General features: G+C 37.2%; 49 protein-coding genes and 1 pseudogene (1 of these 50 running past the window's edge). 39 read left to right on the top strand and 11 right to left on the bottom strand.

Features of this window, described 5'->3' with window-relative positions; all coding sequences use genetic code 11:
* The 10 genes from PMI13_RS16965 to PMI13_RS16920 form a co-directional block, all read left to right on the top strand.
* A protein-coding gene (locus PMI13_RS16965; RefSeq protein ID WP_007845987.1) for a T9SS type A sorting domain-containing protein crosses the window boundary here: on the top strand, positions 1–1458 show its 3' portion. 1275 nt of this gene lie to the left of the window's left edge; the window shows 1458 of its 2733 coding nt (coding positions 1276–2733); its start codon lies off the left edge, out of view; the stop codon is at positions 1456–1458.
* A gap of 213 nt (positions 1459–1671) precedes the next feature.
* Positions 1672–4299, top strand: coding sequence for a glycoside hydrolase family 3 C-terminal domain-containing protein (locus tag PMI13_RS16960; RefSeq protein ID WP_007845985.1), 2628 nt, complete (start codon positions 1672–1674; stop codon positions 4297–4299).
* Positions 4300–4439: 140 nt separating this feature from the next.
* Complete coding sequence (locus tag PMI13_RS16955) at positions 4440–6416, top strand: alpha-L-arabinofuranosidase C-terminal domain-containing protein (RefSeq protein ID WP_007845984.1); 1977 nt, start codon at positions 4440–4442, stop codon at positions 6414–6416.
* 245 nt (positions 6417–6661) lie between these two features.
* Entirely contained in the window at positions 6662–8362 is a 1701-nt protein-coding gene (locus tag PMI13_RS16950; protein WP_007845982.1) for a ribulokinase, read from the top strand.
* Positions 8363–8427: 65 nt separating this feature from the next.
* On the top strand, positions 8428–9126 hold the full coding sequence (locus PMI13_RS16945; protein WP_007845980.1) for an L-ribulose-5-phosphate 4-epimerase: 699 nt from the start codon (positions 8428–8430) through the stop codon (positions 9124–9126).
* A gap of 140 nt (positions 9127–9266) precedes the next feature.
* Positions 9267–10763 carry an L-arabinose isomerase gene (gene araA / locus PMI13_RS16940; protein ID WP_007845978.1) on the top strand — a complete coding sequence of 499 codons (1497 nt, stop codon included), beginning with the start codon at positions 9267–9269 and terminating at the stop codon, positions 10761–10763.
* Between the two features lie 21 nt (positions 10764–10784).
* Entirely contained in the window at positions 10785–11942 is a 1158-nt protein-coding gene (locus tag PMI13_RS16935; RefSeq protein WP_007845976.1) for an aldose epimerase family protein, read from the top strand.
* A gap of 3 nt (positions 11943–11945) precedes the next feature.
* Positions 11946–13673, top strand: coding sequence for a sodium:solute symporter family transporter (locus tag PMI13_RS16930; protein WP_007845974.1), 1728 nt, complete (start codon positions 11946–11948; stop codon positions 13671–13673).
* Positions 13674–13757: 84 nt separating this feature from the next.
* Complete coding sequence (locus PMI13_RS16925; protein WP_007845972.1) at positions 13758–14402, top strand: 3'-5' exonuclease; 645 nt, start codon at positions 13758–13760, stop codon at positions 14400–14402.
* Positions 14403–14406: 4 nt separating this feature from the next.
* The gene (locus PMI13_RS16920; protein WP_007845966.1) at positions 14407–16314 is read left to right on the top strand and encodes a DUF294 nucleotidyltransferase-like domain-containing protein; all 1908 of its coding nucleotides are present in this window, start codon (positions 14407–14409) and stop codon (positions 16312–16314) included.
* A gap of 1 nt (position 16315) precedes the next feature.
* Here PMI13_RS16920 and PMI13_RS16915 read toward each other — a convergent pair whose 3' ends face one another.
* Positions 16316–17002, bottom strand: coding sequence for an NUDIX hydrolase (locus tag PMI13_RS16915; RefSeq protein ID WP_007845959.1), 687 nt, complete (start codon positions 17000–17002; stop codon positions 16316–16318).
* Between the two features lie 527 nt (positions 17003–17529).
* Between PMI13_RS16915 and PMI13_RS16910 the strand changes: the two genes are divergently transcribed.
* From PMI13_RS16910 to PMI13_RS16860, 11 genes are all read left to right on the top strand, one after another.
* Positions 17530–19905 (top strand): glycoside hydrolase family 127 protein, encoded by a 2376-nt coding sequence (locus PMI13_RS16910; RefSeq protein WP_007845958.1) that lies wholly within the window; start codon positions 17530–17532, stop codon positions 19903–19905.
* Between the two features lie 26 nt (positions 19906–19931).
* A complete protein-coding gene (locus PMI13_RS16905) occupies positions 19932–21845 on the top strand; it encodes a sialate O-acetylesterase (protein WP_007845957.1) in 1914 nt (637 codons plus the stop codon).
* A gap of 87 nt (positions 21846–21932) precedes the next feature.
* Positions 21933–23387, top strand: a complete 1455-nt coding sequence (locus tag PMI13_RS16900) for an MFS transporter (RefSeq protein ID WP_007845956.1) — start codon at positions 21933–21935, stop codon at positions 23385–23387.
* A 238-nt stretch (positions 23388–23625) separates the two neighbouring features.
* Complete coding sequence (locus PMI13_RS16895; protein WP_007845955.1) at positions 23626–24747, top strand: endo-1,4-beta-xylanase; 1122 nt, start codon at positions 23626–23628, stop codon at positions 24745–24747.
* 34 nt (positions 24748–24781) lie between these two features.
* Positions 24782–25750, top strand: coding sequence for a glycoside hydrolase family 43 protein (locus PMI13_RS16890; RefSeq protein WP_007845954.1), 969 nt, complete (start codon positions 24782–24784; stop codon positions 25748–25750).
* A gap of 68 nt (positions 25751–25818) precedes the next feature.
* Positions 25819–27852 carry an alpha-glucuronidase gene (locus tag PMI13_RS16885; RefSeq protein ID WP_007845953.1) on the top strand — a complete coding sequence of 678 codons (2034 nt, stop codon included), beginning with the start codon at positions 25819–25821 and terminating at the stop codon, positions 27850–27852.
* Between the two features lie 154 nt (positions 27853–28006).
* Positions 28007–28660: a fructose-6-phosphate aldolase gene (gene fsa, locus PMI13_RS16880; protein ID WP_007845951.1), complete on the top strand. Its 654-nt coding sequence runs from the start codon at positions 28007–28009 to the stop codon at positions 28658–28660.
* 4 nt (positions 28661–28664) lie between these two features.
* Positions 28665–29513, top strand: a complete 849-nt coding sequence (locus tag PMI13_RS16875; RefSeq protein ID WP_007845950.1) for a transketolase — start codon at positions 28665–28667, stop codon at positions 29511–29513.
* A 216-nt stretch (positions 29514–29729) separates the two neighbouring features.
* Positions 29730–30683, top strand: a complete 954-nt coding sequence (locus PMI13_RS16870; protein WP_007845949.1) for a transketolase family protein — start codon at positions 29730–29732, stop codon at positions 30681–30683.
* Positions 30684–30808: 125 nt separating this feature from the next.
* Complete coding sequence (gene galK, locus PMI13_RS16865; RefSeq protein WP_007845948.1) at positions 30809–31996, top strand: galactokinase; 1188 nt, start codon at positions 30809–30811, stop codon at positions 31994–31996.
* On the top strand, positions 31965–33029 hold the full coding sequence (locus PMI13_RS16860; protein WP_238536328.1) for a UDP-glucose--hexose-1-phosphate uridylyltransferase: 1065 nt from the start codon (positions 31965–31967) through the stop codon (positions 33027–33029). The genes galK and PMI13_RS16860 overlap by 32 nt, the downstream gene beginning before the upstream one ends.
* Before the next feature lie 238 nt (positions 33030–33267).
* On the opposite strand, the gene PMI13_RS16855 is transcribed toward PMI13_RS16860, so the two are convergent.
* On the bottom strand, positions 33268–34158 hold the full coding sequence (locus PMI13_RS16855) for a winged helix-turn-helix domain-containing protein (RefSeq protein ID WP_007845944.1): 891 nt from the start codon (positions 34156–34158) through the stop codon (positions 33268–33270).
* Positions 34159–34365: 207 nt separating this feature from the next.
* Here PMI13_RS16855 and PMI13_RS16850 point away from each other — a divergent pair, with 207 nt between their 5' ends.
* A complete protein-coding gene (locus tag PMI13_RS16850) occupies positions 34366–34881 on the top strand; it encodes a hypothetical protein (protein ID WP_238536327.1) in 516 nt (171 codons plus the stop codon).
* A gap of 363 nt (positions 34882–35244) precedes the next feature.
* Here the strand turns inward: PMI13_RS16850 and PMI13_RS16845 are convergent, their stop codons facing one another.
* From PMI13_RS16845 to PMI13_RS16835, 3 genes are read right to left on the bottom strand one after another with little or no spacing between them, the layout of a single operon-like run.
* On the bottom strand, positions 35245–36303 hold the full coding sequence (locus PMI13_RS16845) for a hypothetical protein (protein ID WP_007845941.1): 1059 nt from the start codon (positions 36301–36303) through the stop codon (positions 35245–35247).
* Positions 36304–36314: 11 nt separating this feature from the next.
* Positions 36315–37352, bottom strand: a complete 1038-nt coding sequence (locus PMI13_RS16840) for a hypothetical protein (RefSeq protein ID WP_007845939.1) — start codon at positions 37350–37352, stop codon at positions 36315–36317.
* Positions 37353–37362: 10 nt separating this feature from the next.
* Positions 37363–38415, bottom strand: coding sequence for a hypothetical protein (locus tag PMI13_RS16835; protein WP_007845937.1), 1053 nt, complete (start codon positions 38413–38415; stop codon positions 37363–37365).
* 975 nt (positions 38416–39390) lie between these two features.
* Between PMI13_RS16835 and PMI13_RS16830 the strand changes: the two genes are divergently transcribed.
* From PMI13_RS16830 to PMI13_RS16810, 5 genes are read left to right on the top strand one after another with little or no spacing between them, the layout of a single operon-like run.
* Positions 39391–39840, top strand: coding sequence for a PaaI family thioesterase (locus PMI13_RS16830; RefSeq protein ID WP_007845934.1), 450 nt, complete (start codon positions 39391–39393; stop codon positions 39838–39840).
* 2 nt (positions 39841–39842) lie between these two features.
* Positions 39843–40346: a DinB family protein gene (locus PMI13_RS16825; RefSeq protein WP_007845932.1), complete on the top strand. Its 504-nt coding sequence runs from the start codon at positions 39843–39845 to the stop codon at positions 40344–40346.
* A gap of 21 nt (positions 40347–40367) precedes the next feature.
* Positions 40368–41186, top strand: a complete 819-nt coding sequence (gene panB, locus PMI13_RS16820) for a 3-methyl-2-oxobutanoate hydroxymethyltransferase (RefSeq protein WP_007845928.1) — start codon at positions 40368–40370, stop codon at positions 41184–41186.
* Between the two features lie 14 nt (positions 41187–41200).
* Positions 41201–42172, top strand: a complete 972-nt coding sequence (locus PMI13_RS16815) for a bifunctional helix-turn-helix transcriptional regulator/GNAT family N-acetyltransferase (protein WP_007845927.1) — start codon at positions 41201–41203, stop codon at positions 42170–42172.
* Complete coding sequence (locus PMI13_RS16810) at positions 42165–42572, top strand: PaaI family thioesterase (protein ID WP_007845926.1); 408 nt, start codon at positions 42165–42167, stop codon at positions 42570–42572. The genes PMI13_RS16815 and PMI13_RS16810 overlap by 8 nt, the downstream gene beginning before the upstream one ends.
* Before the next feature lie 482 nt (positions 42573–43054).
* Here the strand turns inward: PMI13_RS16810 and PMI13_RS16805 are convergent, their stop codons facing one another.
* The gene (locus PMI13_RS16805; RefSeq protein WP_007845925.1) at positions 43055–43951 is read right to left on the bottom strand and encodes a helix-turn-helix domain-containing protein; all 897 of its coding nucleotides are present in this window, start codon (positions 43949–43951) and stop codon (positions 43055–43057) included.
* Positions 43952–44147: 196 nt separating this feature from the next.
* Between PMI13_RS16805 and PMI13_RS16800 the strand changes: the two genes are divergently transcribed.
* The 8 genes from PMI13_RS16800 (at position 44148) to PMI13_RS16770 (ending at position 50500) form a co-directional block, all read left to right on the top strand.
* Complete coding sequence (locus PMI13_RS16800; protein ID WP_007845924.1) at positions 44148–44999, top strand: aldo/keto reductase; 852 nt, start codon at positions 44148–44150, stop codon at positions 44997–44999.
* 29 nt (positions 45000–45028) lie between these two features.
* Positions 45029–45199: a hypothetical protein gene (locus tag PMI13_RS21265; protein WP_007845923.1), complete on the top strand. Its 171-nt coding sequence runs from the start codon at positions 45029–45031 to the stop codon at positions 45197–45199.
* A gap of 12 nt (positions 45200–45211) precedes the next feature.
* A complete protein-coding gene (locus PMI13_RS16795) occupies positions 45212–46195 on the top strand; it encodes an aldo/keto reductase (protein ID WP_007845922.1) in 984 nt (327 codons plus the stop codon).
* Positions 46196–46315: 120 nt separating this feature from the next.
* The gene (locus PMI13_RS16790; protein WP_034669273.1) at positions 46316–47371 is read left to right on the top strand and encodes an alpha/beta hydrolase; all 1056 of its coding nucleotides are present in this window, start codon (positions 46316–46318) and stop codon (positions 47369–47371) included.
* A 78-nt stretch (positions 47372–47449) separates the two neighbouring features.
* Positions 47450–48079: a flavodoxin gene (locus PMI13_RS16785; protein ID WP_007845916.1), complete on the top strand. Its 630-nt coding sequence runs from the start codon at positions 47450–47452 to the stop codon at positions 48077–48079.
* Positions 48080–48110: 31 nt separating this feature from the next.
* Positions 48111–48851: a carboxymuconolactone decarboxylase family protein gene (locus tag PMI13_RS16780; RefSeq protein ID WP_007845915.1), complete on the top strand. Its 741-nt coding sequence runs from the start codon at positions 48111–48113 to the stop codon at positions 48849–48851.
* 102 nt (positions 48852–48953) lie between these two features.
* Positions 48954–49952 carry an alpha/beta hydrolase gene (locus tag PMI13_RS16775; protein WP_238536326.1) on the top strand — a complete coding sequence of 333 codons (999 nt, stop codon included), beginning with the start codon at positions 48954–48956 and terminating at the stop codon, positions 49950–49952.
* Positions 49953–50038: 86 nt separating this feature from the next.
* Positions 50039–50500, top strand: coding sequence for a (R)-mandelonitrile lyase (locus tag PMI13_RS16770; RefSeq protein ID WP_007845913.1), 462 nt, complete (start codon positions 50039–50041; stop codon positions 50498–50500).
* A gap of 137 nt (positions 50501–50637) precedes the next feature.
* Here PMI13_RS16770 and PMI13_RS16765 read toward each other — a convergent pair whose 3' ends face one another.
* Complete coding sequence (locus PMI13_RS16765; protein WP_007845912.1) at positions 50638–51225, bottom strand: Crp/Fnr family transcriptional regulator; 588 nt, start codon at positions 51223–51225, stop codon at positions 50638–50640.
* 77 nt (positions 51226–51302) lie between these two features.
* Positions 51303–52256 carry a beta-1,6-N-acetylglucosaminyltransferase gene (locus tag PMI13_RS16760; RefSeq protein ID WP_007845911.1) on the bottom strand — a complete coding sequence of 318 codons (954 nt, stop codon included), beginning with the start codon at positions 52254–52256 and terminating at the stop codon, positions 51303–51305.
* Between the two features lie 438 nt (positions 52257–52694).
* Here PMI13_RS16760 and PMI13_RS16755 point away from each other — a divergent pair.
* From PMI13_RS16755 to PMI13_RS16745, 3 genes and pseudogenes are all read left to right on the top strand, one after another.
* Positions 52695–53812, top strand: a pseudogene (locus PMI13_RS16755) (DEAD/DEAH box helicase).
* Between the two features lie 51 nt (positions 53813–53863).
* The gene (locus PMI13_RS16750) at positions 53864–54058 is read left to right on the top strand and encodes a cold-shock protein (protein ID WP_007845908.1); all 195 of its coding nucleotides are present in this window, start codon (positions 53864–53866) and stop codon (positions 54056–54058) included.
* 218 nt (positions 54059–54276) lie between these two features.
* Positions 54277–54750, top strand: a complete 474-nt coding sequence (locus PMI13_RS16745) for a MaoC family dehydratase (RefSeq protein WP_007845907.1) — start codon at positions 54277–54279, stop codon at positions 54748–54750.
* A 65-nt stretch (positions 54751–54815) separates the two neighbouring features.
* On the opposite strand, the gene PMI13_RS16740 is transcribed toward PMI13_RS16745, so the two are convergent.
* From PMI13_RS16740 to PMI13_RS16730, 3 genes are all read right to left on the bottom strand, one after another.
* Positions 54816–55064: a hypothetical protein gene (locus tag PMI13_RS16740; RefSeq protein ID WP_007845906.1), complete on the bottom strand. Its 249-nt coding sequence runs from the start codon at positions 55062–55064 to the stop codon at positions 54816–54818.
* 144 nt (positions 55065–55208) lie between these two features.
* Entirely contained in the window at positions 55209–55547 is a 339-nt protein-coding gene (locus PMI13_RS16735) for a cupin domain-containing protein (RefSeq protein ID WP_007845905.1), read from the bottom strand.
* 140 nt (positions 55548–55687) lie between these two features.
* Positions 55688–55900: a hypothetical protein gene (locus PMI13_RS16730; protein WP_007845904.1), complete on the bottom strand. Its 213-nt coding sequence runs from the start codon at positions 55898–55900 to the stop codon at positions 55688–55690.
* Positions 55901–56365: 465 nt separating this feature from the next.
* Between PMI13_RS16730 and PMI13_RS16725 the strand changes: the two genes are divergently transcribed.
* Positions 56366–57463: a calcium:proton antiporter gene (locus PMI13_RS16725; RefSeq protein ID WP_007845903.1), complete on the top strand. Its 1098-nt coding sequence runs from the start codon at positions 56366–56368 to the stop codon at positions 57461–57463.
* The last annotated feature ends 208 nt before the right edge of the window (positions 57464–57671 follow it).

The raw sequence follows: 57671 nt of genomic DNA, 5'->3' as shown, positions 1-57671 counted from the left end.
ACGTTTGTTTTCAATAAAAGCGGAGACAGACCGGTTTCCCTTATGACCGGCAGTAACGTTCATTATAATAAAATTGAAACCCAATCGACTACCAATGCTGCTTTCGGCACAGCATTCAATATAAGCAATACTAATGTAACTTTTTCAAATCCCAGTCCCCTTATAAGCAGTAATATGACTTCTGCCAATGGGTATCTTCAGCTTAATGACAGATTTAATAAATTCATTTTGCATGTCAACAGCTATACAACAGCCGGACAGAGTTATTCGGACAATACAACATTATACTATATCAACAGTCAGGGGGTTGCAAAATCATATAATTACGGAAGGATAAATTTTCCGGCAGGAGGAAATTTTGATATTGTGCTGGATATTTCCAGACAGGTTCTTACTGACGGTTGTAAAGGGATTCTTGGACTCAGAAATTCCAATTATAGCTCTGTTCTCACCCTTAATTTAGGAGATGTTTATTTTAATATAGGAAATGAAATCGCATCAAGGTTTGAAGGAACATATTCCAGCAGCGACAGCAATCTGATGGATGCTCTTGAAAACGGTTATTATACTTCATTAGATTTCAGGATTACTTCAGGAATTACACCGTCAAACAATTGGCAGCCGCTAACTGCGAATACAAACAGTATATTTTATGTGAATTCCAACGTGACTTCGTCTGCCAACAATGTGATTTCCGGGACCAGCTGTTCAAACCTTGTTCTTTCAGATCAGGGTAAAGATTTCCAGGTTCCTTTTAACTTTAATGCGGGTACAGCTTCTTACACCAGGGTTTTTAATGGTTACGATGTCCTTTTGCTGCCATTCGAAGCAACTACACCTGCCGGAGTGAATGTTTATCTCATGTCACCGGGGGCAGCCGGCATATCTTGTACAGCTGTTTCCGGTGGTGTAATTCCGGCAAATACACCAGTCCTTGTGAATGCAACCGGAAGCTTTACTTTTAACGGTACAGGAAATGTTTCTACACCAAAAGCAATTACTGTAAATCAGATGAATGGAGTATATCATACGATTAAAGTGCCTGCCAACAGCTACATTTTAAAAACTGAAAACGGGATCACAGGATTCTATAAAGTTATAGCAGGAAGCGAGCCGGTGATTAATCCTTTCAGGGCATATCTTACAGAAGAAAACGTTTTTACGGTAAGTGTTCTTCCTTTAAACTTTGCAGTATTGGGTGCCGAAAACAGTATTACAGATAAAAATGAAGTAAAAATATATCCAAATCCTGCAAAAACGGAAATTTTTGTTGTACTGAAAACTTCGGAGGCAATGGCTTCAATTTTTGATTCGAGAGGCAGACAGATTAGATCCGGATTGAAAATGGCTTTTGGAAAAAACCGTATCGAAGTAAGTGGTCTTCCTACAGGAGTATATTATATTGAAATTTCATCTCAAAATAATAAGATGATCTCACAGAAATTTATTAAGCAGTAAATAGTACAGCTAATTTATCACAAAGTCATCATACCAATTGATTATGATGACTTTGTTTATATTCATAATACAGATTAATTTCTTTATTTTTTCTTAAATAATAAGTGTTGTTTTTACATTTATTTAAAATAGAATCTTATATTTGTATTTATCATAAAAACGACCATAATATCTAAAATTTTATTAATCATAATCTGTTTTTAATATCATCTTATGAGAAAAATAATATTAAATATATCCATTTTCATTTGTGCCTTTTCATTTGGACAGAATTACAAATATCCATTCCGAAATCCCAATCTTCCGGTAGAGCAAAGAATAGAAAACCTGCTTGGGCTACTGACAGTTGATGAAAAAATAGGAATGATGATGGACAATTCCAAAGCGGTTCCCCGTCTGGAGATTCCTGCTTACGGATGGTGGAATGAAGCGCTTCACGGTGTTGCGAGGGCAGGAACAGCTACGGTTTTTCCCCAGGCAATTGGCATGGCGGCAGCCTGGGATGTTCCGGAGCATCTCAAAACTTTTGAAATGATTTCTGATGAAGCAAGGGCAAAATACAATAAATCTTTCGACGAAGCCAGTAAAACAGGACGTTATGAAGGTCTTACATTCTGGACTCCCAATATCAATATTTTCCGCGACCCAAGATGGGGAAGGGGCCAGGAAACCTATGGAGAAGATCCTTATTTAACTTCCGTTCTTGGCGTTGCTGCAGTAAAAGGCTTGCAGGGAAATGATCCGAAATATTTCAAAACACATGCTTGTGCCAAACATTTTGCAGTTCATAGCGGACCGGAATGGAACCGTCATTCTTACAATGCAGAAGTTTCCAAAAGAGATTTGTATGAAACCTATCTTCCCGCCTTCAAATCGCTAGTCTTAGAAGGAAATGTGAGAGAAGTGATGTGCGCTTACAACGCTTTTGACGGACAGCCTTGCTGTGCCAGCAATACCCTGCTTAACGAAATTCTTCGCGGTAAATGGAAGTACGACGGAATGGTGGTTTCCGACTGTTGGGCTTTGGCAGATTTTTATCAGGAGAAATACCATGGAACACATCCCGATGAAAAAAGCACTGCTGCAGATGCTTTGAAACATTCCACAGATCTGGAATGCGGAGATACTTATAACAATCTCAACAAATCTCTTGCAGGTGGATTGATTACTGAAAAAGATATTGACATTTCAATGCGGAGGATCCTAAAAGGCTGGTTTGAGCTTGGAATGCTTGATCCAAAATCTTCCGTGCTTTGGAACCAGATCCCATATTCGGTTGTAGATTCGGATGAGCACAAAAAACAGGCGCTGAAAATGGCACAAAAATCAATTGTGCTGATGAAAAATGAAAATAATATTCTGCCTTTCAATAAAAATATAAAAAAAATTGCAGTTGTAGGTCCTAATGCCGATGACGAAATGATGCAATTGGGAAATTATAACGGAACACCTTCTTCAATAGTAACCATTTTGGAAGGAATCAAGGCTAAATTTCCAAATACGGAAATCATTTACGAAAAAGGCAGCGAAGTTGCCGATCCATCGTCCAGAGCTTCACTTTACCAGAATTTTTTGAGTCAGAAAAATGGCGGAAAAGGGATGAAAGTAGAGTTTTTTAATAATAATGAGTTTAAAGGGAGTCCTGTCAATATTTCTGTTAACAAAACGGGAATCACTTATAATAGTTTCGGTGGAACTCAGCTTGCACCGGGAGTTGCAAGAGAGAATACTTCAGCAAGAATTTCCGGGGTTTTCAAAAGCAGCTATTCCGGGGAGGTGATACTTTCTGCAGCTACATCAGATGTATACACTCTGTTTGTTGACGGAAAAGAAATCGCTACCAGAAAAGGTCCGGATGCAAGACATTCTTCAGAATTTCCTGTAAAAATGGAGAAAGGAAAAGAATATCAGATAGAATTGCGGCACACCCAAAAAGGAAAATATGTGAGCATCAGCTTTGAAGTTTATAGAAAAGATCCTGTAAACTTTGCATCGGTAAAAGAAAAAGTAAAAGATGCAGATGTGATTGTCTTTGCGGGCGGACTTTCACCAAGTCTGGAAGGCGAAGAAATGTTGGTTAATGCCGAAGGCTTCAAAGGTGGCGATAAAACATCAATAGAGCTTCCGAAAGTTCAGCGTGAATTACTGGCTGAGTTAAGAAAAACCGGAAAACCTGTTGTTTTTGTCCTTTGTACGGGAAGCTCACTCGGTCTGGAGCAGGACGAAAAAAATTATGATGTGTTGCTTAATGCATGGTATGGTGGTCAATCTGGCGGAACTGCCGTGGCAGATGTTTTGGCAGGAGATTACAACCCTTCCGGAAGGTTACCGGTTACTTTTTACAAAAATCTGGAGCAGCTTGATAATGCGCTTTCAAAAACCAGCAAGCACCAGGGATTTGAAAATTACGATATGCAGGGAAGAACCTACCGTTACATGACGGAAAATCCTTTGTATGCATTCGGTCACGGTTTGAGTTATTCAAAATTCAATTATGGCAATGCAAAGCTGAGCAAAAACAGCATCAGTCCTAATGAGGATATTATCATAACAGTTCCTGTTACGAATATTTCGGATAGAGACGGGGAAGAAGTAGTTCAGGTTTACGTGAAAAGAAATAACGATGTTTTGGCTCCTGTAAAAACTTTAAGAGCTTTTGAAAGAGTTTTGATCAGGTCAAAAGAAACAAAAAATATTCAATTGACGATTTCCAAAGAATCATTTAAATTTTACGATGAAAAAGCAGATGATTTGATTTCAAAATCAGGAGATTATACGATTCTTTATGGGGGAACTTCAGCAAATTCTGGATTAAAAAATATGCAGCTGAAAGTCAGGTAATCTGTTGTCACGCAACGAAACCTTATAGGTTTTCAAAACCTGTAAGGTTTACAATAAATATACTAATACAGCTCATTCAAATAATATTATAGATATCATACTGAGCGTAGTCGAAGTGTCTATTTGGACAATAAAAATCTATGAAAACAAAAAATAAAATCTTTACAGGAATACTCTTTTTGAGTGCTGCATTTCTATCAGCCCAAGACAGCAATAAGCATATCCTTGATTTAGACGGAATCTCTACCCATATCAAAATCCAGCCGACGATGTACGGAATCTTCTTTGAAGACATCAATTTTGCTGCAGATGGCGGTATTTACGCTGAATTAATCAAAAACCGAAGCTTTGAATTTGATGAGCCATTGATGGGTTGGAAGCAGCAGAATTCAAGGATACTTTCTCATAATCTTGATTCCGGAGTTCTCACCATATATTCAGATGATTCCAAAACCAATAAGAACTATGCTAGAATCACTGTAAATAATGATAAAAGCTATATTCTGGAAAATGAAGGTTTCCGGGGAATTGGTATTCATCAGAATACCCAATATGATTTCAGTTTTGATTTGGAAAACGTTTCCGGGAATATTTCCGCGGTCAATGCAAGTCTCATAGATGAAAACGGGATGGTTATTTCCAAAGTTCCGATCCTTATCAAAGGAATAGGCTGGCAAAAATATACTGCCGTTTTTTCTCCATCAAGAACGGTTGAAAAAGCAAGACTACAAATCACCTTTACCGGAAACGGCGTTGTAAATATGGATATGATTTCCCTGTTCCCGCAGGATACGTGGAAAGGAAGAAAAGGCGGTTTGAGAAAAGATTTAGTTCAGAAATTATACGATCTGCAGCCGGGATTTCTCCGTTTTCCCGGAGGCTGTATTGTAGAGGGAAGAACACTTAATGAGCGATATCAATGGAAAAAAACAATTGGGAATGTTGCGGACAGAGAACATCTCATCAATAAATGGAGTTCAGGATTTGCCCATCGGCCGACTCCTGATTATTATCAATCGTTCGGATTGGGCTTTTACGAATATTTTCAGCTTTCCGAGGATTTGGGAGCAGAACCTGTCCCGATTCTGAGCTGCGGAATGGCTTGTCAGTTTAATACAGGCGAATTGGTTCATTTGGAAGAATTAAATCCTTACGTTCAGGATGCTTTAGATTTAATCGAATTTGCAAATGGTGATACCAATACAAAGTGGGGGAAACTGCGTGCCGATATGGGGCATCCGAAAGCTTTTAATTTAAAATTTGTCGGTGTCGGGAACGAACAGTGGGGCGAAGATTATATTGAAAGATATAAAGTTTTTGAAAAGGCTATTCACTCCAAATATCCCGAAATTAAAATTATTTCCGGAAGCGGGCCGTCGCCGGACGGAGAATTTTTTGATTATGGCTGGAAAGAGCTTAAAAAACTCAATGCACAGATTGTTGATGAGCATTATTACAATTCACCGGAGTGGTTTACAAAAAATGCTGGAAGATATGATGATTACGACCGTTCAGGACCAAAGGTTTTTGCCGGGGAATATGCTGCTCAGTCTGTGGGTGTAGTGAAACCCGACAACAAAAACAACTGGCAGACTGCATTGTCGGAAGCTGCTTTTATGACCGGGCTTGAGCGTAACGCTGATGTCGTTGCGATGACTTCTTATGCACCGCTTTTCGCACACGCAGACGGATGGCAATGGACACCGGATCTGATATGGTTCAACAATCTTCAGTCCTATGCAACCCCGAATTATTATGTTCAGCAATTGTTTTCCAACAATAAGGGAACCGATTTAATTAAAATTTCTGAAAATGGAAACCCTGTTAAAGGACAACATCAGCTTTTTGCGTCCGCCGTTCAGGATAGAAACAAAGGAGAGACTATCATCAAGGTGGTCAATACAGATTCTCAGGGAAAATCAGTTGAAATCAATCCAGGAAGCAGACAAATAGGAAATAAGCTCAACAAAATAACCTTAACAGCATCAAAGCTCTCTGCTGAAAATAACTTCCAAACAGAGAATATCAAACCGGTTGAGGAGATTTTAGCTTTGAAAAAAGGGAAATTTTTGGTTGATATTCCCGCTAATTCTTTCGTGATTTTAAAGCTTAAATAAATCCCACCATCGATCAGCAAAGAAAAAAATAAAATTAAGTGTGTTTTTTACATTTATTTAAAATAGAATCTTATATTTGTTTTATCTCTTAAACAAAAAATATAAGTATTTGTTAAAGTCTCATTAAAGATCATTCGCTTTTTCTTTTAAATGAACACAAACAGCAATATTTAGTTATGGAGATGTCGTCCTGAGCCTGGCGGAGGCTTAAAAATAATTTGTCAAAAAATTAACTACTTACCTTAATGAAAAAATATGTTATCGGATTAGATTACGGAACAGATTCAGTTCGTGCAGTCCTGATTGATACAGAAAACGGAGCAGAACTCGCAACATCTGTAAGCTATTACCAGAGATGGAAAGAAGGAAAATTCTGCCAGCCGGAACAAAATCAGTTCCGTCAGCATCCTTTAGACCATATTGAAGGTTTGCAACAAACCATTTTCCATGTAGTAAAAGAAAGTGGAGTAGCGCCCGAAAGTATTGTCAGCATTTGTATTGACACTACAGGCTCATCACCGCTTCCGGTAAATAAAGAAGGCCAGGCATTGGCTTTGACTCCGGGGTTCGAAGAAAACCCTAATGCGATGATGGTTTTGTGGAAAGATCATACTTCCATTGAAGAGGCAGAAGAAATCAACCGCTTGTCAAGAAATTGGGACGGCGAAGATTATACCAGATTTGAGGGTGGGATTTATTCATCTGAATGGTTTTGGGCAAAAATCCTTCATATCAGCAGACAGGATGAAAATGTGAAAAATGCTGCCCACAGCTGGATGGAACATTGCGATTATATCACATTTCTTCTTTCCGATAACCAGGATTTGGCAACGTTTAAAAGAAGTCGGTGTGCAGCCGGTCATAAAGCAATGTGGCACGAGTCATGGGACGGACTTCCTTCAAAAGATTTTCTTGGTCAGTTAGACCCTTCCTTAGCCGAACTTCGGGAAAGATTGTATGATAAAACCTATACTTCCGATGAGGTTGCAGGAAACTTAAACGCTGAATGGGCTGCAAAACTGGGATTGACTACGAATACTGTAATTGCTGTAGGAACTTTTGACGCACATTCCGGAGCTGTTGGAGCAAAAGTAGAAGAGAACACGCTCATCAGAATCATGGGAACATCAACCTGCGATATTATGGTTGCATCTAACGAAATTATCCAGGACAAGACCGTAAAAGGTATTTGTGGACAAGTCAACGGTTCTGTTATTCCGGGACTGATTGGCCTGGAAGCCGGACAATCGGCATTCGGTGATCTTCTGGCTTGGTACAAGGATATTCTCACCTGGCCTGTTCACCATATTCTGATGAATTCCGATATCATTGATGAAAATCAAAAACAACTTTTAAAAGAAGAAATAGAAGAAAACATTATCCGGAAGCTCACTTTGGAAGCAGAAAAAATTCCTCTTTCTGAAGCTGTCCCTATTGCCCTGGACTGGATCAACGGAAGAAGAACGCCTGATGCCGATCAGGAGCTGAAAGCCACCATCAGCAATCTTTCATTAGGAACAAAAGCACCACATATTTTCAAAGCATTGGTGAATGCCATTTGTTTTGGTTCGAAAAAAATAGTCGACCGTTTCGAAGAAGAAGGTGTGAAAATCGAAAAAGTAATCGGAATCGGTGGTGTTGCCAGAAAATCTCCTTTCATTATGCAGACCTTGGCAAACGTCCTCAATATGCCGATTGTAGTGGCAGCATCCGACCAGGCTCCGGCTTTGGGTGCGGCGATTTATGCAGCGGTTGCAGCGGGAATTTATCCCAATATTCAGGAAGCAAGCCAGAAAATGGGTTCGGATTTCGAAGCCGAATATTTTCCGCAGGCAGAGCAGGTAGAAAAATATGCAGAGTTGATGAGCCAGTATCAGATTCTTGCTGATTTTACCGAAAACAGCTTAAAACAGAAAAGCAGGAAAAGCAAAACATTGACGGACTAAAAAACACTTAGCAGTCAAAGAATTTTTGCAGGCTTTGCATTAAAAAAATATAAAAAAATAATAAAATGAGCAGATATAAAGAACTCCAGAGAGAATGTTACGAAGCCAATATGCAGCTGGATGCACTGAAGCTTGTCGTTTACACTTTTGGGAATGTAAGTGCCGTAGACCGTGACAAAGGAATTTTTGCCATCAAGCCGAGCGGCGTTCCTTACGAGCTTTTAAAACCGGAAGACATCGTGATTTTAGATTATGATGCCAATCTGGTCGAAGGAAAATTAAGACCCTCTTCCGACACCAAAACCCATGCCTACCTTTACAAGAATTGGGAGAACATCGGTGGGATTTCCCATACTCACGCCATTTATTCCGTAGCTTGGGCACAGGCGCAGTTGGATATTCCGATTTTGGGGACCACACACGCAGACCATCTCACGACAGATATTCCCTGTGCACCGCCGATGCGGGACGATTTAATCGAAGGGAACTACGAATACAACACCGGAATACAGGTTCTTGACTATTTTAAAGAAAAAGAACTCTCGTACGAGGAAGTGGAAATGATTCTTATCGGAAATCACGGACCCTTTACCTGGGGAAAAAATGCTGATAAAGCCGTTTACAACAGCAAAGTCCTGGAAACTATCGCAGAAATGGCCTATCTCACGAGACAAATCAATCCGGATGCACCGCGTTTGAAAAATTCGCTTATCAAAAAACATTATGAACGCAAACATGGTAAAAATGCTTATTACGGACAGTAACGGTGTTATTAGTGGAAAACAAAAGCAAACCTTATAGGTTTCTGAAACCTATAAGGCTGATAAACAAATTTATTTAAAGGGTTCAATAATAACCACAGATAAAACCTGTGGAAAGCATAAAAAATCATCATTTATAACATATGTTAACACCTCTCAATACAAAAGAAATCTGGTTCATCACCGGAAGCCAGCATTTATACGGACCTGAAACATTGGCTCAGGTTGCCGGACATTCAGGGAAAATAGTGGAAGAGCTCAACGCATCTTCATCCATTCCGGTAAAGGTTGTTTTGAAATCAACCGTAAAAACCACGGAAGAAATCTTTGAAACCCTTACAGCCGCCAACTTTGCAAAAGACTGTATTGGTATCGTAACCTGGATGCACACTTTTTCCCCTGCCAAAATGTGGATTCGCGGGTTGACCGCTTTACAGAAACCGATGCTGCATCTTCACACACAGTTCAATCAGGATATCCCGTGGTCTACCATGGATATGGATTTTATGAACCTCAACCAGGCCGCTCATGGCGACCGTGAATTTGGTTTTATGGTAAGCCGTCTCCGCAAGAACAGGAAAGTAGTTGTCGGACATTGGTCTGAAGAAAGAGTTCAGAAACAAATCGGGGACTGGAGTCGTGTTGCAGCAGGATGGGATGATTGGCAAGGCGCGAAATTTGCCCGTTTTGGAGACAATATGAGATATGTTGCCGTTACAGACGGAGATAAGGTAGAAGCGGAGACCCAATTTGGATTTTCGGTAAATACTTGGGGAATCGGTGATTTAGTAAGTGTTGTCAACTCCATAGGTGATGGCGAAGTGAAAACTTTGATGGAAGAATATGAAGCATCTTATAAGATGGCAGAATCTCTTCTGTTAGGCGGAAGCAACAGAAAATCACTTGAAGCAGCTGCCAGAATAGAATTAGGACTGGAAAAATTCCTGAAAGACGGGAATTTTAAAGGTTTTTCAGATACATTTGAAGATCTGCACGGGTTGGAGCAGCTTCCTGGAATTGCCGTTCAGAGACTGATGAAAAAGGGGTATGGTTTTGCCGGAGAAGGTGACTGGAAAACAGCAGCGCTTGTCCGTGCAATGAAAACCATGGGGCAAGGTCTGGAAGGGGGAAATGCTTTTATGGAAGATTATACCTATCATCTCAATCCGGCAAATCCTTCTGTTTTAGGTTCTCACATGCTGGAAGTTGACCCGGTTTTGGCGGTTGACAAACCATCTTGCGAAATTCATCAGTTGGGAATTGGGGGCAAGGCAGATCCTGTTCGCCTGGTTTTCAATTCAAGAGGAAATATTGATTCCCTGAATGCCGCCCTTATGGATTTCGGAAACCATTTCAGGCTGTTAATCAACAAAACAAAAGCATTGGAGATCACAGAAGAATTACCAAAACTTCCCGTGGCAAGAGTCCTTTGGAAGCCTTTTCCGGATTTGTACACAGCTGCCGAAGCCTGGATTCTGGCAGGCGGTGCGCATCATACGTGTTACAGTGAAAATATCAGCGCAGAACAATTGGAGGATTTTGCGGAAATCGCAGGGATAGAGTCGTTGGTTATTGATGAAGATACAAAAATCCGTGATTTTAAGAATATGCTTAGGTGGAATGAGATTTATTATCGTTAAACTTGCAAAATCATTTAGACTATGAAAAAAATAAGCTATAATCTGATTATCATTGCGTTTTTATGTATTTTCGGATGCTGCAAAAAAGAAAACAACAATCAGACCCAAAAAGGAAATATGGAAAACATACAGGTTTCAGGCTACGGAGTGACGGCAAAAGGCGATACTGTTAAAAAATATACTCTGATCAACAAAAACGGGATGAAGGTAGAAGTTATCAATTTCGGTGGAATTATCACTTCACTGACTGCCCCTGATAAAAACGGAAAATATGAAGACGTTGTTTTAGGTTTTACGAAACCTGAAGATTATTTCAACGGAAACCCGTATTATTTTGGGGCTTTGATCGGCCGTTATGGAAACAGGATTGCCAACGCAAAATTTACTTTAGAGGGCAAAACTTATGACATCGACAAGAATGACGGACCAAACAGCCTTCATGGGGGAAAAGATGGTTTCCATACCAAATTCTGGCATATTGAATCTGTGAAAGATGCTGAGTTTCCAACATTGAAACTTACTTACACAAGTGAAGACGGCGAAGAAGGCTATCCGGGAAAATTAACTACAACTGTTTTATATACTTTGACAGACGACAATGCCTTGGAGATTTCTTATGAAGCAACTACAGATAAAGCAACGGTTGTGAATCTTACCCAGCATTCTTATTTTAATCTTTCAGGAAATTTCACAAAAACCATTACCGACCACGAACTGCAAATCAACGCAGATCAATTTTTACCTGTCAATGAAACATTAATTCCGACTGGCGAACAGAAGGCAGTAAAAGGAAGCCCGTTTGATTTCACAGTTTCTAAACCTATCGGAAAAGATATTAATGCTGCCGATGACCAGTTGAAAAAAGGAAAAGGCTATGATCATAACTGGATTCTGAACGGAACTGGATTGAGAAGCATTGCAAAGGTCTATCATCCGGAATCAGGAAGAGTGATGGAGGTTTTTACAGATGAGCCGGGCGTTCAGTTCTATTCCGGAAATTTTCTGGATGGGAAATTTGAGACTAAAACCGGTGGGAAAAATGAATTCCGAACAGGGTTTTGTCTGGAAACCCAGCATTTTCCGGATTCTCCGAATCAGGCTTCTTTCCCTTCAACAGAGCTGAAGCCGGGACAAAAATATCAGACTAAAACGATTTATAAATTCTCAGTTAAAAAATAAATTATGGGAAACTTAGCGACTATTGATATCATCATATTTCTTATTTATTTTGTGGTGGTAGCGGGATACGGAATTTGGATTTACAACAGGAAAAAATCCGCGGCTACAGGCAGTAAAGATTATTTTCTGGCAGAAGGTTCACTCACCTGGTGGGCAATCGGTGCCAGTTTGATTGCATCCAACATTTCGGCGGAACAGTTTATCGGGATGAGCGGTGAAGGATTTTTTGTAGGAATCGCTGTTGCGGCTTACGAATGGATTGCAGCAATTGCACTGATTATCATCGCCGTATGGTTTATACCGATTTATTTAAAGAATAAAATTTATACAATGCCCCAGTTTCTGGAAACCCGTTACAACAAATCAGTTTCACTGATTATGGCGGTCTTTTGGCTGTTTCTGTATGTGATTGTAAATTTAACCTCAATTCTTTATCTGGGTGCTTTGGCTATTAATACTTTGTTGGGTGGAGATAATCTGCACACCATTATGATTGGATTGCTTCTGATGGCTTTGCTGATCGGCTTAGGTGGAATGAAAGTTATCGGATACACCGATGTGATCCAGGTAGCGGTTTTGATTATCGGAGGTTTTGCGACCGTTTATATGGCCCTCCAGATTGTCGACCAGAGAATAAACGGAGTGGCTGTAGGAAATGCTTTAGCAGGTTTCCAGACATTAATAAACGAAGCACCGCAGCATTTTAAATTAATTCTTGATAAACCAGCTACAACTACCACAACACTGGCAATGCCGGAAAACCTGAATGTTCAGAAATATGTTGTTTTACCGGGTCTGGCGATGTATTTTGCGGGACAGTGGATTGTAAATCTGAATTATTGGGGATGTAACCAGTATATCACGCAACGTGCTTTGGGTGCTGATTTGAAAACTGCAAGAACCGGAATTTTATTCGCAGGGTTTCTGAAATTATTTATGCCGATTATCGTAATGCTTCCGGGAATTGCAGCATATGTTTTATACACAAAAGGACATTTACCTGGTTTCAACGGAGTAAAAGACGGAGCTTACTCAGCCATTTTAAGCTTTTTACCTACCGGTCTTAAAGGACTTGCAATCGCAGCGCTTACCGCAGCGATCGTTGCTTCTTTGGCGGGTAAAGTAAACAGTATTTCCACGATTTTTACTTTGGATATCTATAAAAAATACCTGAAAGCAGATGCCACCGAAATTCAGATGGTTAGAACAGGACGTTGGGCAATTATTATTGCAATGTTCGTGGCTTTGGCATTTACGTGGACTGATGTTTTGGGGATCGGCGGAGAAGGTGGCTTCACGTTTATTCAGAAATATACCGGATTTATCAGTCCGGGTGTTTTTGCGATGTTCCTTTTGGGAATGTTCTGGAAAAGGACCACAGGAACGGCAGCTTTGGTAGGCGTTCTTCTCGGTTTCTTACTGGCTATTTTCTTCAACAGTTTTGCTGTCGGTATTTTCGGAAAAGAAACCTGGCTGTATACAGCTTTCACTTATGAAAAATTAGAAAATGGTGTGGTTCATACCATTACGGAAATTCCATTTTTAATTAATATGGGATGGTCATTCTTCATTACTGTTATTGTTATGGTCCTGATAAGTTTGGCTGGCCCGAAAGTGAATCCGAAAGCCTTCGCCATCGATGCAACTATGTTCAAAGTAGATTCCAGAACTTTAATAATGATTGTAGTTACAGTTCTTTTATTGACTGCACTTTATGTGAGATTCTGGTAATTTCAGAAATAATTAAAAGTAGGATGTCGTTATGGCATCCTATTTTTGTTAAAATACTGATGATTTTGTAATTTTAAAAAAGTTTTGAAAAAATATCTCCTTTTCATCGACACAGAGACAACAGCAATTCCGAAGCGCTGGAACGTTCCATATTCTGAAACAGATAACTGGCCTTCAGCAGTTCAGCTGTCGTGGATTTTGTATGACGAAACCGGTAGCGAGATTAAAAGGGAAAATTTTTATATTAATGCAGAGGATTTGAAAATCAGTGCAAAGTCGTTCAGAGTTCACGGAATTAGCAAAGAATTTTTAAGCAGAAACGGAGAAAACCGAAGGGTTGTTTTAGAAAAACTTTCAGAAGATATCCAGCAATATCATCCTTTGATTACTGGGCATTTCACAGAATTTGATATTCATACGCTCAGTTGTGATTATTACAGGGCAGATCTGGAAAACCCATTTCAGCAAAGTCATTTTTACTGCACGATGCTCAAAAGTAAAGACTATGTTTTGAATGCCGAAGCAGATTACTTTCGCTTGCCGCAGCTTTACGATTTCCTTTTTAATGAAAAGATGCAACCTGCTCACGATGCAATGATTGATGTGGAAATGACAGCAAAATGTTTTTTTGAAATTCGTTCACGAGGAGAAATTTCTGACAATGAACTTCAAAATATCCATGACGAAATAGAATGTAAATTGAAATTTTTAACAGGTAAAATGAAATAGTAGTATGGAAGAAAAAGTTATTTCATTACTTAAAATTACAGAGCCATTTCATCTTTTGCCCGAAACGGTTCTTGCTGAAATTTCTGAAACCCTTACAAAAACCGGGTTTTCCAGAGACACGCTGGTTTATCGCCAGGAAGTTACTGAGCTGACAGGTGTAGATATTATATCGTCGGGGGAATATGAAACTTTCTTTTTCGATGCGGCAGAAAATAAAAGATGTGTGACCAGACACCATTCGCCTTATTGTTTTGGAGGAATTTCAGTGGTTCTGAACAGAGTTCGTGCGCTGAAATCTGCGATAGCAAAAAAAGGAACTGTGGTTTATACCTTACCTAAAAAGGAATTTTACGAATTGTGTAATGCCTACGAAGATTTTTTTCATTATTTCACTTCAGATTTTGGAAAGAAAATGCTGGATGAGGAGTTTTCCCACTTTATAAAAACACCTGCTACTTTTGAGGAGAGTTATTTCGCAGCCGACCAGCTATATTCCAGGAAAATTGAAGGGATTGCTTACAAAAGTATAATTTCGTGCGAAGAAAGGACACCCGTTTTTGAAGCGGCTAAAATGATGGCAGCCTATAAGGTAAGTTGTATTTTCATCAAAAAGTCGGGGAGTGATGAAATTATTGGTTATGTGACAGATATTACCTTGCGGGATAACGTCATTGCCCGCAGTCTGGATTCAGGGATAGCCATTTCAGAGGTAATGGATAATCCGATTGTAAGCATTTCAAGCGATGCTTATTTGTATGAAGCAGTTCTGATGATGTTTAAAACCAAATCGAGGTATCTTCTGGTGAAAAATAAAGAAGAATATATAGGATTCCTGAGCAGAAACCGTTTGCTGAGCGAGCAGGCGCAAAGTCCGCTGGTTTTTATCCAATCAGTGAAGCAGGCAGAAAATACCGAAGAGCTTCGCAAAAAATGGAAAAAGGTTCCGGATATTATCAATCAGCTTTTGGGAAGAGGAGTGCATGGCGAAATTGCCAGTCAGATCATTACCACGATTGCCGATACCATTACCGGAAAAGTAATTGAGAAAGTTATAAAGGAAATAGGAAAACCACCTGCAAAATTTGCTTTCATTGTCACCGGAAGTGAAGGACGAAAAGAACAGACGCTGAGTACCGACCAGGATAACGGGATTATTTACGAAGACAAGGCCAACGAACATCGGGAAATGGTAAGGGCGTATTTTCTGGATTTTGCCGGAAAAGTTTCAGAAGACCTTAACAAAATTGGTTTTGAGTACTGCAAAGGTGGTTTTATGGCAAGCAATCCGAAATGGACCCATTCTCTTTCTCACTGGAAAAGAAATTATACCCAATGGATTGAAGAATCAGTACCCGAAAATGCAATGAAATTTTCAACTTTTTTTGATTTCCGTTTTATTTATGGTGATGAAAATATTGTACGTGAACTGAAAGTTTTTATCAAGGAAAAACTGGTTTCGCCCAATCAGATTTTCTTTGCGCACATTGCAAAAAATGCATTGCAGTACGAACCTCCTCTGACCTTTTTTAAAAGGATAAAAACGCAGACTGTCGGGAAATCAGAAGTTTTCGATATTAAAACAGCGATGTCTCCAATTGTAGACCTGGTTCGTGTATACGCACTGAAAAATCATCTGGAAATAGAAAATACAGGTGAACGAATGAAAAAGCTGACTGACATCGGAGTTTTCACAAAACAGCAGTATAACGAAATGCACCATTCTTACTATTATCTCATGGCGCTCAGACTCAAAAATCAGGCGAATCAAATTAATATGGATAAAAAAAATCCTGATAATTATATCGAAATTAGTAAACTGACTAAAATAGAACGTGTGACCTTAATCGAAATTTTCAAGACTATCGCCAATTTTCAGCTGGGAATCAAAGTGAAATTTACCGGAAGTTTCTAGGTTAAATTTTAAACATAAAGCCTTCCGAAATTTTCTTATTGTATTTTTCTTCGTCAAAAGTGTAGAGAAAAGACCCTTTTTTAGAAGAGCTCATATCTTTTTCATTCGTTTTTACCAGGACATCCAGTGCATTGATTTTGCTGGTGAAATTACGCTTGTCATATTTTTCATCAAAAATAGCTTCATAAAGATTCTGAAGGTCTTTCATTGTAAACTTTTCAGGCAAAAGCTCAAAGCCAATCGGTCTTGTGGTTGCTCTTCTTCTCAGTCTCAGAACGGCATCTTTTACCATTGCGTTGTGATCAAAAATCAGATCAGGACAGTCTTTCAGGTCAAACCATTTTGCACTGTATTTTTCATTGATTTGAATATTATCCTGAATATTGATTAAAGCGTAGTAAGAGATTGACATAATTCTGGCTGTAGGTTCGCGATCAATTTCAGTATAGGCATTCAGTTGTTCCAGGTAGATATTTTCCAATCCAGTTAACGAATTCAGTACGCGGTTAGCAGCTTGGTCAGAATTTTCCTTATCATCAATAAATCCACCCATCAGCGACCATTCTCCTTTTTTTGGCTCGAAATTTCTTTGTACCAGAAGAATTTTCAGATTTTCACCGTCAAAACCGAAAATGATACAGTCTACTGCGACAAGATGTTTAGGATAATTAAGATAATTTTCTTCCATCAAAAATGATTTTATACAAAGTTAAATGTTTTAGAGCAGATTATAACAGGAAAAAATGAATAAATGTATATTGAACACTTTATTTTTTCTTCATACTCCCTTTTTTGAGGATTTGCTGGTTTCAGGCAGGATTTTGGGGATTTTTTTTCATCATTTCAGAGAATTTTTTGTCTAAATTACATGAATCCAATATGAATGTAACGTTAAAATTATGTTAAAATTTTATTCGGAGCTTCAGTAAGTATTTATACGGGGCATATTCTTTAAAATACGATAAGTCCGGGTATCAATTTTTATTGGCTCATCTAAACATACGATATCTATTTTGATAATGACTAAATTACATTTATTGAATTGATATTCTATTGTTTGTCTATTCTTGTTTTTTATGATAAGCTAAAGATTTTCAAAGGCATTTTTCATTGTCTGAAAATACTTTCTTAACAGAGCCTGTTGCTGAATTCTGAAAATTGTTTGCCATTTGGATACTTTCTTTTATTTTAGAAATGTAGAAATAACATTTATTAATGAATAAAAAATCGTTGATATGGCTTTTAGGCTTTACTTCTCTGACTTTCGGACAGATGAAGAAAAATGTTAATTACTTTCCGCTCAACAAGGTTCATTTGTCCGAAAGTGTCTTCAGTAAAGCGATGCAGACAGATGAGAAATATATTCTGTCGATGGATGCTGACCGGCTTCTTGCACCCTATTTGAAAGAAGCAGGGTTGAAACCTAAAAAAGCAAACTATCCCAATTGGGAAAATACAGGACTGGATGGCCATATCGGGGGGCATTATATTTCCGCTTTGGCGCTGATGTATGCTTCCACAGGCGATGCCAAAGTTAAGCAGCGTCTGGATTATATGATTGATGAGTTGGAGCGTTGCCAGAACCTTTCAGAAAACGGTTATCTTTCAGGTGTTCCGAATGGGAAGAAAATTTGGAAGGAAATTGCCGGTGGAAACATCCGTGCCGCGACTTTCGGCTTGAATGACCGTTGGGTTCCTTTATATAATATTCACAAAATATATTCAGGTTTGCGCGATGCCTATTGGTATGCAGATAGTGGGAAAGCGAAAAAAATGCTTATCAGGCTCACAGATTGGATGGTTGGCGAAGTTTCCGTGCTTTCCGATGCACAGATTCAGAATATGCTTCGAAGTGAACACGGCGGACTGAACGAAGTTTTTGCAGACGTTTACGACATTACAAAAAATCCGAAATATCTCAGGCTGGCTCACCGTTTTTCTCATCTTGCCATTTTAAACCCGTTGTTGAATGGTGAAGATAAATTTACAGGAATCCACGCCAACACGCAGATTCCGAAAGTAATCGGTTTTAAGAGAATTGCAGATTTGGAAAACAATAAAGAATGGAGCAATGCGGCAGATTTTTTCTGGATTAATGTCACGCAAAAAAGATCAGCGGTTATAGGGGGAAACAGTGTGAGCGAACATTTCAATCCTATCAATGATTTCAGCGGAATGATTAAAAGTATCGAAGGCCCGGAAACCTGCAATACCTACAATATGTTGAAGCTTTCCAAAGAATTATATGCGACGAATCCGAAATCGTCTTATATAGATTATTACGAAAGGGCCTTATACAATCATATACTTTCCACACAAAATCCCGAAAAAGGAGGTTTTGTCTATTTCACGCCGATGCGTCCCGGTCATTACAGAGTTTATTCCCAACCGGAAACAAGCTTTTGGTGCTGTGTAGGTTCCGGGATGGAAAATCACGCCAAATATGGCGAAATGATTTACGCACATTCAGATGAAGATCTTTATGTGAATCTGTTTATTCCTTCCATTTTAAAGTGGTCTGAAAAGAAAATGGTTCTGAGACAGGAAAACAATTTTCCGGAGTCGGCATCAACAAAATTAATTTTTGATGTTGTTTCAAAATCAGATATAAATATGAAATTAAGGGCACCGGAATGGTCAGATGCCTCTCAGATTACCATTTCAGTGAATCATAAAAATATAAATGTGCCGATTGACGCCGAAGGTTATTTTTCTGTCAAAAGAAAATGGAAAAAAGGTGATGTTATCGAAATGAAAATGCCAATGCACCTTTCCGCAGAACAGCTTCCGGACCATTCAGATTATTTTGCATTCAAATATGGCCCGATTGTTTTGGCTGCGAAATATGGAAAAGAAAATCAGGACGGACTTTTTGCTGATGACAGCAGAGGCGGGCATATTGCGCACGGACCTCAGATTCCTTTAAATGAAATTCCTGCAATTTTGGGAAGCCCAACATCAGTTTTAAACCATTTGGAAACAATTAATGGAAAGGATTTGACATTCAGATTGACAGGCTTATATCCTCAAAGTAAATTCAGCAATGGATTAGAATTGGTTCCGTTTTATAAAATTCAGGAAGAGCGTTATATCATTTATTTTCCACAAGCGAATCAGGATAAGATTGAAATGATTCAGAAGCAGAAAGCCAGGGAAGAAGAGGAAATCAGAAAGCTGAACAGCATTACTGCAGACAACATCCGGTTGGGTGAGCAGCAGCCGGAATCAGATCATTTTATCGACAGCCAAGATTCCGGTACCGGCTACATGGAAGACCGCCATTTTCGTGAGGCAAAAGGCTGGTTCAGCTATCAGATGAGAAACAGGAATAACAATGCAAAATATCTTTATCTTCTTTATTTTGATGCCAATAGCAACCGCACTTTGAATGCGGAAATCAATGGAGTAAAAGTTATTTCTAAACATTTCGATGGAAAATCAGGCAGCTCTCCACAATCATTATTAATCCCGATTCCTGAATCTGAAACTCGTAAGGAAATTCTTACGGTAAAATTTAATTCAGATGAAAAATACCTTACACCGAAAATCATTGAGGTACGGTTGCTTAATCAAATACCCGACAAAAACTAAAATAAACTGCAGAATTCAAATTTGTTATGAAAAACAGGATCTTTTTTAAAATATTAATTTTCTTCGTCGGCTTATTATGTATTTCTTTTATCACTGCTAAAGTTAAGCTTCCTGCATTGGTTTCAGACGGAATGGTTTTACAGAGAAACCAAAAGCTGAATGTTTGGGGAAAAGCAGATGCCGGAGAAAAAGTGATAGTAGAATTCCTAAACAGAAAATACAATACAACTGCAGATCCAAACGGAGACTGGAAAATGACTCTTCCAAAGCAGAAAGCTGGAGGTCCGTATACGATGACCATCAATGAAATTACATTGAAAGATATTTTTATCGGGGATGTCTGGCTGGCTTCCGGACAATCGAATATGGAGCTTCCGATGCGAAGACTGACACCGCTTTATGCTGAGGAAATCAAAAATGCAAATAATCAGAATATCAGATTTTTCACCGTTCCCCAAAAATATAATTTTAAGTCACCCCAAACTGAGCTTGACGGTGGTAAATGGGAAGCTACAAATCCTCAGACTATTCTTAATTTCTCAGGTGTTGCCTATTTTTTCGCAAGAGAACTGAGTCTGAAAAATAAGGTTGCTGTTGGCATCATCCACACAAGTTTAGGCGGTTCTCCGGTTCAGGCCTGGATGGATGAAAATTCTCTTCAAAAATATCCTGAATATGTGGATGAAGCCAAAAAATGGCAAGACGATGAGCTGATAAAATCTACAGAATCTACAGAACGGTCACTCAGCAAAGCGTGGTATACAGAGCTTGATCAAAGCGATATCGGGCTAAGTCAACACTGGGAAAGCTTCGATTTGGATGATTCCGGATGGAAAATAATGCAGGTTCCCGGTTCGTGGGAAGATAAAGAAGGCCCTTTCGAAGGTTCCATATGGTTCAGAAAAGAAATTAGTTTAACTAAAAATCAGGCAGGAAAAGCTGCATTTTTAAATTTAGGAAGAATAAAAGATGCCGATGTGACCTACATCAACGGTGCAAAAGTAGGAAATGTAACCTACGAATATCCACCTCGCTGGTACAATATTCCGAAAGGTGTTTTAAAAGAAGGAAAAAATGTGATTGCCGTAAGAATTTCCAACGGAAACGGAAAAGGAGAATTCATAATGGACAAACCCTACTATCTTGAAATTGACGGAAATAAAATCGATTTAAAGGCCGAATGGAAATATAAAATAGGAGCTAAAATGGAAAAAATGGCTCCCGGACAAACGTTTATCCGTTGGAAACCGATCGGATTGTATGATGCAATGATTAATCCTCTTATCAATTATAATATTAAAGGTGCAATTTGGTATCAGGGCGAAAGTAATACCGGAAAACCAAAAGAATATGGAGATTTGCTGACCATGATGATTCTGGATTGGCGAAATAAATGGAACCGGAAAGATTTGCCTTTCTTTATCGTACAATTGGCTAATTTTATGGAACCAAAAACACAGCCTGTTGAAAGTAACTGGGCAGAACTCAGAAATCAGCAGCGTCAGGTTTCCCTCAAAGTCCCGAACACCGGACTTGCTGTAATCATTGATGTAGGAGAATGGAATGATATTCATCCGCTTGATAAGAAAACAGTCGGAGACAGGTTGGCTTTGCAGGCGCTTAAAGTTGCATACAAAAAAAATATTATTGCAGACGGACCGGTTTATCAGTCAATGAAAGTAGAAGGAAATAAGATTATTCTTTCCTTTAAAAACGGAACTGATGATTTTGCTCCTGTTTCAGAACTGAAAGGTTTTGCCATTAAAGGCAAAGATGGAAAATACCAATGGGCAAAAGCAAAAATTGAAGGTAAGAATATCACTGTATGGAATGATGATGTAAACGAACCGTCCGCAGTCCGCTACGACTGGGCAGACAATCCTGACGGAAACCTGAAAAACAAAACCGGACTTCCCGCTTCGCCGTTTACAACAGAATAAGGAAGCTGCCGGTACTCCGGATATTATCTAAAACAAACTTTAAATAGATTATTATCAATTATTTATATACCTAATATCTAAACTCATATGAATCATTCATCTCAAAAAATATCTGTCGTTGAAAAAGTCGGCTACAGCTTAGGAGATTTGGCTGCCAATTTGGTTTTCCAGACGCTCGTAACGTATTTGGCGTATTTTTACACAGATATTTACGGGTTAAAAGCAGAAGACGCGTCTGTCATCACACTCAGTGTTGGCCTGGTTGCAGGTTTTGGCTTCAATCCTCTTGTCGGTGCATTGGCAGACAGAACCCGAACAAAATGGGGGAAATTCCGTCCGTGGATTTTACTTTCAGCAATTCCGCTGGGTGCAGCGGCATTTTTCGCCTTCAGCACACCCGATTTTTCGTATCAGGGGAAAATGATTTATGCCGCAGTTACTTATTCTTTGCTGCTATTGCTTTATGCGGCCAATAACTTACCTTATGCAGCTTTAAGCGGTGTTATTACCGGTGATATGGGCGAAAGAAACAGTATTTCCTCTTATCGTTTTGTTGCTGTAATGTTTGCACAGTTTTTTGTTCAGGTATTTATGCTGCCGATTATCTTATCTGCCGGACATGGTGACAAAGCTGCCGGAATCGAGGTAGTAATGACCTGGCTGGCCATTATCGGCACGGTAATGCTGCTGATCACATTCTTCACGACCAAAGAAAGAGTCATTCCGAAACCGGAGCAGGAATCAAGTTTAGGTGCAGATTTAAAAGATTTGAAGAAAAACAAACCCTGGATTATAATGCTGACAGTTACAGCGTTGATTTTTATTACATTAGCAATGAAAGGTGGTTCTTATGTATATTATTTTAACAATTATGTAGATGAAGCCTCGCTTAAGCAATTTATATCGCCGATTACTGATTTCTTCAATTCCATCGGGATGAATTTCTTTGGCGAAGATCCTCGTTCAGCAGGTTTCGGGCTCTTTAATGCAGGCGGAATTATTATGATGATTGTCGGGATTACCTTTTCCAAAAGATTTGCCGATAAATATGGCAAAAGAGATGCATTCATCGCATCGTTGTTTATTTCAACATTATTTGTGCTTGCATTTATATTTTATCCCCCAAAATCGGTAGGATTGATGTTCTTGTCACAGATTTTGCATGGTTTCTTCTACGGAATAGGCACGCCACTACTTTGGGCAATGATCGCGGATGTCGCCGATTATTCAGAATGGAAAAACAACAGGCGGGCGACAGCAATTATTTTCTCTGCAATGATGGTAGGCTTAAAGGTAGGCTTAAGTATCGGAAGTTCATTAGTCGCACTAATTATCGGGAAATACGGCTATATCTCCTCAGAAGGTTCGGTTAATGTAATACAACCGGAAACAGTTTCAATGGGTGCCAAAATGCTGGTTAGCATATTTCCTTCCATCCCGTTCTTTTTAGCGTGCGGATTGCTGTTGTTTTACGAAATCAACAAAAAAATGGAAATCAAAATCGAACAGGATCTTAAAGAAAGAAGAAAATCAAAAGATTAATGATCTGATAAAAATTTGGGAAGCTTTATCCGTCTGAATTTATCCTGAGTACAATCGAAGATTTCATTCATGCTGAGCTAAGATCAATACACTGAAAGAGTTAATGACTAATAGTTCTTTGCTGAGTTTATGCCTTTGCGAACCTAAAATATTTAGTAATCCAAAAACCTTACGGGCTTTTGCGTTCACAAATTTTCTGTTCTCTATGGAACTGATTTATTAAAAAATAAAAATCTTTATGAAAAAAATAGTAGCATTATTAGGAATTCTAACCTTAACAATCTCTTGCAAAACAGCAGGTACGGTAAATTCTGGTGCCACCCTGAAAAATGCATTCAAAAATAAGTTCTACATCGGAACAGCAATGAACCTTCCGCAGGTTCATGAAACAGATGAGAAATCAGTTGGAATCATTAAAAATCAGTTTAGCTCCATTGTTGCGGAAAACTGTATGAAATCAATGTTTCTGCAGCCGGAAGAAGGCAAATTCTTTTTTGATGATGCCGATAAATTTGTAGCGTTCGGTGAGAAAAATAAAATGTTTATCATCGGGCATACTTTAATTTGGCATTCACAGTTGCCGAATTGGTTTTTCGTGGATAAAGACGGGAAAGACGTTTCTGCAGAAATTCTTAAACAAAGAATGAAGAATCACATCACAACAGTTGTGACCAGGTACAAAGGCCGTGTAAAAGGTTGGGATGTAGTGAATGAAGCGATAATGGAAGATGGCTCCTACCGTAAAAGTAAATTCTACGAAATCCTTGGTGAAGAATTTATTCCCTTAGCATTTCAGTATGCGCAGGAAGCAGACCCGAATGCAGAATTGTATTACAATGATTACAATGAGTGGTATCCCGGAAAAGTTCAGACCGTGATAAAAATGGTTAAAAATATGAAATCCAGAGGTATACGAGTTGATGGTGTAGGGATGCAGACCCATGTCGGTTTGGATACTCCATCAATTAATGAATATGAAAAAGCAATTGTTGATTATGCTTCAGCCGGTGTCAAAGTAAATATTACTGAAATGGAAATCAGCGCGCTTCCTTCTCCGTGGGGAACTTCCGCCAATATTTCGGACACCGTGGAATATCAGGCAAAAATGAATCCCTATACCAAAGGTCTTCCGGAAAATGTAAAAGCAGAGTGGGAAAACCGTTATCTTGATTTTTTCAGAATATTCCTGAAACATCAGGATAAAATCAGAAGAGTGACTTTATGGGGTGTTACCGATGCCCAATCCTGGAAAAATGATTTCCCGGTAAAAGGAAGAACCGATTATCCGTTACTTTTTGACCGGAATGATCAGGCAAAACCTGTGGTGAAAAAAATTATTCAGCTAACAAAAGAAAAATAATCTAATATTTAGTATCTAACTTCTAATTAAAACAATGAAAAAAGCAAAATATCTCTTTCCGAAAGATTATATGGCAGACCCTTCCGTACATGTTTTTGAAGGTAAATTGTACATCTACCCATCACATGACCGGGAGAGCGGAATGGAAGAAAATGACAACGGAGACCATTTTGATATGAATGATTACCACGTTTTTTCCCTGGATGATGTGGAGAATGGTGAAATCACAGACCATGGTGTTGTCCTTTCGGTAAAGGATATTCCGTGGTCGGGAAGACAACTGTGGGATTGTGATGTTGCATATAAAAACGGCAGATATTATATGTATTTTCCGTTAAAAGATAAAAATGACATCTTCAGGATTGGCGTTGCAGTGAGCGACAAGCCTTACGGACCTTTTGTACCCGAGAAACACCCTATGATGGGAAGCTACAGCATCGATCCTTGTATTTTTGAGGAAAACGGAAAACATTATATGTATTTCGGCGGAATCTGGGGTGGGCAATTGCAGCGTTACAGAAACAACAAAGCATTGGAATCAGCGATTCTTCCTCATGAGAATGAACCTGCAATTCCTTCAAAAGTTGCTTTGCTGAGCGATGATATACTGGAATTCGGAGAAGAACCGAAAGACGTTCTGATTCTTGATGAAAACGGCAATCCTTTACTTCACGGCGACAAGCATCGTTTTTTTGAAGCTTCATGGATGCATAAATACAACGGTAAATATTATTTTTCATATTCTACCGGCGATACTCATTTAATTTGTTATGCAACCGGTGACAGTCCTTATGGGCCGTTTACTTTTCAGGGTGAGATCCTGACACCTGTCGTTGGATGGACAACCCATCACAGTATTGTAGAATTTAAAGGAAAATGGTATTTGTTCTTCCATGATTCTGTACCGAGCGAAGGAAAAACCTGGCTAAGAAGTATGAAAGTAATTGAGCTTGAATATGATGAAAATGGTAAAATTAAAACCATTGAAGGTCTGGATAATTAAGCTTAAAAAATTCAGAAGCCTTCAATATTAATAACTGTAGGTGAAACCTATTGAAAAAACAATTCCAAATGCAAAATTTCCGACAGTATTTTCTATTATTTTTAATGATTCCGTTAACGATTTTGGCGGAGGACGGAAGTCAGCTGTGGCTTCGGTTTCCGGCAAAAAACGGCGTTTCTGCCGATAAGATCATTTCCAAGGGGAATAATCCTACTCTGAACATTGCTAAAAAAGAACTGAGCAGCCATTGGCAGGGTCAGGCTGTGGAACTTCGTACGGACAAATCATTAAAAAACCTGAAAGGCGGCTATATGATAAAATCAGTTCAGAACAGACTTGTCATTTCTGCTGAAAAAGAAATCGGTTTGTTGTATGGAGTTTATCATATTTTGCGTTTACAGCAGACCAATTCTGCGACAACAAATCTTAATATTACCGAAAAACCCTCATATGACGTCAGGATTCTAAACCATTGGGATAACCTGGACGGAACGATAGAGCGTGGCTATGCCGGGCATTCTCTGTGGAAATGGGAAGATTTGCCGGATAAAACTTCCCCGAGATACGAAGAATATGCAAGGGCCAACGCCTCAATTGGAATTAATGCGACCGTTCTCAACAATGTGAATACTTCGCCGAATATGCTCCGCAAAGATTATCTTGAAAAAATAAAAGTCTTGGCAGACATTTTCAGACCTTACGGAATTAAAGTTTATTTGTCAGTGAATTTCTCATCGCCAAAAGTTTTGGGAGGTCTTGAGAATTCTGATCCTTTAAACAAAGATGTTCAGAAATGGTGGAAAGAAAAGGCCTCGGAAATTTATAAACTAATTCCTGACTTTGGAGGATTCCTGGTGAAAGCCAATTCCGAGGGGCAGCCCGGCCCGCAGGATTACGGAAGAACGCACGCAGAGGGAGCCAATATGATGGCAGATATCCTGAAACCTCATGGTGGAATTGTCATGTGGAGAGCATTCGTTTACAGCCCGAGCAAAGAAGACCGTGCGAAACAGGCTTATCTCGAATTTGTTCCTCTTGATGGAAAATTCAGGGATAACGTCATTATCCAGATTAAAAACGGGCCTGTTGATTTTCAGCCTCGTGAAGCATTTAATCCGCTTTTCGGAGCATTAAGGAAAACACCTGAAATGGTTGAATTTCAGATTACTCAGGAATATCTGGGCTCTTCAAATCATCTTGTGTTTCTTGCTCCTCTATTTAAAGAAACCTTAGACAGCGATACCTATTCTGACGGCAAGGGTTCGACAATTGCCAGGATAACGGACGGAACATTAAGATCCGCAAAAATTTCAGCTATTTCAGCTGTTTCCAATATCGGGGAAGATAAAAACTGGACCGGACATCAGTTTGCGCAGGCCAATTGGTATGCTTTCGGACGTCTGGCATGGAACCATGACCTGACTGCTGAGCAGATCGCCGATGAATGGATTAAAATGACGTTTACCCATGATAATAATTTTCTTAATCCTGTAAAAGAAATAATGCTGACTTCAAGAGAAACGGCGGTCGATTATATGATGCCGCTTGGTTTGCACCATATTTTCGCATCAGGACATCATTATGGCCCGGAACCCTGGGGTGATTATAAAGGCGGAAGACCGGACTGGTCGCCGGTATATTATCATCAGGCCAATGCACAGGGCTTAGGATTTGACCGGACAATATCCGGAAGTAATGCTGTTTCACAATATTTTTCTCCATTAAATGAAACGTATGGAAATATAAAAACCTGTCCGGAAAATCTGATTCTTTGGTTTCACCACGTTCCCTGGGATTATAAAATGAAGGATGGTAAAACCTTATGGGAAGAATTATCTTATAAATATGATACAGGGGTAAAGAAGGTACGCGAATATCAAAAAACATGGGATAGAATGCAGCCATATATTGATGATGAGAGGTTTCAGCAGGTTCAGTCGAAGCTTAAAATTCAGGCAAGAGATGCCGTGTGGTGGAAAGATGCCTGTCTGCTATATTTCCAGACATTTTCTAAATTGCCGATTCCTTATGACATTGAAAGACCAGTTCACGAACTGGAAGATTTAAAAAAGATTAAACTTAATATGGGGCATCATAATTAAGCTTCTAATACTGAAATCACTTATTATATCCTTATTTCTCTGAAATAGTAAGATTGTGAAGTTAAAGACATATCTATAAATTTCAGAGAAAAAATTGTATGGATGAATATATAAGTGTAATTTTAACACTTATATAATTTTAACAATCTATTTTATGAAATTTTTTATTGACACTGCCAATCTCTCGATGATAGAAGAAGCCAATGCATTGGGCATTCTTGATGGCGTTACCACCAATCCTTCTCTTATGGCGAAAGAAGGGATCTCCGGAAAAGAAAATATACTCAACCATTATCTTGAAATCTGTGATATCGTAGATGGAGATGTAAGTGCCGAAGTTATAGGAATTACTTATGATGAAATGATAACGGAAGGAGAGGAACTGGCAGCACTTCACCCACAGATTGTGGTAAAAGTTCCGGTCACTAAAGATGGTATCAAAGCAATCAAATATTTTTCCGGAAAAGGAATCCGTACCAACTGTACCCTGATTTTCTCTGCCGGACAGGCACTTTTGGCTGCAAAAGCAGGAGCGACTTATGTTTCACCCTTTTTAGGCAGGCTGGATGATATTTCTACCGATGGGCTGAATTTAATTGAAGAAATCAGGACCATTTTTGATAATTTCGGCTTTGAGACAGAAATTTTAGCAGCTTCCGTAAGGCACAGTATGCACATTATAAATTGTGCGAAAATAGGTGCCGATGTGGTAACCTGTCCTTTACCTCCGATTTTGTCACTATTGAAGCATCCCTTAACAGACAGCGGTTTGGAACAGTTTATAAAAGATTCACAAAAAATGAAATAATGATATGCAGCACGATATTTCAAAACTCAAAAATATTGCTTCACAGGTTAGAAGAGATATTGTAAGAATGGTTCATGCCTGTCAGTCGGGTCATCCGGGAGGTTCGCTCGGCTGTGCGGATTTTCTGGTAGCATTGTATTTTGATTCGATGAAGAGAAAAGAAGAGTTTGATATGACGGGAAAAGATGAGGATGTTTTTTATCTTTCCAACGGTCATATTTCACCTGTTTTTTACAGCATTTTGGCACACGCAGGGTATTTCGACAAATCAGAACTGGTGACATTCAGAAAACTGAATTCCAGATTGCAGGGTCATCCCACTACACACGAGCATCTTCCCGGTGTTCGCGTTGCTTCCGGTTCGCTTGGACAAGGTTTGTCTGTGGCGATTGGCCACGCAGTCGGTAAAAAATTAAGCAAAGATAAAAACCTCGTTTTCTCGCTTCATGGCGATGGTGAATTACAGGAAGGACAGAATTGGGAAGCTATTATGTATGCATCTCACAACAAGGTCGACAATCTTATTGCAACCGTAGATTACAATGGTCAGCAGATTGACGGTCCTACTTCCAAAGTACTGTCTTTAGGTAACCTTAAAACCAAATTCGAGGCCTTCGGCTGGAAAGTTCTGGAAGTGGAAAACGGAAATGATATGGAAGAAATTCTTACTGCTTTAGACAGGGCAAAATCATTGACAGGGCAGGGACAGCCAATTTGTATTCTCCTGAAAACAGAAATGGGATACGGAGTCGATTATATGATGGGAAGCCACGCCTGGCACGGAAAAGCACCTAATGATGAGCAATTGGCAAAAGCGTTAGACCAGCTTGAAGAAACTTTAGGAGATTATTAGGGATTAAATTATTTGAACAGCTATTCCGCGCTTCGTTTCTGCTTTTTTTTATTGCGAACGAAGTGAAGCAATCTCTATTATAAAATTTATAGTAACAAATATACTATGCCTCCGCTCAGTAAAACACCTTATGAACCAAAAAATAGCAAATAGTTAAAAACTTTGCGAATTCCCTTCAAAATTATCAATGTCAAATTTTAAACCTAGAACCATACAATGAAAAAATATGCATACACAGAAAAAAAAGATACCCGGAGCGGTTTCGGAGCCGGCCTTGCAGAACTGGCAGATAAAAATCCGGATGTTGTAGCACTTTGTGCCGATCTTATCGGTTCCCTGAAAATGGAAAAATTCATAGAAAAGGCACCCGGCCGTTTTTTTCAGATTGGGATTGCTGAAGCCAATATGATTGGGATTGCAGCCGGTTTGGCCACGGAAGGTAAGATTCCTTTTACAGGAACTTTTGCCAATTTTTCTACAGGAAGAGTCTATGACCAGATTCGTCAGTCGGTGGCTTATTCCGGTAAAAACGTAAAAATCTGCGCTTCACACGCCGGGCTTACTTTAGGCGAGGATGGTGCAACACACCAGATTCTGGAAGACATCGGTCTGATGAAAATGCTTCCCGGAATGACGGTCATCAACACCTGCGATTATAACCAGACCAAAGCGGCAACTATTGCTATTGCAGATTATGAAGGCCCGGTTTACCTGCGTTTCGGAAGACCTGTGATCCCTGTTTTTACTGAGGAAAACCAATCTTTTGAAATTGGGAAAGCCTGGATGGTCAACGAAGGAAAAGATGTTACGATTGTTGCAACTGGGCATCTCGTCTGGAAAGCCATAAAAGCCGGAGAAATTCTCGAAGAGCAGGGTGTTGATGCAGAAATCATCAACATTCACACTATTAAGCCTTTGGATAGAGAAGCGATTCTTAATTCCGTTAAAAAAACAGGATGTGTGGTAACTGCCGAGGAACACAACAGATTAGGAGGTTTGGGCGACAGCGTTGCACAGCTTCTGGTTACGGAATATCTTGCACCTCAGGAATATGTTGCGGTAAACGATAGCTTCGGAGAAAGCGGAACACCCGACCAGCTGATGGAAAAATATGGACTTACTGCGAATGACATTGTTAAAGCAGCAAAAAAAGTAATAAGAAGAAAATAATTTGCTGATTGGCATTTTTATTTAGCGAAGGTTTTAAATAATTACCAATCGGAATAAGCTTTAGCCATTTTCAAAAATGAATAATTAGCTAAAATATATTATAAAGGCTTAAATTGCGGTTATCTATGAAGGAGAAATTAATCAATTATACAAAAGAAGCATTTCAATCGTTCTTCCGGTCAGAGCCGGAAAAAATTTTTCTTGCTCCGGGAAGAATTAATATTATTGGTGAACACGTAGATTACAGTGATGGTTTTGTACTTCCTGCCGCTATCGACAAACATATTTGTTTTGCCGTAAAAAAGGTGGATGATTCTGAGAGCTGTACATTTTTTGCAAAAGACTTTAATGATTCTTTTAGCTTTAATATTAATCACAAACAAAGTCCGGTTTCACAAGCCTGGGTCAATTATTTGCTGGGTGTCTTCAATGCTATTCAGGAAAGCGGAAAACAGATCGGTGGTTTACAGATTGCTTTCAGCAGTACGATTCCGATGGGATCGGGGCTGTCGTCTTCGGCTGCTTTGGAATGTGGATTTGCTTTTATTCTCAACCAGGTTTTTGATTTAAATTTATCTAAAAAAGACCTGGCTCTCATTGGTCAGAAATCCGAACATACGTTTGTGGGTGTAAAGTGCGGTATTATGGATCAGTTCGCATCCGTTTTCGGCAAAGAACATCAGGTGATAATGCTTGATTGTAATTCTTTGGAACATCAGTATTTTGAAGCGAATATGGAAGGATACAGTTTTGTGCTTTTCGACAGTTGTGTAAAGCACACGCACCTGACTTCCGGCTACAACGACAGGAGAAAAGATGTTGATAAAGGGAAAAAAGTTTTGTGGGAAATGTTTCCTGAAATAGATAAATTCAGAGATTTCAATGTTCCAATGCTTGATGCTGTGAGAAAAAAAATAGGAGAGACCTCCTACAAAAGATGTTTGTATCTCCTGAAGGAAATAAAAAGAGTAGAAAAGGCAGCTAAGGCTTTAGCTGAAGGTGATGTTGAATATTTGGGAATACTTCTTACCGAAACTCATTCAGGGCTTTCCACTGAATTTGAAGTGAGTTGTGAAGAACTTGATTTTATGGTAGAGGCAACTTTGAAGGAAAAAGGTGTTTTGGGCGCAAGAATAATGGGTGGTGGTTTCGGAGGATGCAGTATCAATCTTATCAAAAATGAAAATGTAGATGAAGTGATTAGAAACATCAGCGCAAAATACAAAGCAGGTTTTGACATCGAAATGAAAGTATATCATGTAAAAATATCGGATGGAATTAATGAATACAAAAGAGATGAATTCGTCATTTAATCAGAATAAGCATCCTCACAGAAGATACAATCCCCTATTGGATGAATGGATTCTGGTTTCTCCGCAAAGAGCCAGCCGGCCGTGGCAGGGGCAGACCGAAAGAGTAACCGAAGAAAAGCTTCCCATTCACGACCCGGATTGCTATTTATGTTCAGGGAATATGCGTGTAAATGGCGAAAGAAATCCCGATTACAAAGGAGTTTATGTTTTTGACAATGATTTTGGCTCTCTGATGAAAGAAGATGTTGAATTTTCTGATGAACCGTCGGATTTTTTTTCATTAAAGCCGGAGCGGGGCATCAACAGAGTTATTTGTTTTTCAGAAAATCACGGCCTTACTTTACCGGAAATGGAAGTCGATGACATCAAAAATGTGGTAGATGTCTGGCAGGAACAGTATAAAGAGCTAGGAGCTGAAGATTACATTAATCACATTCAGATTTTTGAAAATAAAGGAAGTGTGATGGGATGCAGCAATCCGCATCCACACGGGCAAATCTGGGCACAGTCTTCGATCCCGTCGTCAGTTTTGAGAACTCAGGATAACCTGAAGAAATATTTTGAAAAAACCGGTAATTCTCTTTTGAAAGATTATGTAAAAAAAGAACTGGAAATAGACGAAAGAATCATTCTGGAAAATGAGGATTTTGTGGGTGTTGTACCATTTTGGGCGGTTTGGCCTTACGAAACAATGATTGTCAGCAAAAGAAAAGCTGAAAATTTGCTGCGGTTCTCAGATAACGAAAAGTTTTCTTTAGCAGCGATAATAAAGGATTTAACAATCATTTACGACAATCTTTTTGAGATTTCTTTTCCGTATTCTGCAGGAATCCATCAATCTCCCACAGATGGGGAACCGCATCCGGAATGGCATTTTCATATGCATTTTTATCCGCCATTGCTTCGAAATGCCAATGTTAAAAAATTTATGGTCGGCTACGAAATGTTGGCAGAACCTCAACGTGATATTACACCAGAACAAAGCGCAGAAATATTAAAAAATAGTTTGCGTGTACATTATAGAGATAAATAATGTAGAAAAGATTTATTTGAATCTATCCAAGAATATTTTACAGAATTACTTCATCATTAATATTATACTGACTTATAACTTTCAGATTAATAATGAGTTTATAATGAAAAGCCGGAGGAAAAGTGAATTATCACCTCTCTCCGGCTTTAATGATACCGTATTAATAGTTCACGATAGAATTTTATAAATGCCAGATTGTGAAGTCTAATGAAGATCAGTTTTGGCAAGGAGATTCTTCTTAAGAGCTAATCTCAAGCTTATATCCTTTTCCGCGGATAACAACAATTTTGATATTCGGATCAAATTCCAGTTTTTTTCTAAGTTTTGATATAAACATATCCAGGCTGCGCCCCACAATAACACCTTCATCTTCCCATATCTCTTTTTGCAGCCGGCTTCTCTCTATAGTTTGGTTAGGAGACAACGCGAAAATGAGTAGCAGGCGTGTTTCTGTTCCGGTCAGGTCTATGGTGTTTTTATTTATTACCAGTTGTTGTTCCTGCACATTAAACAAGACTGATCCAAACGTTAAAATATTAGTGTTTTGATCACCAGGCATGGCTCTTCGCGGTTTACCTGATCTCAGAAAAATGAAACCAACAAATGCCAAAAATGACAGGATACCCACAACATAACCATTCTTTGCTGTATTTATTCCGGTTGATTTAAATTTGATGTTGACCATATAGCATCCTTTGGGTTGTACTCTTCCTCGGCAGGCTATAATATCATCTTTTTTATTGCTGGATATAGCGTATCCATAGACCACACTGGAGTTGTCACAGTTCAGAACATTAACTACATAATCACGTGTGAGAGGGTCTTTGGACAACAAATGCCGGGTAGTATTCACCAGCGAGTCCGGTTTAAAGGTAAGCTCATTCTGAAACCTGATCTGGTATTCATTTTCGGCGATTTTTTTTACCGGAAGCACTCTTGATTTACTGTCGCCTGACTGCCTGAGTAGTTCATCTCCTATCCTCCGAAGCAAAATTTCTCTCCTGGCGATATCAAAATCATCACTGCCGGTCATACTGAACGCCACGCAGATCACAGAGATAAACAAGAGTAATATTACTCCGCACAGATATTTGCGTTTCCCGGAGAGGAGATTTCGGGTTTCAGACATACTATTTACAATTTATTTACAAAGGTTACACTATTATTTACAATCCAGGTTCCTCCGTCTGCACATTATCAAAGTATTTTTGTTGCATCAGCTTTAAAAAGATACGAAAAGACAAAAGAAATGTCTTAAACGAATCTGATTTTCAGGAAATAAATCTATGTTAATTAAATTTATAAAAATATGAAAAAAATCATTTATGTACTGATTTTGCCACTGTTTGTGGTAAGCGGACTAGTATTTGCGAATTACGAAATCAAAAACGAAACTTCTAAAAAGTCAACCCGAAAGACACTCTCTGCTGCTGAAATGAAAGCCGCATTGAAAAAATGGGAAGCTTCCCCTGATGGTATAAAGTTCAACAAATGGAAAGCGTCTCCGAAAGGTAAAAAAGTGCTTGATGGTGCTGCTAAAATAAGGAATCAGGTAAGGGATTTTACTAATATGGAAGCTAATGTAAGCTCTCTTTCTCTTCCGCCAGGCTCACGATTAGGTTTCGGAGTGATGGTCAGGATTAATGGTGAAGATTATATTCTCAGTTTTGGACTGGAAAACTCTAATGAATTTCAGCAATTGCATCGCCTGAAAGTGAACGACAAAATAATTATAAGAAGCCATAGTGTAATGTACGCTCCCAAGTATTCATATCCAATAGTACCGGGCGATTATGTAGAGCGAGATGGTAAAATAATTTATAGGCGTATCCACCGTAAAGGCGGCTGCTGAGTAATTTCAGGTAAATAAAGTGTATTTCAGTTTTACTTGCTGTATGTCTAATGATAGCGGTGGGATTGTGGATGATTCTGACACATCAAAATAGTTTGCATTCATCAAAAATACCAGCTATTGATCCCAAAAGTATAAAGCCCGGCAAAGCATTGTTATAAAGAAAGATGACTGTTGAGCAGATGATCTGAAAGTAATGCCTTTCCAAAGAGGATTGAAAAAGTAAATGCAATGATATACTTATTATGAAGTGAAATTTAGTACTGCTTAAAAAAGGCGAATACATGAGTTTAAGTAAGAAGCTCTGTATTAATTTCTATAAACTAGTTCATTTAGTATATCATTGCCTAATATCTAAAAGTTTTATTGTCCTAAATACACAAAGTAATTAGCATTTAATGCTGCCGGCTGAATGTTTATAGGGGCTGCAGTTCCTCCGGAGTTTACGGTGTAGGTATGACTATGCCCGATTGTTGTTGAACTTATATTATAAAGTCCTCCACCTCCAACAATTGTTCCTGCCAGCCAGTATACATGGATATTATTTCCACCACCAAATGCGGTAGTAGTCCTGATCCTTTGATAGGTCATAGTGTGGGAGTGGCCCGCTTCCGCATCTGTTGTATAGTTGAGGTTTACATTAGGCAGATTTGCCCTGGTGAGAGTTGCCGTACTGCTTCCTGAAATGGAACCGGTGGCTGCCGTAGTTCCCATGGAATAGCTGCCTGCCGCATTAGGTAGCAAGGTGGTTATTCCTAGTATACTTGATGCATTATTCTGGGCTGCTTGCGGGAGAGTAGTGATATTTCTTCCGTCTAGCAGATACCATCCATCATGGTCTGATGTAACAAATGAAGGTTTTACGTCTCCTATTTCAAAAAAGTCAGAATTATTCATAAGTACACCCTGTGCATTGGACATAACACCAGCTACTTTGTTAAAGGTTTGAATTCTGACATTGCCATCTACATCAATTGTCTGAGTGGGAGAGGAAGTAAGTATTCCTGTAGCTGAGGTGGCTCCATCCAGGTAAAGAAGTCCAGGACCTATATTAAGTTGTTTTCCATCTTGACTAACTTGCCGGTTTGAGATTAAAGTCCCATTTACAGTATAAATGTTTTCATTATTACTACTGTTTCCTGTAAGAGGGAACCAGGTTCCTGCATGAAAATACCAAAACCCTTTTCTGGTGATTATAATTCCATTATCTGTTAATGAATAAGCCAGCTCTGATTCATCGGGACTTTGCATATTTTCAATCTGAAAAGCTGTCTGACGGGGGATCAAGATTCCATGATTAGTGGAAACTACATCCAACACGACTTGAGGATTAGCTGTCCCTATTCCTACTAATGACTTTTGTGCCAGAGAAGGTACAGGTAGCCCTAAAGAGAAAATAAATATTGTAATTGTTCTTTTCATTGATTTAATTTTTATTGTCCTAGGTAGATAAAATAACTGTATGATATGTTTTTCGGTACAATAGCAAAGGGAGTACCGCTTCCGCCCGTATTAACGGTTCCAACATGACTGTGCGCACCAGAAGCGGGAAGAGTTATAGCTGTAGTTCCGGAAACTGTTCCCCTTCCTGCTCTAAACACATAAGCATTACCGGCTGCATTTTGAGCAAAATTGTAACCGCCGGCAGTTAATGAATGAGTATGTGCTGCTGCTGTTGATGTTACTCCTGTTAAATTAACATTAGGAAGATTAGCTCTGATCAATGTAGTTGTATCAGAGCCTCCTGTAGTGAACGGTACTCCTTGTTTCATCAACCTGCCATTGGTATTCACCAGTGTGCCGCTGAGTCCTATTGCTGAAGCATTGCTTTGTGCAATAGCAGGAAGTGTACTGATAGCCCGGCCGTTCAGCTTATACCAGCCGTTGTGGTCATCTGAACGCAGAGATTCTTTAACGGTGCCGTAAGCTACTTTAGGCCCTATAGATAAAGTTCCATCTGAGAGGGCCTTTACATTTCCACCGGTAAGATTTCTGACGCGGATATTCCCATTTACATCAACTGTATATGAGGGAATATTGTTTCCTATTCCTATTTTTCGTTCCACAGAATGAATAGAGAGCTTGTCTGTATCAAATGATAAATTGCGCCCGTTCATTGTTACAGTGCGGTTGGAAGTCAAAGTACCATTACTATTGTAGATATTAATAATTGGCTGGGAACTGCCTCCAAAGGGACGCCATACAGTGTTGTCATAATACCAGAAACCTGTTTTATTAATGATAGCACCATTGTTTGTAATTGCATAAACCAGTTCTCCTGTAATGGGGTTTGTGATGGCTTCTGCCTGTAGGGCAGTCATTCTGGGGATGAGTATGCCCTGTGTTGTGGAACTGACATCTAATGCTGCATTAGGATTGGCTGTACCAATACCTGCACGCTGTGCATCAATAGGAAGAAAAAAAAGAAGATTGAGTATGGATATAATTTTAATCGTAGTTTTATGTAACATAATTTAATTTTTAAATTCCTAAATAAATAAAGTAATTAAACTGTACGTAATCGGGAGTGAGTGCAATAGCAGCTCCGGTTCCTCCTGTAGGTATGGTTACGGTGTGATTGTGTGCTCCCGATGAAGAGCTTGTATAAGTCCCTTCGGAAAGTGTTGATCCCGGTATTGCCCCACCCGCCAATTGCCATGAATTAGCATTACCATTAACGGTTTGCAGAATATCTGTTCCTCTTACCTGGGCATTACCTGGGCTTACCAGAGGATGACTATGAGACAAATTTGTTGTGTTTCCGCTAAGAACAAAATTTGGTAAGTTGGCTTGGGAAAGAACTACACTCGTGGCTCCGCTTAGTGTTCCTGGGGTTCCCTGTTTAATATACCTTCCTGCAGCATTGGGAAGGTTTCCTGCAATTCCAAGAGTAGTAGCCCTTGATTGAACACTTGCAGGTAATGTAGTAAGTGCCCTTCCATTAAGTAGATACCAGCCTTCATGATCTGCCGGAAGATAAGAATATTGGATATCTCCATAATGATTAATCAGCCCGGTATCAAAAGACAATACACCGTCTCCTGTGGTTATCACATTTCCTTTAGAGAGGCTACGGATTCTCATTCCTCCGTTAATATCTAATTTTTCTGTTGGAAGATTAGTGTTAATGCCAATATTACCTGTACTTCCGGATATAAACAGTTTATCGGGTCCAATATTCAGATCATGATTGTTAAGACTGACAATTCTATTGCCAGCAAGGATACCGTCAGAGTTATAAATATTTTCACCCACAGAATTATTAGCGGTAATAGGATTCCAGGCAATGCCATCAAAATACCAAAATCCGATAGTATTGACTACACTGCCTGTATTCGTTGTACTGAAAATTAGCTCTCCTTCAGTGGGTGTATTGATTTGTTCTATTTGGACGGCTGTCATTCTGGGAATTAAGATTCCGCTTTTATCTGATACAATGTCTAAGGCTGCATTTGGTTTGTCTGTATTAATCCCTACTTGAGCTGAAATAAAGAATGCATTAAACATTCCTAAAGCAATCAATAATTTTTTCATACCTTAATGTTAGTTTTTATAAAAATTTGAGACAAAAATAGACCAATATCTAGTTTGTAGAAAAACAATAGATTATCCTTTTCAGGAAAATGACCAGCTGTATATTGTATTTAAGTTGTTGGTTATTATTGAGTTATTTGTCTGGGAGTACATAAATAAAATTAATAACGTATAAAATAGCTGGAAGGTTAAGCTCTTTCGGTTTTTGAATTTTTATACCATTTCTAAATTAGTCTGGTTCAGATTAGGCTTTAAAAAAAACAAGATATGACAGGATATAAAATTGTTTCAGAAAAGCTACATTTCTTCCATCGTGTAAGAGTGTTTCTGCTAAGCTTAAAATGTTGGGCTGCCTGGCTGTTATTGAGTTTGTTTCGAAAGACTGTTCTGTGACAGTATGGAGGCGTCGAACCGCTAGAAACAATGTTTTATTGTCCTGTATTTACCAGATAACAGTGAGTAGATCCGAAAAAAAAACCGGAAAGAAAGTGAATGATCACCTCTTTCCGGTCTTGTACCCATAAACGAAGAGATATCGAAACATTTGGTGGAAGATTTGGAAAGAATCGTAGAATTAAATAATTCTTTAATGTGACTAAGACTAGCGTATCTTCAAACACTTTTATAGATGATTTAGTAAGTTTAAGTCAGATTAAAGTAGAATTAAATCGTATTTTTTTATTATATAAATTTTAGCTTTAATGTAGCCTCAGCAAATAATATTAATATGATTTTTGCTTTCTAGGAATCATTAGACTTTAGTTAAAGAGTGATTTTGAAATACTAAATATAAAATTTTAAATAAATTCACTATATAGTTGATAATAAATAGGTTTTGTTGCTTTTAACCATTGCTCTTTCATATAATGTATGCGATTTAAATGTATTTCGGAATCAATAAATTTTCTTGAAACGGTTAAATTTTATTTAGAAAATTATATATTTGTATAACTGGTTATGTAATCAATTATACGAATGATGGAAATGACTGATAAAAAAGAACTCAATAGCGAAAAAATACAATTCATTAGTAATGGAATTCGTAAACAAAATCTGATGAAAATGTACAATGCCACTGCAGGTAAAATTGCTGAAGGGTATGTTGAAGTGGAAATTCCTAGACAAGAGGCACTCATAAGAGGCGCAGGTTTTTTTTATGGTGGTGTTGTGGCAGCAGCAGTTGATACCGCTGCCTATTTTTCTGCAGCAACCTTATACGAGTCAGATGCTTATTTTGTAACGGTAGAATTAAAGGTTAACTACTTAAATCCTGCATATGGAGAAATTCTGCATACTATGGGTGAAGTCATAAAAAGCGGTAAAACATTGGTAATTTGCAAATGTGAATGTTATGTAATCAATGATGGTGAAAAATCTCATGTGGCGACATCATTAGTAACCTTAATGAAAGTCAAACAGAAATAAATATGGAAATAACTTCAGTAAAAGGATTTCTTGATTACTATGAGAAAGTGAGAGAAAGAACTAATCGCCTTCTAAGTGTAGTTCAACCGGAACATCTTGAATTCACTTATAAATCTGGTAAATATACGGTTGCAGATCAGATCAGACATATTGCGACTATCGAAAGGTATATGTATGGAGAGACCATTTCTGGGAGAAGGAGTGCCTATCCTGGCTGTGGAAAAGATCTGGCAGATGGCTATGATACTATTATTAAATATTTTAATGAGTTACATCACCAGACTATCGAGATCATTAGTCAGTTTTCAAATGAGGATCTAAACAAAAAGTGTTTAACACCTGCCAACGTTCAGATTACAATATGGAAGTGGTTACGAGCTATGGTAGAACACGAAATTCATCATAGAGGAGAATTGTATATCTATCTCAATTTGCTTGGTGTTGAAACGCCGCCGCTCTATGGTTTTTCAGCAGAGAAGGTCCAGAAAATAAGTATTACACTATAGATTATTTATTAAAAGAAAAAAATGTCAGTTCATAAACAAGTTAAAAAAAAAATAACAACGCTTCAATTGAAAAAGATGAAGCAGAATGGAGAAAAGATAAGTGTTTTGACTGCGTATGATTATACGATGGCAAAAATAATTGATGGAGCAGAAATTGATGCGATTATTGTTGGAGATTCTGCGTCCAATACAATGATAGGAAATGAGACCACGCTTCCCATTTCATTAGATCAAATGATCAACTATGCAACCTCGGTTGTCAATGGTGCAAAAAGGGCATTAATTATCGTAGATATGCCATTTGGAACAGTATCAGGAGATCCTCTAAAATCCTTACAAGCTGCAATTCGAATGATGAGAGAGAGTGGAGCAGATGCTATTAAAATTGAAGGCGGTTCTGAAATTAAAGAGGATATTAAGAAAATTATTGATGCAGGAATTCCGGTAATGGTTCATCTAGGGTTGATGCCTCAATCTATCAATAAATATGGAACTTACGGAGTACGAGGAAAAGATAAAGAAGAAGCGGATAAACTTCTTGAAGATTGTCTTCTAATGGAGCAACTAGGAGCATTCGGCTTACTACTTGAAAAAATTCCGTCAACATTAGGCGAAGAAATATCAAATAAAGTTTCAATTCCAACAATTGGAATAGGAGCAGGTTCAGGAACTGACGGACAAGTATTAGTTATACAGGATGTAATGGGAATGAATAAAGACTTCTCTCCGAAGTTTTTACGTCGTTATGCAGATTTACATAGTGTAATGACAGAAGCGACAAAAAACTTTATTAATGATGTTAAGAACAAAAATTTTCCCAATGAACAGGAATCTTACTAAAAAACGAAGAACATATGGATTATTTTAATAGAACGGGAAAAATGGCATTGGGAAGTAGATTAAGATTACTTACTTCTCAAGTTACCGACGATGCTTCCAAAATTTATGAGTTGTACAATGTTGAGTTTTCTCCAAAATGGTTTCCGGTACTTTTCATTTTATTTGATGAAGGTGAAAAAACGATAACGGAAATAGCTGAAAAAATAGGGCACTCACAACCTTCTGTTACAAAGATTGTAAAAGAGATGTGTGCTAAGGGGTTGGCAGATAATAATTTAAAATCATCTGATAAACGTAGAAATGTAATAGATCTTACGGCCAAAGGTAAAAAAGTAGCTGAGACGATGGTTACTATTCAATGTAATGATATTGAAAAAGCAATTGACGGAATTATTTCCGAAGCCAATCACAATTTGTGGGAAGCGATTGCTGAATGGGAATTCTTACTGGAACAAAAATCACTTTTCAAAAGAGTGCAGGAACAAAAAAAAATTAGAGAGAGTCTGGAGGTTAAAATTGTTGAATATTTACCTAAATATCATTCAGCGTTTAAGGAACTAAATGAAGAATGGATTTCTTCATATTTTAAAATGGAAGAAGCGGATTACAAAGCTTTGGATAATCCGAAAGAGTATATTATTGATAAAGGGGGACGAATTTTTGTAGCACTGTATCATGATGAACCGTTAGGAGTATGCGCGCTTATTAAAATGGACGACGGAATATACGATTTTGAAATGGCTAAAATGGCTGTCTCTCCAAAAGCTCAGGGGAAAAGTATTGGTTGGCTTTTAGGGCAAAAAGTGATCACAGCTGCAAAGGAACTTGGTGCAAAAAGAATTTACCTTGAGAGCAATACTGTTTTAAAGCCAGCAATAAATCTTTATTATAAGATGGGGTTTGAGAAAATTACAGGGAAGTCTACACCATATGAACGTTGTAATATTCAGATGGAACTTAACCTAAATACCATACCAAATGTATAATAGAATTAAAGAAAGCTTTGATAATCAGGGATTAATGAAAACTTTTAATGCACAATTGATTTCAGTTGAAAAGGGTGCTGTTAGAATAAGCTGTCATTTTTTTGAGGGGTTGACGCAGCAACATGGTTTCTTTCATGCGGGAGTAGCTACAAGCATTGTAGATAGTGCTTGCGGTTACGCTGCATTAACTATGATGGAAGATAATTCAGAAGTTTTAACGGTTGAGTTCAAAGTTAATTTCATGAAACCTGCCAATACGGATAAACTTGTTGCTATTGGAAAGGTTCTGCAACATGGAAAAACCTTAACCGTATGTGAAGGATATGTATATGACAGCAGTGAAATGAAATTAATTTCGAAAATGACAGCTACTATGATAAGAATTAAAAAAATGGATTAAGCCTTTAAATATTTGTAAGCTATCGAAAAGTGATTTGGAAATTAATGTTTTTTTCGAGAGTAATAGTTTCTGTATGTATTTGGTTTGCCAGAATTCGTATTATGAAGAGGCGCTGAAGTAAGTAAATTAAAAGGCGCCAACTGTTTCTGGTCGGCGCCATTTGGCTGTTGGTGAACTTGACAGTATTAACTTCGAACCAATTTCGAGAAGATCTTGATAGAATTTTAAGGAATAGGAGCTCATATTTAGCATTATTATCATATACAGTTTAACATCTTTCCTGTAGTGATACAAAATATTGGCTATAGCATGATTATGTTGATTGTATTATTGTGGGGCGATTATTTTTTTTGCATCCAAATATATAGTTGTCTAAATTAAAATACTATTGAAACACAAATTTTTGAAAAAGGAATGTCATATGAGCCTATAAATATTGATGATAAGTATTTGTTTGGGGATTAGCTTAATTTAGCATCCACTTAATTCAAACTTCTATATTCATTAGGAGTGACACCCGTTCTCTGCTTGAAAAGTCTGATAAAATGCTGTGGATATTTGAATCCTAATTCATAAGCAATCTGAGCAATAGATTTATCAATGTTGAAAACTCTTTCCTTGGCAACATCAATAATTTTATTCTGAATATATTCCTGCGCAGTTTTTCCTGTTTCTTTCTTAATCAGATCTCCAAAATAGTTGGCTGAAAAATGTAATTCATCGGCACAGTAAGCCACAGATGGAAGCCCTACGGTATTAGGTTTCTCAGATGAAAAGTAGTTGTTTAATAATTCTTCAAATTTTTCTAAAATACCTTTATTCACATTTTCCCGCGTAATAAACTGACGGTCATAAAAACGGTCACAATGATTAAGAAAAAGCTCAATATTTGATGTGATAACTTTTTTACTGTGTTTATCTACTGGGCGGCTCAATTCAGATTGAATATCAGCGAACATTTCCAAAACCATTTGCTGCTCTTTTTTAGAGAGGTGCAATGCTTCATTGGTTTGATATCCGAAGAAACCGTATTCAGAAATACTTTTAGCTAAAGAAGTTCCCTTGATTAAATCCGGATGAAAAACTAATCCGTGTCCCAAAGGCTGATAGATGTCAATTTTATTTTCTACATCAACAATTTGTCCCGGAGAAACAAAAACCAACGTTCCTTCCTGGTAATCATAAGTTGCCCGACCGTACTTGAGGTCACCGCATTTCACATCTTTTAAAAAAATACAGTACAGATTAAAGTACATTTTAGACCCGGTCCTTTTATGCGCTTTTGAAAAATCTATCACACTTACCAAAGGATGTAAAGTTTCGTGATTATTAAATTGATTATAATCATCCACTGTCTCAAAATTGATGGAATTGCTCATTGCTGTATCATTTTCTAATGCAAATCTAAAGATAAAAATAACCTCTTTTTTACAATCAGAGTCAGAACAGTAATATTGGTTATCAATTCCGTAATCTGTCTACCAATATGCTTGTCAATAGGTTGGAAATTTGCAATAACAAGTTAATAAAGAATATTAACTTCTCTATGAAGCAATAATTTAAATTAAATCAAAAATGAAAAAAGTAATATTAAACAACGGATTAGAAATGCCAATTTTAGGATTTGGAGTATTTCAGGTACCGGATCCTTCGGAATGTGAAAAAGCTGTTATTGATGCTATCGACACTGGATATAGATTAATAGATACTGCTGCATCTTATGGAAACGAGCAAGCTGTTGGTAATGCGATCAAAGCCAGCCAAGTTGCAAGAGAAGATTTATTTATAACAACAAAGCTTTGGGTGCAGGATGCTGGATATGAAAATACATTAAAAGCTTTTGAAACATCATTGAAAAAACTTCAGTTGAATTATCTGGATTTATACCTTATTCATCAACCTTATGGAGATGTATTTGGTTCTTGGAGAGCAATGCAGGAATTGTATAAACAAGGAAAAGTAAGGGCTATAGGTGTTTCCAATTTTCATCCGGACAGGATCGCAGATTTAATTGCCAACAGTGGATTTACACCGGTGATCAATCAAATCGAGACTCATCCTTTCCATCAACAGGCTGAAACACAAAAATTCTTAATTGAAAATAATGTACAGATAGAATCCTGGGGACCTTTTGCAGAAGGAAAGAATGATATTTTTAATAATGAAGTTTTAAAAACAATCGCAGAAAAATATAACAAATCTGTAGCTCAGGTGATTTTGAACTGGTTAACAAGCAGAAATGTTATCGTTATTCCAAAATCGGTAAGAAAAGAAAGGATGGCTGAAAATTTCAACATTTTCGATTTTGAACTTTCTTCTGAAGATATGAATGCTATCGCCACTTTAGATACTACTTCCAGTCTTTTCTTTGACCATAGAGATCCTAATATGGTTAAATGGCTTAGTGAAAGAAAATTGGACTTTTAATCAAATTTCATCAGTAAAAATATGATCAAATGAATAGAAGAGATATAATAAAGACAGCTGGTTTAGCAGCCGTTGGAAGTACATTGCAAACTTTCAATTCCATACTTAAAGCAAATACAATTGATCATAAATTGTCAGAAGGAATATCACCTTTTGTACAGCAATTTTCCGATGTGGAAGCGCCTTTAAAAACAAAATAAAATTTAGTAAAAATGGAAAAAAGATTATTAGGAAATAACAAATTAGAGATTTCCGCATTAGGATTAGGATGTATGGGATTAAGTTTTGGTTATGGAAAAGTAACCGAAAAACAGGAAGCGATTCAGTTAATAAGAACCGCTTTTGAAAATGGAGTAACTTTTTTTGATACAGCCGAATGTTATGGTCCATTCACTAACGAAACATTGGTAGGAGAAGCATTGAAACTCTTTAGAAAAGATGTTGTAATTGCCACCAAATTCGGATTTGAAGATGGAGATTCTACAAAGGGCTTAGACAGTAGCCCTGCAAGAATCAGAAAAGTGGTAGAGGATTCTTTGAAAAGACTACAGACGGATTATATTGATTTATTTTATCAGCATAGAGTTGACCCAAATATTCCGATTGAAGATGTTGCCGGAATGGTAAAAGATTTAATTACGGAAGGTAAGGTCAAGCATTTTGGTCTTTCGGAAGCAGGTGTGGAAACGATTCGCAGAGCACACACAGTACAACCGGTAACCGCTTTACAAAGTGAATATTCTTTGTTTTACCGTGAACCTGAAAAAGAAATCATTCCTATATTGGAAGAATTAGGAATTGGATTTGTTCCATTCAGCCCATTAGGTAAAGGTTTTTTAACGGGAGCAATTAATGAAAAAACAAAATTTGAAGACTCAGATTTTAGAAATATTGTGCCTAGATTCTCTGAAGAAAATAGAAAGGCAAACCAGGCTTTAGTAGATTTGGTAAAATCAATTGCAACAGAAAAAAATGCTACTCCTGCTCAGGTTGCTTTAGCTTGGCTTCTTGCTCAAAAGAGCTTTATTGCTCCAATTCCGGGCACTACCAAATTACATCGTTTAAAAGAAAATATTGACGGAGCTGATTTAAAACTGAGTTCTCAAGATTTATCTGAAATCGAAGATGCTCTTTCTGTAATTAAAGTTGTTGGAGAAAGATATCCGCAGCATTTAAAAGAAAGGGTCGGAAAATAAGAATATACTAAAATCAATCAAGTGTAATATTTTATTCTTACCAAAAGAAAAGTGTATTCATTTTCTTTTCTAAATTATTGATAATTAAATTTAAAAGAATGAGCAATGACAAATAAAACAATGAAATATTTAAGCTTAATCACCTTAATTTTAGTCTCCAATTTTTTTGTTAAGGCACAAAATCAGGTGGCACAAAAACCAATTACTATTGCATCACAAGGCAATTTTTCTGCTGGAGGTTCGGTTATCAAAAGTGATGGCGTTTTCGATCCTTTAAAACCATGGAATGTTCCCCAAGGTGGGCAAACAAGACACGGAGATCACGCTGATGTTTTTTACCAAATTCCTGTAAAACCTAAAAAACTTTCGATGGTTTTTCTGCACGGTTATGGACAATCTAGACGAAGCTGGCAGACTACAGCGGATGGAAGAGAAGGTTTTTCCAATCTATTTTTAAGAAAAGGTTATAGCGTTTATCTGGTTGATCAACCAGGTCGTGGAGAGGCAGGGCAAACTACAAAACCCGGACAAATTAGCGGTACGCCAGATGACCAGACTTGGTTTACCCAATTTCGAATGGGTCTGTACCCCAAATTCAATGAAGGAGTTCAGTTTCCAAAAGACAGCGTTTCTATGGATCAATTTTTCCGTATGATGACACCTAATACGGGAAATGTAGATGAAACAATAATTGTTAATGCAATGTCTTCGGTTATGGATAAATCCGGAAACGGGATTCTTTTCACACATTCGGCAGGAGGCTCACCCGGATGGAAAACAGCCATTAAAAATGAAAAAATTAAAGCTGTCGTTGCCTATGAACCCGGAGGATTCACCTTTCCGGAAGGAGAAGAACCTGAAGGAAACCGAGGAGGAAAAGGTGTTCCCATACAAGATTTTATGAAGCTAACCAAAATCCCAATTATAGTTTACTATGGAGATTATATTCCAACTGAAGAAACTACTGCAGCATCACTAAATTTTTGGAGAACCGTTCTGAAAACGGCAAGGCAATGGGCGAAAGTTGTCAATAGTCACGGTGGTGACGTTACTATTGTTCATCTTCCGGAATTGGGTATCAAAGGAAATACCCATTTTCTAATGTCTGATCTGAATAATGCAGAAGTTGCAGGATTATTATCAAAATGGTTGAAAGAGAAAGGGTTGGATAAGTAATATTGGTTGCATTATCCGTAATCTGTCTACCGATTTTAAACTGCTATTTTCTGAATTTTGTTAAACAATAAATGATATATGGAAAAGTTGAAAAATTTTGGTGTATGGTTTTGTGCAGTACTTCTATTATTATCATCTTGCTCAAAAGCTCAGAAATCAATGTCTGAAAAAAAGGAAATGTTGAAAGACAAAAATGTATTGATTGTTTATCTATCTCGAACAAAAAATACAAAAACAATTGCCGACATCATTCATCAAAATACCGGTGGAACCTTAATTGAGTTGGAATTACAGAATCCTTATCCCGAAGATTACAAAGCAATTGTAGATCAGGTGGCGAAAGAAAATGACACTAATTTTTTACCTCCGCTTAAAACAAAGATTGACGATATAGAAAAATATGATGTGATCTTTTTGGGGTTTCCAACCTGGGGAATGCAATTACCACCTCCGATGAAAAGTTTTTTGGGCCAGAACAATTTTAAAGGGAAAACAATTATTCCTTTTAATACCAATGCAGGTTATGGTATTGGAAACAGTTTTGACACCGTGAAAAAGCTAAGTCCTGGCAGTACAATATTAGAAGGCTTTACGATCAAAGGTGGTGTTGAGCGGGATGGTATTCTGTTCGTAATGGAAGGAAAGAAGAAAATTGAAGCAGAAAAGAAAGTAAAAGAATGGCTTACCAGGATCGGAATGTCTAAATAATGTAGTTGAATTAAACTTTAAAAGTAAAATAATGAAACAATTGAAGTATTTCATTTTAATAATCCAGATAATGAGTGTTTCACTTTTTGTAACTGATATGAAAGCACAACAATTAACAACACCAAGTAATCATTTAAGTGAAAAAGATAAAAGTACCATTGCTATTTCCTCATTTACAGCGCAAGGTAAATTGAAAGAATTAAAAGGTAGTTTAAATTCCGGTCTTGATTCGGGTCTGACTATTAATGAAATAAAGGAAATTTTGGTACATACCTATGCTTATTGTGGTTTTCCAAGAAGCATAAGAGGTTTACAGACTTTTATGGAAGTTCTTGATGAAAGGAAGGTGAAAGGTATTAATGATATTGTTGGAAAAGAAGCTTCGCTTATTGATAATGAAAACAACAAGTATGAGCGAGGAAAGGAAATTCTGGGTCAACTTACCCAAACAAAACAACCAGACAAACTTTCCGGCTATTCAGCATTTGCACCGACAATAGATATATTTCTAAAGGAACATCTATTCGCAGATATTTTTGAGAGGGATGTTTTGACTTATGCACAAAGAGAGTTGGTGACGATTTCTGTAATCAGTGCTATTGGTGATGCTGAACCAATGTTGCACTCTCATTTAGGGATTTCGTTAAACGTTGGATGGTCACCACAGCAGTTGAAGGAATTTGTTACTGTTGTCAGCTCTACTATTAATAAAGAAAAATCAAATGCAACCAAAATGGTTTTAAATCAGGTTTTAGAAAATAAACCTAAATAAACGATCTAAAATAAAAAAATGAAAAAGATAATAATGTCAATGACAACATTAATTATTATAGCAACAAGCTTTAGTATTAATGCACAAACAAAAAAAACAAAAATGGAAAAAATTGAAGTTGTCAAACATAATAATCCTTTCGGATTGGTTTATGATGATGCAATCAAAGAAAATGTAACAGGAAAAGTAAATATTTATCCTGTAAAGTATAAATTGAATGGAATTGATATCGCTGCCAATGTTTACACACCGGCAAATTATGATCCTTCAAAAAAATATGCTGCGATCACTGTTGCACACCCAAATGGAGGTGTTAAGGAACAGACAGCAGGTCTTTATGCACAACGTTTAGCGGAAGCTGGCTATATTACCATTGCTGCAGATGCATCTTATCAGGGAGCAAGTGGGGGAGAACCTCGACACACCGATAGACCTGTATATAGAACGGAAGACATTCGCAGAATGGCAGATTTCATTTCACAATATCCTGGAGTTGATATTAATAGAATCGGAGCATTCGGTATCTGCGGTGGTGGTGGCTATACTGTGAAAGCCACTCAATCAGATAAAAGATTTAAAGCGATTGCTACTTTAAGTATGTTTAATTCTGGAGAAGTAAGACATAATGGATTTATGAATTCGGGATTGAATACTATTCAGGAGCGTTTGAAACAAGCCTCCGATGCAAGGGCACAGGAAGTAGCGGGTGGTAAAATAGTATATTCAGGTGTGGCAAGCATTACCGATGAAGAAATTCAGAAAACAAATACGGATCTCTATCGGGAAGGTTATATTTATTATTATCGCACCAATGCTCATCCCAACTCGACTTTTTTATATCCCACCAGCAATTTACTGGATTTAATGACCTGGGATGCTGCGGACAATATGGATTTGATTAATCACCCTTTATTGATGATAGCTGGAAGTAAAGCAGATACCAAATATATGACGGATGAAGCTTTTCAGAAAGCAGTAAATGCAAAAGGGAAAGAACTATTCATCATTGATGGTGCTACGCATATCCAAACGTATTGGAGACCTGAATATGTAGAAAAAGCAGTTAAAAAACTGACTGAATTTTTCGGAAAAAATCTATAAAAAGCTGAAAGTTTTAATATTAAGTGTGGCAAGGCAAATTATAACAAGCCTTCTTTTATTAAAGAATTAAGATTAAATATTTAAATATGAAACAAATAGTTACATTACTTTTATCAATATTAATTGTATCAAGCTGTTGTAGTAAATCCACATTGGAAAGAGCAAGGACTAATATTTTTCCTAAAGGGGGAAAAGTAACCAATAACAATTTTACAGGCAACGTTTGGCTGCAAATGCTGGGACAGGAAGAACAGACACTTAATACGGGGGTAGGTAATGTAACTTTTGAACCCGGAGCGAGAACTAAATGGCATCTTCATCCCGGTGGACAAATTATCCTTGTAACTGATGGGATAGGATATTATCAGGAAAAAGGGCAACCTAAAAAGATTTTACATAAAGGAGATGTTATCAAATGTCCTGCAAATGTTGAGCATTGGCACGGTGCTAGTGAAAATTCATATTTCGTTCAGATTGCAGTCACTGATAATAAGAAGGGTTCGGTAGAATGGTTACAACCTGTGACAGAAGAAGAGTATCATAAGTAATGGAAATGGGGAAGATTCTTAATAGATAATTATTAACCAATCAAAAATAAATTTTATGAAAAGCAAACCTAAATTATTTTCTGTAGCCATTATAATATTCAATTTGGAAGTTTTTAGTCAAGTAAAAAGATATATTATTAATAAAATATTTTGCGATTGATAACCAGGAGTATTCCTAGATTTTGCAGTTTTTTAATTGTTCTTATAACAGTTTCCACTCGTAATCCTGTTAGCGATGCAATTTGCTGTCTGGTGAGAAATACTTGATAAGAATCAGTCGGAGGTTTTGATTTTTTTAAGTAGTTGAATAGATTCGTTATTTTTTCTGACGGGCTTTCTGATGCAAATCCTTTCATCAGGTAGGTATAATGCATATTTTCTGCGGTATATTTGTATAAATCTAACAGTATTTTGGGATTATCTTTTAGCATTAAATCAAAGCCCAATCTTTCCAATTTGATTATCCTAGAGTTCTCCATTGCAATGGCACTTACAGAATATGGATGTTTTAAGAACAGGAAAAGTGCTCCTAGACAATCACCTTGAATAGAAATGTTGTGAATAAATTCACGACCCGCTTTTTTCTCACTGACAATCTTCACAGTTCCTGTTGAAATTTGAAAATAAGAGACTACGTCATCATTTTCTTTAAATACATATTTTCCCTTTGTAAAATTTACAATTTTAGCTCCATAGTTCATCAAAAGCTCCTCTTTTATCAGCATCAATTTTTATTTTAATTATTCATATGAAACTATCTTGTGTGCAGTTCCTAATTTATTTACAAGCGTACAAAGCTTTCTTATGACCATTTGTCATCGTGATCATTTCTCTTAAGTTCTCTTTCAACTTCATTAATTTCAGGTAAAGGAAGAAGATAAGTGTCATTAATATATTTTAGAATATTTTTATTTGTTTTATCATCTATTTTTCTGATGAAAAGGTCATTGGAGGATTTTAGAGTTTCTATGAAGTTGTCAGCATATTGGTCTTTACTAAAAAAAGTTTTTTCAATGACTGCTCTTTTATCATCATTCACAATAATATCACTAAAGGCTGTGTTGAGGAGTACTGTTTGGAAAAATGATTCAGCTGGTAAAAGAGTGTGAAGGTAATAATCTTCAAAATCCATTACCCTTTTATTATTGGTTAAAAATACACAGGTTTCTCTTGTAAGGATAAGCCATTTCCCACCAATATAAGGTATAACTTCCTTCATAAATTCTCTTTTATAAATAAATGAAGATATTTTATGGGTTAGCTCTGTAAAATGATTTTGTATCCTTTGCAGTGTATCAGGCCTGTAAAATTTCTGGTCATAATAAAAAAGATAATTTCTTCCGTTATTAACGGTAAGGAATTGACGTATAATATTTTGTGACTTGAGTGGGGAGTCTTCACCACTCAGGTTGATAAAATAATCCCAGTCATGACTTACATTCAAAAGATATTCCATCGCATTAAGTTCAGCCCGGATCATACTAAATCCTCCGGACACAATATTCATGCTTTCCAAAATATACACATTGGGGAAGTGTATTAAATATAATTGTATTTCTTCTGTAAATTCTGCTTTTGCTTTCCGGTCGATATGAATAAGGTAAAACTGATCCCTTGTATAAATTTTTTGAAACATTTCTTTAAATGTATCAGGTTTATGATGGATCATAATAAAATAAGCAATCCTCACCTGCGGAGCTGAATGCAGGTCTGTAGTTTGGGAATGGGGACGAGTTATGTACAATGACTTTTGCATGGGGCTGAAATTTAAAATCATCCGCACAGGCAAACAATTCAGTTTATGTGCGTAAGCTACGAATATGTTTTTGATAATCAGTTAATTAAATTTACTGTTGCCTAATTGTTTTGTTGTATATTTGCAATACATTTATAAAACAGGTTTCTGCCTTTGCCATTCTGTAATAGTTTAAACTCACCATTTTTTCTTTCAGTTTTTGCTTTTTCAGCCACCCAATTATCAATCGGGTTTCGAATGTGAAAACACTCCACAAGTCTTTTCATCCTAGAATGATACGTTATTGCAGGCTCATGAATACTACACAGGTAATTTATCGGAAGTTAAGCAAGTAAAATGATGAAGAAAAAAGATTTTTTTATTCATCATTATGATACACCAATTCAAATTCTGAAAAGGGAATTTGCTTACAAAATATCGGGAAGACCGAACATTATGATGAGTTTCAAAGATTTAAATTTAATCAATCCTATTATCCGTGCTGTAACAGAAGCAGGGTATTCTAAGCCAACTGAAATACAGTATACAGCAATACCCCATATTCTTGCAGGAAAAGATATTATAGGATGTGCCCAGACAGGTACAGGAAAAACGGCAGCATTTGCAATGCCTATTCTTCAGTTGTTAAAAAAATATACCCCTGATCATAAAGAGATCAGAACATTAATACTTACACCGACCCGGGAATTAGCAATACAGATTGAAGAGAATTTTGCTGTGTACAGCAAATATTTACCTTTATCACAACTCTCTGTTTATGGAGGAGTCCCAGCGGGCGGACAGCTTGCGGCTCTTAGGAAAAGAGTAGATATTCTGGTGGCTACACCCGGCAGATTGCTGGATTTGGTTAATCAAAGACATATTGATCTTTCTAAAATAGAAATATTTGTTTTGGATGAAGCAGACAGAATGCTTGACATGGGGTTTATCAATGATGTCAAAAAAGTTTTAAAGCTGATTCCCCAGAAAAGGCAGACCTTATTTTTTTCGGCCACAATGCCTTCAGGTATAAGAAAATTTGCGGAAACAATTCTGAATAATCCTGTAGAGGTTACTGTAACTCCAGTATCTTCAACCGCACAAACGGTGAAACAATCCGTTTATTTTGTGGAAAAAGGAGATAAGACGGGTTTGTTGATTGATTTATTGCAAAATGAAAATATGAGGCGTTCACTGGTTTTTACCCGTACTAAGCATATTGCCAATAAGCTGGTACAGCAATTGGAAGGAGTAGGGATTTTTGCTGCAGCGATTCATGGGAACAAATCTCAGACCGCAAGACAGAATGCACTTGATGATTTTAAAGCAGTAAGATTAAAGTATTGGTAGCTACAGATATTGCAGCCAGAGGTATTGATATTGATGATCTTCCACATGTAGTAAAGTATGAGCTTCCCAATATTCCTGAAACGTATGTTCACAGGATCGGAAGAACCGGAAGGGCAGGAACGGAAGGTACCGCTATTTCATTTTGCGATACCGATGAGCGCTTAGATCTTAAAAATATTCAAAAACTGATAGGATTCACAATGCCGGTCAGATCATTTTATAAATAAAATCTGTAGAGTTTACAGAAAACGATAAATAATTTTTTAATAATAATTACAATGCAACAAGGCACAGTAAAATTTTTCAATGAAGCAAAAGGCTTCGGATTTATTTCTCCTACAGACGGGAGTAAAGATATATTTGTACATTCTTCAGGATTAGACACAAGATCAATCCGTGAAAATGATAAAGTCGTTTTCGATGTACAAAAGAGTGATAAAGGTTTAAATGCGGTTAATGTAAAACTGGCATAATAAAACTTTAATATCATCTGTTTGAAATAAAAATTATTTTCAATTTCAGTATTATATTTTTTTACAATTCAAAGTCCAGTAACCTTTGAAATATTGTTTGAAAGAACATTGATGTAAATCACTTTTTATTTTCCATTATGTTCATTTGCCTCTCACATTTATGTGAGAGGTTTTTCAAGAAAGAATTCCAATCAGTTTAAATAAAAAGACAGACAAATATGATTATCATTAACAATTTTATTGAGTATAAGGCTTTCGAAGGACAAATGGTTGGGTTTTCTGACTGGCACACCATAGATCAGAATCAAATCAACAGGTTTGCAGAGGCAACCTTAGATGACCAGTGGATCCATATTAATAAAGAAAGAGCTGAAAAAGAAGGCCCGTTCAAATCTACTATTGCTCATGGCTATTTGCTTTTATCGCTGATCCCTTATCTCTGGAAACAAATTGCTGAGGTGAGAAACGTAAAAATGGAAATCAATTATGGAATTGAGAATTTTAAATTTGGTCAAGCTGTAACTGTAGGTAGTGATGTAAAACTTCAGGCAACTGTAAAATCTGTCACCGACCTCAGGAGAACCATAAAAGTAGTGGTAGAAGCAAAACTTTTGATAAGAAATCAATCTAAGCCCGCTTATACAGGAGATGTTATTTTTCTATATCATTTTTTAGAAGAAAATAATAGGTAAACCGTTCGTATTAAATATATACTTACTTATCTGCAAGGAATCTGATTTGTTAAATAACATCCTAATCATTCCAATCTTACGACAAAGTAATGTTCTATCGTTTTTTGGGCTTTTTTACACATTGATAAAAGATCAGTATTGGATGTGTTCTCAAAAGTAAAACTATCATGGGCTTTAACAATATACTCGGTTACTATTTCAATATTCATTATATCGATTTCTATTACATCACTTTTCATCCTATTGTCTTCTTTGAAGAAAGGGATTTTACGGAAAATTGAGTTTTTAAAATGAAAAAGGTGTATTGTTTTCATAACATCAAATAGTATTTAATTTTGGTGATCTTTATTTGTAAAAGAAATAATAATGGGATTTTCAGCTTAGATGGTTCAGAGAATTATTTTTGAATTTCAATTTTTTAAAATATCTTTTCTGTTAAAATAGATAAGGTATTTAGATTATTCATTATCGCTTCTTATTATTGTTACGATCATCTTAAAGCGTTTATTTCCTTTTATAGAATGAGATTTATGGGCAGGAATAATAATACACTCACCTTCTTCCATAAAATAAGTGGCTCCGTCTATAATAATTTCTGCCTTACCTTCAATAATTTGTGCAAATGCGTCAAAAGGAGAAGTTTTTTCAGATAATCCTTCTTTTTCATCAAATGCTAAAGCGCTGATATTGCAAGGTAATTTTTCTAATATGGTCTTACTGACTACAGAATTCGATATGTATTCCACAATCTGACTGATAAAATATACTTTTGATTTTTCAACTTCTTGATGTTTCATCACTGCTTTTTTAAGTATGGAAGATTAGAATCTGTTGTAAATAAAAGGGATAGAACTGTCTGATATTCCATCCCTTTTTACAATTAAGTCTTTGATAAATATATTTTTATCAATAGGTTTTAACTGTTCTTGAAAACAATTTATGAAAGATTGATTTCTTTGATAATATTGAGAACTTCTTCACGGTTTTTTCTTAATCTATTTCCGATTCTTTCCAGCATCTCCCTTTCTTTCCCTTCTTCAAGCTTCAGGTCGTAGTCCGTTAATGTTGAAAATTTTTCTTTCAGTTGTTTTGACTGCTCAATCCAGTCTCCAGGAGTTTTGAAAAATTTGTCGTCTTTGTTTTTGTCCATATGGTGGATTTTATTGTAACTTTATTGCTACAGTACAAAGATGGGTGTTTAATAATCTATTGTATTACAGATTGTTTCTTTTATGTTGCACATATCACACTTTCGCAAAATTCCAGTTTTAATTTTTGAGCATCTGTAAGACGGTTGATCCTAAAAACAATGGTTTTGATGACTATTTATGAAGTAATAGAGATTATTGAGCCTTAGGACATGATTGTAAACCTAAAATACTGCTATATAATTCCTAATAAGTTATTAATTAATTGTATCTTGCTGATTAACTACATTGAACTGATGATCCGGACTCTAAGTTCCGACATATTCACTTTTTTCATTATTTGATATTTCCAGTATATCCTCTCTAGTCTGCTTCAAATCATTTAGAAATTGTTTTTGAAAAAGGGAATATAAACCTTGTGATTTTCTCCAAAGGACAATTCAATTGTAAAAAATATTATTGTTTTTATGAATATAAAAAAATATTTATGGATGTGGACTTTTTTAGTTCCTATTCTGGCGTGGCTTTCTTATATTGGAAATACTGTTTTTTCTTCAGGGTATTACTCTGTGATTCTTGCTTTATTTTTGATGGGAAGTGTTTTGGCAGCGGTGTATCATTCCGAAGTTATTGCCCATCGCTTGGGGGAACCATTTGGAACCTTGCTTCTGGCATTTGCCATTACGGTCATAGAAGTAGGACTTATTATTTCTATTATGCTGGGAGCAAAAGGCTTAGAAACCATTACCCTTGCCAGAGATACGGTTTTTGCTGCCGTAATGATAATCCTTACCGGAATCATTGGGAGCTGTATTGTGATAGGTTCCTTAAGATACAGAGAACAGAGCTTTACATTACAGGGGGTAAGTACGGCACTCATTACGCTTACTTCTGTTATTATTTTTGTGCTTATTCTGCCTAATTATACAATAAGTCATCTCGGAGGCGAATATACATCCTTTCAATTGCTTTTTATCGCCTTGATTTCTTTAGGACTTTATCTTGGATTTACCATGATCCAAACTTTTAGGCACCGAAGCTTTTTCATTTCTCCAGAGAACAAACTATCCAAAAATCAGCCAGTACAAGATAATCATGAAATGATTTCCCGAAAACAATTGTATATCAGTTGTATATTGTTACTATTATCCCTGGGAATAGTTGTTTTACTGGCAAAGCTTCTTTCAAAGGATGTTGAGCATATAGTGGTTTCCGCAGGTGCTCCCAAATCTCTTGTAGGTATCATTATTGCAGGTATTGTTCTCCTTCCTGAAGGGTTGGCTGCGTTCAGGGCTGCGAAAAGTGATGAAATCCAAACCTCATTAAATCTGGCTTTTGGTTCTGCTTTGGCTAGTATCGGGCTGAGTATTCCTGCCATCGCTATCATATCTGTAATAACCGGTATAAGAATGACATTAGGAATAGATATTAAATCAACAATACTTTTGGGACTGTCTCTTTTTATTATTACTGTTTCACTGGCAACAGGCAGAACCAATATCATGCAGGGAATTGTACTGATCGCTATTTTTTTAATTTACCTTTTTATTACGATAGTTCCATAAGCTATTGTGTATTAATATTTAATATGGCGAAATTCCTAACAGTTTTACTCTAGTAGATACCGCTTGTAATAAGTTATTGAATTTTTGGGAAAAGGTATTTTGAGAGGAAGATAAGGAGTAGAAAAATTCTTAGATAAACACAGCCTTTTCTATAAATTGAAAAAAGAGAATGACAATATTGAGAAACTTGATTTGTCAACAGAATACA

This window comes from Chryseobacterium populi, from assembly GCF_000282115.1.
In the GTDB taxonomy this organism is placed as follows: Bacteria; Bacteroidota; Bacteroidia; order Flavobacteriales; family Weeksellaceae; genus Chryseobacterium; species Chryseobacterium populi.
This window is presented reverse-complemented; position numbering and strand designations above follow the sequence as displayed.

Bases quoted from the DNA above. Each gene is read 5' to 3' on its own strand.
- PMI13_RS16770 (WP_007845913.1), top strand. From the start codon at position 50,039: ATGAAACAAATAGTTACATTACTTTTATCAATATTAATTGTATCAAGC.
- PMI13_RS16910 (WP_007845958.1), top strand. From the start codon at position 17,530: ATGAATAAAAAATCGTTGATATGGCTTTTAGGCTTTACTTCTCTGACT.
- fsa (WP_007845951.1), top strand. From the start codon at position 28,007: ATGAAATTTTTTATTGACACTGCCAATCTCTCGATGATAGAAGAAGCC.
- PMI13_RS16785 (WP_007845916.1), top strand. From the start codon at position 47,450: ATGGAAAAGTTGAAAAATTTTGGTGTATGGTTTTGTGCAGTACTTCTA.
- PMI13_RS16845 (WP_007845941.1), bottom strand. From the start codon at position 36,303: ATGAAAAGAACAATTACAATATTTATTTTCTCTTTAGGGCTACCTGTA.
- PMI13_RS16855 (WP_007845944.1), bottom strand. From the start codon at position 34,158: ATGTCTGAAACCCGAAATCTCCTCTCCGGGAAACGCAAATATCTGTGC.
- PMI13_RS16780 (WP_007845915.1), top strand. From the start codon at position 48,111: ATGAAACAATTGAAGTATTTCATTTTAATAATCCAGATAATGAGTGTT.
- PMI13_RS16830 (WP_007845934.1), top strand. From the start codon at position 39,391: ATGATGGAAATGACTGATAAAAAAGAACTCAATAGCGAAAAAATACAA.
- PMI13_RS16885 (WP_007845953.1), top strand. From the start codon at position 25,819: ATGCAAAATTTCCGACAGTATTTTCTATTATTTTTAATGATTCCGTTA.
- PMI13_RS16750 (WP_007845908.1), top strand. From the start codon at position 53,864: ATGCAACAAGGCACAGTAAAATTTTTCAATGAAGCAAAAGGCTTCGGA.
- PMI13_RS16905 (WP_007845957.1), top strand. From the start codon at position 19,932: ATGAAAAACAGGATCTTTTTTAAAATATTAATTTTCTTCGTCGGCTTA.
- PMI13_RS16890 (WP_007845954.1), top strand. From the start codon at position 24,782: ATGAAAAAAGCAAAATATCTCTTTCCGAAAGATTATATGGCAGACCCT.
- PMI13_RS16765 (WP_007845912.1), bottom strand. From the start codon at position 51,225: ATGCTGATAAAAGAGGAGCTTTTGATGAACTATGGAGCTAAAATTGTA.
- PMI13_RS16790 (WP_034669273.1), top strand. From the start codon at position 46,316: ATGAAATATTTAAGCTTAATCACCTTAATTTTAGTCTCCAATTTTTTT.
- PMI13_RS16955 (WP_007845984.1), top strand. From the start codon at position 4,440: ATGAAAACAAAAAATAAAATCTTTACAGGAATACTCTTTTTGAGTGCT.
- PMI13_RS16860 (WP_238536328.1), top strand. From the start codon at position 31,965: ATGAATACAAAAGAGATGAATTCGTCATTTAATCAGAATAAGCATCCT.
- PMI13_RS16730 (WP_007845904.1), bottom strand. From the start codon at position 55,900: ATGGACAAAAACAAAGACGACAAATTTTTCAAAACTCCTGGAGACTGG.
- PMI13_RS16960 (WP_007845985.1), top strand. From the start codon at position 1,672: ATGAGAAAAATAATATTAAATATATCCATTTTCATTTGTGCCTTTTCA.
- PMI13_RS16915 (WP_007845959.1), bottom strand. From the start codon at position 17,002: ATGGAAGAAAATTATCTTAATTATCCTAAACATCTTGTCGCAGTAGAC.
- panB (WP_007845928.1), top strand. From the start codon at position 40,368: ATGTCAGTTCATAAACAAGTTAAAAAAAAAATAACAACGCTTCAATTG.
- PMI13_RS16810 (WP_007845926.1), top strand. From the start codon at position 42,165: ATGTATAATAGAATTAAAGAAAGCTTTGATAATCAGGGATTAATGAAA.
- PMI13_RS16835 (WP_007845937.1), bottom strand. From the start codon at position 38,415: ATGAAAAAATTATTGATTGCTTTAGGAATGTTTAATGCATTCTTTATT.
- PMI13_RS16725 (WP_007845903.1), top strand. From the start codon at position 56,366: ATGAATATAAAAAAATATTTATGGATGTGGACTTTTTTAGTTCCTATT.
- araA (WP_007845978.1), top strand. From the start codon at position 9,267: ATGTTAACACCTCTCAATACAAAAGAAATCTGGTTCATCACCGGAAGC.
- PMI13_RS16745 (WP_007845907.1), top strand. From the start codon at position 54,277: ATGATTATCATTAACAATTTTATTGAGTATAAGGCTTTCGAAGGACAA.
- PMI13_RS16930 (WP_007845974.1), top strand. From the start codon at position 11,946: ATGGGAAACTTAGCGACTATTGATATCATCATATTTCTTATTTATTTT.
- PMI13_RS16735 (WP_007845905.1), bottom strand. From the start codon at position 55,547: ATGAAACATCAAGAAGTTGAAAAATCAAAAGTATATTTTATCAGTCAG.
- PMI13_RS21265 (WP_007845923.1), top strand. From the start codon at position 45,029: ATGAATAGAAGAGATATAATAAAGACAGCTGGTTTAGCAGCCGTTGGA.
- galK (WP_007845948.1), top strand. From the start codon at position 30,809: ATGAAGGAGAAATTAATCAATTATACAAAAGAAGCATTTCAATCGTTC.
- PMI13_RS16950 (WP_007845982.1), top strand. From the start codon at position 6,662: ATGAAAAAATATGTTATCGGATTAGATTACGGAACAGATTCAGTTCGT.
- PMI13_RS16815 (WP_007845927.1), top strand. From the start codon at position 41,201: ATGGATTATTTTAATAGAACGGGAAAAATGGCATTGGGAAGTAGATTA.
- PMI13_RS16945 (WP_007845980.1), top strand. From the start codon at position 8,428: ATGAGCAGATATAAAGAACTCCAGAGAGAATGTTACGAAGCCAATATG.
- PMI13_RS16740 (WP_007845906.1), bottom strand. From the start codon at position 55,064: ATGAAAACAATACACCTTTTTCATTTTAAAAACTCAATTTTCCGTAAA.
- PMI13_RS16800 (WP_007845924.1), top strand. From the start codon at position 44,148: ATGAAAAAAGTAATATTAAACAACGGATTAGAAATGCCAATTTTAGGA.
- PMI13_RS16775 (WP_238536326.1), top strand. From the start codon at position 48,954: ATGGAAAAAATTGAAGTTGTCAAACATAATAATCCTTTCGGATTGGTT.
- PMI13_RS16795 (WP_007845922.1), top strand. From the start codon at position 45,212: ATGGAAAAAAGATTATTAGGAAATAACAAATTAGAGATTTCCGCATTA.
- PMI13_RS16805 (WP_007845925.1), bottom strand. From the start codon at position 43,951: ATGAGCAATTCCATCAATTTTGAGACAGTGGATGATTATAATCAATTT.
- PMI13_RS16920 (WP_007845966.1), top strand. From the start codon at position 14,407: ATGGAAGAAAAAGTTATTTCATTACTTAAAATTACAGAGCCATTTCAT.
- PMI13_RS16875 (WP_007845950.1), top strand. From the start codon at position 28,665: ATGCAGCACGATATTTCAAAACTCAAAAATATTGCTTCACAGGTTAGA.
- PMI13_RS16900 (WP_007845956.1), top strand. From the start codon at position 21,933: ATGAATCATTCATCTCAAAAAATATCTGTCGTTGAAAAAGTCGGCTAC.
- PMI13_RS16760 (WP_007845911.1), bottom strand. From the start codon at position 52,256: ATGCAAAAGTCATTGTACATAACTCGTCCCCATTCCCAAACTACAGAC.
- PMI13_RS16895 (WP_007845955.1), top strand. From the start codon at position 23,626: ATGAAAAAAATAGTAGCATTATTAGGAATTCTAACCTTAACAATCTCT.
- PMI13_RS16935 (WP_007845976.1), top strand. From the start codon at position 10,785: ATGAAAAAAATAAGCTATAATCTGATTATCATTGCGTTTTTATGTATT.
- PMI13_RS16840 (WP_007845939.1), bottom strand. From the start codon at position 37,352: ATGTTACATAAAACTACGATTAAAATTATATCCATACTCAATCTTCTT.
- PMI13_RS16870 (WP_007845949.1), top strand. From the start codon at position 29,730: ATGAAAAAATATGCATACACAGAAAAAAAAGATACCCGGAGCGGTTTC.
- PMI13_RS16825 (WP_007845932.1), top strand. From the start codon at position 39,843: ATGGAAATAACTTCAGTAAAAGGATTTCTTGATTACTATGAGAAAGTG.